The sequence below is a fragment of the Pseudomonas sp. NFX98 genome, from assembly GCF_047784845.1.
In the GTDB taxonomy this organism is placed as follows: Bacteria; Pseudomonadota; Gammaproteobacteria; order Pseudomonadales; family Pseudomonadaceae; genus Aquipseudomonas.
On the sequence record NZ_JBLNNF010000028.1, the window covers coordinates 1 to 57,671 of the forward strand.

At 60.2% G+C, this 57,671-nt stretch carries 45 protein-coding genes and 1 riboswitch; of the genes, 33 read left to right on the forward strand and 12 right to left on the reverse strand.

Features of this window, described 5'->3' with window-relative positions:
- The 3 genes from ACM110_RS27975 to ACM110_RS27985 form a co-directional block, all read left to right on the forward strand.
- Positions 1–1,808, forward strand: a 1,808-nt coding sequence (locus ACM110_RS27975; RefSeq protein WP_416130314.1) for an RNase A-like domain-containing protein, incomplete at its 5' end; no start/stop codon positions are given.
- A complete protein-coding gene (locus ACM110_RS27980; RefSeq protein ID WP_416130315.1) occupies positions 1,805–2,113 on the forward strand; it encodes a contact-dependent growth inhibition system immunity protein in 309 nt (102 codons plus the stop codon). The genes ACM110_RS27975 and ACM110_RS27980, both read left to right, overlap by 4 nt.
- 148 nt (positions 2,114–2,261) lie before the next feature.
- The gene (locus ACM110_RS27985; protein WP_223447514.1) at positions 2,262–3,098 is read left to right on the forward strand and encodes a 23S rRNA (adenine(2030)-N(6))-methyltransferase RlmJ; all 837 of its coding nucleotides are present in this window, start codon (positions 2,262–2,264) and stop codon (positions 3,096–3,098) included.
- 101 nt (positions 3,099–3,199) lie between these two features.
- Here ACM110_RS27985 and msrA read toward each other — a convergent pair whose 3' ends face one another.
- The 5 genes from msrA to aceE all read right to left on the reverse strand — a co-directional run bounded on the left by msrA (position 3,200) and on the right by aceE (position 13,092).
- Positions 3,200–3,847, reverse strand: a complete 648-nt coding sequence (gene msrA / locus ACM110_RS27990; protein WP_416130353.1) for a peptide-methionine (S)-S-oxide reductase MsrA — start codon at positions 3,845–3,847, stop codon at positions 3,200–3,202.
- A 62-nt stretch (positions 3,848–3,909) separates the two neighbouring features.
- Positions 3,910–6,603: an EAL domain-containing protein gene (locus ACM110_RS27995; protein WP_416130316.1), complete on the reverse strand. Its 2,694-nt coding sequence runs from the start codon at positions 6,601–6,603 to the stop codon at positions 3,910–3,912.
- Positions 6,604–6,793: 190 nt separating this feature from the next.
- Positions 6,794–8,194, reverse strand: coding sequence for an alkaline phosphatase D family protein (locus ACM110_RS28000; RefSeq protein ID WP_416130354.1), 1,401 nt, complete (start codon positions 8,192–8,194; stop codon positions 6,794–6,796).
- A gap of 279 nt (positions 8,195–8,473) precedes the next feature.
- Positions 8,474–10,435: a dihydrolipoyllysine-residue acetyltransferase gene (aceF, locus tag ACM110_RS28005; protein ID WP_416130317.1), complete on the reverse strand. Its 1,962-nt coding sequence runs from the start codon at positions 10,433–10,435 to the stop codon at positions 8,474–8,476.
- Between the two features lie 11 nt (positions 10,436–10,446).
- A complete protein-coding gene (gene aceE, locus ACM110_RS28010; RefSeq protein ID WP_416130318.1) occupies positions 10,447–13,092 on the reverse strand; it encodes a pyruvate dehydrogenase (acetyl-transferring), homodimeric type in 2,646 nt (881 codons plus the stop codon).
- A 383-nt stretch (positions 13,093–13,475) separates the two neighbouring features.
- On the opposite strand from aceE, the gene glnE reads away from it, so the two are divergent.
- The 15 genes from glnE to ACM110_RS28085 all read left to right on the forward strand — a co-directional run bounded on the left by glnE (position 13,476) and on the right by ACM110_RS28085 (position 31,600).
- Positions 13,476–16,412: a bifunctional [glutamate--ammonia ligase]-adenylyl-L-tyrosine phosphorylase/[glutamate--ammonia-ligase] adenylyltransferase gene (gene glnE / locus ACM110_RS28015; protein WP_416130319.1), complete on the forward strand. Its 2,937-nt coding sequence runs from the start codon at positions 13,476–13,478 to the stop codon at positions 16,410–16,412.
- Between the two features lie 169 nt (positions 16,413–16,581).
- Positions 16,582–17,616, forward strand: coding sequence for a lipopolysaccharide heptosyltransferase II (gene waaF / locus ACM110_RS28020; protein ID WP_416130320.1), 1,035 nt, complete (start codon positions 16,582–16,584; stop codon positions 17,614–17,616).
- 1 nt (position 17,617) lies between these two features.
- Positions 17,618–18,679, forward strand: a complete 1,062-nt coding sequence (gene waaC / locus ACM110_RS28025) for a lipopolysaccharide heptosyltransferase I (RefSeq protein ID WP_338584377.1) — start codon at positions 17,618–17,620, stop codon at positions 18,677–18,679.
- Positions 18,679–19,800: a glycosyltransferase family 4 protein gene (locus tag ACM110_RS28030; protein WP_416130321.1), complete on the forward strand. Its 1,122-nt coding sequence runs from the start codon at positions 18,679–18,681 to the stop codon at positions 19,798–19,800. The genes waaC and ACM110_RS28030 overlap by 1 nt, the downstream gene beginning before the upstream one ends.
- Positions 19,801–20,607 carry a lipopolysaccharide core heptose(I) kinase RfaP gene (rfaP, locus tag ACM110_RS28035; RefSeq protein WP_416130322.1) on the forward strand — a complete coding sequence of 269 codons (807 nt, stop codon included), beginning with the start codon at positions 19,801–19,803 and terminating at the stop codon, positions 20,605–20,607.
- Entirely contained in the window at positions 20,607–21,341 is a 735-nt protein-coding gene (locus ACM110_RS28040) for a lipopolysaccharide kinase InaA family protein (RefSeq protein WP_416130323.1), read from the forward strand. Before rfaP ends, ACM110_RS28040 begins: the two co-directional genes overlap by 1 nt.
- A complete protein-coding gene (locus ACM110_RS28045; RefSeq protein WP_416130324.1) occupies positions 21,338–22,090 on the forward strand; it encodes a lipopolysaccharide kinase InaA family protein in 753 nt (250 codons plus the stop codon). Before ACM110_RS28040 ends, ACM110_RS28045 begins: the two co-directional genes overlap by 4 nt.
- Positions 22,090–23,541, forward strand: a complete 1,452-nt coding sequence (locus ACM110_RS28050) for a lipopolysaccharide kinase InaA family protein (protein WP_416130325.1) — start codon at positions 22,090–22,092, stop codon at positions 23,539–23,541. The genes ACM110_RS28045 and ACM110_RS28050 overlap by 1 nt, the downstream gene beginning before the upstream one ends.
- 240 nt (positions 23,542–23,781) lie before the next feature.
- Positions 23,782–24,117 carry a YceK/YidQ family lipoprotein gene (locus ACM110_RS28055; protein WP_416130326.1) on the forward strand — a complete coding sequence of 112 codons (336 nt, stop codon included), beginning with the start codon at positions 23,782–23,784 and terminating at the stop codon, positions 24,115–24,117.
- 165 nt (positions 24,118–24,282) lie between these two features.
- On the forward strand, positions 24,283–26,040 hold the full coding sequence (locus ACM110_RS28060; protein WP_416130327.1) for a carbamoyltransferase: 1,758 nt from the start codon (positions 24,283–24,285) through the stop codon (positions 26,038–26,040).
- Positions 26,024–27,154 (forward strand): glycosyltransferase, encoded by a 1,131-nt coding sequence (locus ACM110_RS28065; RefSeq protein ID WP_416130328.1) that lies wholly within the window; start codon positions 26,024–26,026, stop codon positions 27,152–27,154. The genes ACM110_RS28060 and ACM110_RS28065 overlap by 17 nt, the downstream gene beginning before the upstream one ends.
- On the forward strand, positions 27,154–28,050 hold the full coding sequence (locus tag ACM110_RS28070; protein WP_416130329.1) for an antimicrobial resistance protein Mig-14: 897 nt from the start codon (positions 27,154–27,156) through the stop codon (positions 28,048–28,050). The genes ACM110_RS28065 and ACM110_RS28070 overlap by 1 nt, the downstream gene beginning before the upstream one ends.
- A gap of 8 nt (positions 28,051–28,058) precedes the next feature.
- Positions 28,059–29,459 (forward strand): PIG-L deacetylase family protein, encoded by a 1,401-nt coding sequence (locus ACM110_RS28075; RefSeq protein ID WP_416130330.1) that lies wholly within the window; start codon positions 28,059–28,061, stop codon positions 29,457–29,459.
- A gap of 84 nt (positions 29,460–29,543) precedes the next feature.
- Positions 29,544–30,500: a glycosyltransferase gene (locus ACM110_RS28080; RefSeq protein ID WP_416130331.1), complete on the forward strand. Its 957-nt coding sequence runs from the start codon at positions 29,544–29,546 to the stop codon at positions 30,498–30,500.
- Positions 30,501–30,505: 5 nt separating this feature from the next.
- Positions 30,506–31,600 (forward strand): glycosyltransferase, encoded by a 1,095-nt coding sequence (locus tag ACM110_RS28085; protein ID WP_416130332.1) that lies wholly within the window; start codon positions 30,506–30,508, stop codon positions 31,598–31,600.
- Here ACM110_RS28085 and ACM110_RS28090 read toward each other — a convergent pair.
- On the reverse strand, positions 31,595–32,161 hold the full coding sequence (locus ACM110_RS28090) for a toluene tolerance protein (RefSeq protein WP_416130333.1): 567 nt from the start codon (positions 32,159–32,161) through the stop codon (positions 31,595–31,597). The two genes, ACM110_RS28085 and ACM110_RS28090, sit on opposite strands and share 6 nt — an antisense overlap.
- Positions 32,162–32,309: 148 nt before the next feature.
- On the opposite strand from ACM110_RS28090, the gene ACM110_RS28095 reads away from it, so the two are divergent.
- The 3 genes from ACM110_RS28095 (at position 32,310) to hldE (ending at position 36,926) form a co-directional block, all read left to right on the forward strand.
- Positions 32,310–33,482 carry an O-antigen ligase family protein gene (locus ACM110_RS28095; RefSeq protein WP_416130334.1) on the forward strand — a complete coding sequence of 391 codons (1,173 nt, stop codon included), beginning with the start codon at positions 32,310–32,312 and terminating at the stop codon, positions 33,480–33,482.
- Between the two features lie 15 nt (positions 33,483–33,497).
- Positions 33,498–35,303: a lipid A export permease/ATP-binding protein MsbA gene (msbA, locus tag ACM110_RS28100; RefSeq protein WP_416130335.1), complete on the forward strand. Its 1,806-nt coding sequence runs from the start codon at positions 33,498–33,500 to the stop codon at positions 35,301–35,303.
- Positions 35,304–35,501: 198 nt separating this feature from the next.
- Complete coding sequence (gene hldE / locus ACM110_RS28105; RefSeq protein WP_150704323.1) at positions 35,502–36,926, forward strand: bifunctional D-glycero-beta-D-manno-heptose-7-phosphate kinase/D-glycero-beta-D-manno-heptose 1-phosphate adenylyltransferase HldE; 1,425 nt, start codon at positions 35,502–35,504, stop codon at positions 36,924–36,926.
- Between the two features lie 84 nt (positions 36,927–37,010).
- On the opposite strand, the gene ACM110_RS28110 is transcribed toward hldE, so the two are convergent.
- From ACM110_RS28110 to ACM110_RS28125, 4 genes are all read right to left on the reverse strand, one after another.
- A complete protein-coding gene (locus tag ACM110_RS28110; RefSeq protein WP_416130336.1) occupies positions 37,011–37,979 on the reverse strand; it encodes a metal ABC transporter ATPase in 969 nt (322 codons plus the stop codon).
- 33 nt (positions 37,980–38,012) lie between these two features.
- Positions 38,013–38,825: an aldo/keto reductase gene (locus ACM110_RS28115; protein WP_416130337.1), complete on the reverse strand. Its 813-nt coding sequence runs from the start codon at positions 38,823–38,825 to the stop codon at positions 38,013–38,015.
- The gene (locus ACM110_RS28120; RefSeq protein ID WP_416130338.1) at positions 38,822–39,997 is read right to left on the reverse strand and encodes an NAD(P)/FAD-dependent oxidoreductase; all 1,176 of its coding nucleotides are present in this window, start codon (positions 39,995–39,997) and stop codon (positions 38,822–38,824) included. Before ACM110_RS28120 ends, ACM110_RS28115 begins: the two co-directional genes overlap by 4 nt.
- 134 nt (positions 39,998–40,131) lie before the next feature.
- Positions 40,132–40,464 carry a DMT family transporter gene (locus ACM110_RS28125; RefSeq protein WP_015093202.1) on the reverse strand — a complete coding sequence of 111 codons (333 nt, stop codon included), beginning with the start codon at positions 40,462–40,464 and terminating at the stop codon, positions 40,132–40,134.
- 103 nt (positions 40,465–40,567) lie between these two features.
- Here ACM110_RS28125 and ACM110_RS28130 point away from each other — a divergent pair, with 103 nt between their 5' ends.
- Both ACM110_RS28130 and waaA read left to right on the forward strand, forming a co-directional pair.
- Positions 40,568–41,470 carry a LysR family transcriptional regulator gene (locus ACM110_RS28130; RefSeq protein ID WP_416130339.1) on the forward strand — a complete coding sequence of 301 codons (903 nt, stop codon included), beginning with the start codon at positions 40,568–40,570 and terminating at the stop codon, positions 41,468–41,470.
- 11 nt (positions 41,471–41,481) lie between these two features.
- Entirely contained in the window at positions 41,482–42,759 is a 1,278-nt protein-coding gene (gene waaA, locus ACM110_RS28135) for a lipid IV(A) 3-deoxy-D-manno-octulosonic acid transferase (RefSeq protein WP_416130340.1), read from the forward strand.
- 100 nt (positions 42,760–42,859) lie between these two features.
- Here waaA and ACM110_RS28140 read toward each other — a convergent pair whose 3' ends face one another.
- Positions 42,860–44,299, reverse strand: a complete 1,440-nt coding sequence (locus ACM110_RS28140; RefSeq protein WP_416130341.1) for a TolC family outer membrane protein — start codon at positions 44,297–44,299, stop codon at positions 42,860–42,862.
- Between the two features lie 205 nt (positions 44,300–44,504).
- Positions 44,505–44,610: riboswitch (TPP riboswitch) on the forward strand.
- A 150-nt stretch (positions 44,611–44,760) separates the two neighbouring features.
- On the opposite strand from ACM110_RS28140, the gene thiC reads away from it, so the two are divergent.
- Both thiC and cytX read left to right on the forward strand, forming a co-directional pair.
- Positions 44,761–46,650 (forward strand): phosphomethylpyrimidine synthase ThiC, encoded by a 1,890-nt coding sequence (thiC, locus tag ACM110_RS28145; RefSeq protein ID WP_416130342.1) that lies wholly within the window; start codon positions 44,761–44,763, stop codon positions 46,648–46,650.
- Between the two features lie 151 nt (positions 46,651–46,801).
- Positions 46,802–48,094 (forward strand): putative hydroxymethylpyrimidine transporter CytX, encoded by a 1,293-nt coding sequence (cytX, locus tag ACM110_RS28150; RefSeq protein WP_416130343.1) that lies wholly within the window; start codon positions 46,802–46,804, stop codon positions 48,092–48,094.
- On the opposite strand, the gene ACM110_RS28155 is transcribed toward cytX, so the two are convergent.
- Positions 48,063–48,809 (reverse strand): RsiV family protein, encoded by a 747-nt coding sequence (locus ACM110_RS28155; protein ID WP_416130344.1) that lies wholly within the window; start codon positions 48,807–48,809, stop codon positions 48,063–48,065. The two genes, cytX and ACM110_RS28155, sit on opposite strands and share 32 nt — an antisense overlap.
- A 224-nt stretch (positions 48,810–49,033) precedes the next feature.
- On the opposite strand from ACM110_RS28155, the gene ACM110_RS28160 reads away from it, so the two are divergent.
- The 8 genes from ACM110_RS28160 (at position 49,034) to parC (ending at position 57,503) form a co-directional block, all read left to right on the forward strand.
- Positions 49,034–49,651: an NUDIX domain-containing protein gene (locus ACM110_RS28160; RefSeq protein WP_338584402.1), complete on the forward strand. Its 618-nt coding sequence runs from the start codon at positions 49,034–49,036 to the stop codon at positions 49,649–49,651.
- A complete protein-coding gene (locus ACM110_RS28165; protein WP_008063540.1) occupies positions 49,642–50,094 on the forward strand; it encodes a DUF1249 domain-containing protein in 453 nt (150 codons plus the stop codon). Before ACM110_RS28160 ends, ACM110_RS28165 begins: the two co-directional genes overlap by 10 nt.
- 111 nt (positions 50,095–50,205) lie before the next feature.
- Positions 50,206–51,021 (forward strand): 3',5'-cyclic-AMP phosphodiesterase, encoded by an 816-nt coding sequence (cpdA, locus tag ACM110_RS28170; RefSeq protein WP_416130345.1) that lies wholly within the window; start codon positions 50,206–50,208, stop codon positions 51,019–51,021.
- 133 nt (positions 51,022–51,154) lie between these two features.
- Positions 51,155–51,763, forward strand: a complete 609-nt coding sequence (locus tag ACM110_RS28175; RefSeq protein WP_416130346.1) for a YqiA/YcfP family alpha/beta fold hydrolase — start codon at positions 51,155–51,157, stop codon at positions 51,761–51,763.
- 44 nt (positions 51,764–51,807) lie between these two features.
- Complete coding sequence (gene parE / locus ACM110_RS28180) at positions 51,808–53,715, forward strand: DNA topoisomerase IV subunit B (RefSeq protein ID WP_338584405.1); 1,908 nt, start codon at positions 51,808–51,810, stop codon at positions 53,713–53,715.
- Positions 53,715–54,707, forward strand: coding sequence for an esterase-like activity of phytase family protein (locus ACM110_RS28185; RefSeq protein ID WP_416130347.1), 993 nt, complete (start codon positions 53,715–53,717; stop codon positions 54,705–54,707). Before parE ends, ACM110_RS28185 begins: the two co-directional genes overlap by 1 nt.
- The gene (locus ACM110_RS28190; protein WP_416130348.1) at positions 54,704–55,228 is read left to right on the forward strand and encodes a TIGR02281 family clan AA aspartic protease; all 525 of its coding nucleotides are present in this window, start codon (positions 54,704–54,706) and stop codon (positions 55,226–55,228) included. The genes ACM110_RS28185 and ACM110_RS28190 overlap by 4 nt, the downstream gene beginning before the upstream one ends.
- Positions 55,229–55,235: 7 nt before the next feature.
- Positions 55,236–57,503, forward strand: a complete 2,268-nt coding sequence (gene parC / locus ACM110_RS28195; RefSeq protein ID WP_416130349.1) for a DNA topoisomerase IV subunit A — start codon at positions 55,236–55,238, stop codon at positions 57,501–57,503.
- Positions 57,504–57,671: the final 168 nt, after the last annotated feature.

The window sequence follows — 57,671 nt, forward strand, 5'->3', positions numbered from 1 at the left end:
CCTATGCCTACGACCTCAATGGCCAGTTGCTGGCGAAAACCGAGTTCGGCGATGACGGTTCGCAGTTGCTCACCGCGTACCAGCGTGACAGCGCCGGACGTTTATTGGTCAAGACCCTGCCCGACGGGGTCAAGGTCGAGTACCGCTATGACGGACTGGGCCGACTGGTCAGCGTCGACGACGGCCAGGACCATCCGCTGGAGTTCGAATACGACGTCCACGACCGACTGATCACCGAACATCAAGGCTGGGGCACCTTGCGTTACGGCTACGACGTCAGCGGCCAGCTCAAGCATTTGCGTCTGCCGGACAACAGCCGCCTCGAATACCACCGCGCCGAAGGCGGAGCGCTGACGGCCATCGACCTCAACGGCACGCGACTGACCCATCATCAATTTGAATGTGGAAGGGAGCGCCAGCGGCAACAAGGCCTGCTACTCAGCGACTATGCCTACGACGAACAGGGCCGTTTGCAGGCCCACGCCGTCAGGCAAAACCAGCGTCCGCTGTACCGTCGCGACTATGCCTACAGCGCCAACGGCAACCTCACACAGATCAGCGACACGCGCCACGGCCCACGCCGTTATCAGTACGACCCGCTCGATCGTCTGACCGGCGTGCGCCACGCCCGTGAGCAAGCCCCGGAAAACTTCACTCACGACCCGGCCGGCAACCTGCTGATCCACGACCGCCCCGGCCCCTGGCAGCTCAAGGGCAACCGCCTGCGCCGCCACGCCGACCGCCACTACGACTACGACGCCTACGGCAACCTGATCCGCGAACGCCGTGGCGAGAACATCACCGCCTACACCTACGACAGCCAGCACCGCCTGATCGGCCTGACCCTGCCCGACGGCCGCACGGCGAGTTACCGCTACGACGCCTTCGGCCGCCGCATCGATAAAACCGTCGACGGCCAGACCACGCAGTTTTTCTGGCAAGGCGACCAGCTCGTCGCCGAAAGCAGCCCCAACCACTACCGCAGCTACCTCTACGAACCGGGCAGTTTCCGCCCGCTGGCCCTGCTCGACGGCAAAGGCCCAAGAAAAGCCTGTCCGTTTTATTACCAACTCGACCACCTCGGCACCCCGCAGGAGCTCACCGACTACGGCGGCGAGATCGTCTGGTCAGCGAAATACACCGCCTACGGCAAAGTCAGCCGAATCACCCACGGCGGCGGCGAACAGCTGGAACAACCGCTGCGCTTCCAGGGCCAGTACTTCGACGCCGAAAGCGGCTTGCACTACAACCGCCACCGCTATTACCACCCGGATACCGGACGTTATCTGACGCCGGATCCGGTGAAGCTGACGGGAGGACTGAACCAATATCAGTACACGCCGAATCCGACGGGGTGGGTGGATCCGTTGGGGCTAGCGTGCCAATGTCCGGGCGATAAAGGTACCGATGGGCCGTACAGTGAAATTGTTCCGGGTGGGGGCTTGGCTGCGCACGAGGCTCAGGGAGGGCATCTAATTAAGAAACATGTCGGTAGAACAGAAAGGCAGTTGGCTAACAGGTTGAAAGCGGAACCAAACATCCCGGCGGCTTCAACGTTTCCTGATCGAACCACTGCTGAATCGGCATCTGCGAGAGCTTTAGATGCTAACAAAGTAAAAATTGAAAAATTCCTGAACGGAAAGAAAGAAAAGACGACTATTACCCATCAGTTTCCTTACCCGGTAGGTGTAAGTTTGCCCAATGGACGCACCGAGAATGTCTCGGCATCAAAGGTATTACTGGTATTGAAAAAGGACACCCGAAGACCTGAGGGATATTTTTTGCTGACAGGATTTCCAGAGATATGAGTAAAGAATTTCCCGAGATACACGATTTTTTTGGAGCGTACTTCCATCAAGATTGGGCGGTCGAGCATGACACGGCTGAGCAGGTAATCGATTCTTTTTTAGCTGATTCTGACCCTGAGGATCTAGTGAAGGTCCAGCATGAACTCAATGTTCTACTAGAACAGAACAAGGATGAGTCTGTGCTGCGAGAGTACTTACTAAAAGAGTTGAGCTGCTACTACTGCTATTGGCGCGCGTGGGAGTCAGGTGAAGCTTGGTTGCGTCATATTGCTAACAAATTGGCTGGTCGCCTTGATCGCCTTTGATAAGTAAAAAAGGACTTCGATATTTCCGGGCAGGCCTTCGGAAGTTTCCTTCGATTACGGGCGCGACCTTCGTAATGCCCGCTCAGCCGTGAACCCCTGACTTGCCGGCCGGTAAAAGGTAAACTTCCCGGCCTTCGCAGGAGCAGCCATGAATTATCGTCACGCCTTCCATGCCGGCAATCACGCCGATGTGTTCAAACACCTGACCTTGACCCGCCTCATCGCCCTGATGTCGCGCAAGGAGCAGCCGTTTGCCTATCTCGATACCCACGCCGGCATTGGTCTGTACGACCTTCAGGGCGATCAGGCCAACCGTACCGGTGAGTACCTGGAAGGCATCGCGCGTTTGTGGGATCAGCCGGATCTGCCGATCCTGACGGCTGATTACATGCAGGTGCTGCACGAGATGAACCCGGATGGCCAGTTGCGCTATTACCCCGGCTCGCCGGAGTTGGCGCGGCGTCTGACCCGCCCGCAAGACCGTGTGTTGCTCAACGAGAAACATCCGGAAGACGGCGTGCTGCTCAAGGACAACATGGCCGGTGATCGTCGGGTCAAGGTGCACCTGGGCGAAGGCTGGCATGTGCCGCGGGCCTTGCTGCCGGTGCCGGAGAAGCGTGCGGTGATGTTGATCGACCCGCCGTTCGAAAAGCTCGACGAGATGCAGCGTTGCGCGGCGTCGTTGAAAGAGGCGATTGGCCGGATGCGCCAGACCGTGGCGGCGATCTGGTATCCGGTGAAGGATCAGCGCGCCTTGCGTCGTTTCTATCAGGATCTGGCCGGCACCGGGGCGCCGAAGTTGTTGCGCGTGGAGTTGCTGGTGCATCCGCTGGATACGCCGAACAGCCTGAACGGCTCCGGGTTGGCGATTGCCAATCCGCCATGGGGGCTGGAGGAGGAATTGCGTGAGCTGCTGCCGTGGTTGTCCCAGAAACTGGGGCAGACCCAGGGTGGGTGGCAGATGGATTGGTTGATTGCCGAGTAACGAGTAGCAGGATCAAAAGATCGCAGCCTGCGGCAGCTCCTACAGATGTATACATTCCTCTGTAGGAGCTGCCGCAGGCTGCGATCTTTTGCGTCAAGCGCTTAAATCGGGCAAGTCACGCCCGTACCGCCAATCCCGCAATAACCTTCCGGATTCTTCGCCAGGTACTGCTGGTGATACGTCTCAGCGAAGTAGAACGTCGGCGCTTCGTCGATTTCGGTGGTGATGATGCCCTTGCCGGCTTTGGTCAGTTCGACCTGGAACACCTGTGCGCTTTTTTTCGCGGCTTCCAGTTGGGGCGGGTTGGTGGCGTAGATCACCGAGCGGTACTGGGTGCCGAGGTCATTGCCCTGGCGCATACCCTGGGTCGGGTTGTGCAGTTCCCAGAACATCTTCAGCAGCTCTTCGTAGCTGACCTTTGCCGGCTCGTAGACCACCAGCACGACTTCGCTATGGCCGGTCAAGCCAGAGCAGACTTCTTCGTAAGTCGGGTTCGGGGTGAAGCCACCCGCGTAACCCACGGCCGTACTGACTACACCTTCACGTTGCCAGAATCTGCGTTCCGCGCCCCAGAAACAGCCAAGGCCGAAGATCGCGAAATCCACGTCCATCGCGAACGGGCCCAGTAGAGGGGCGTCGTGGACGAAGTGTTTTTCCGGCACGGTCATGGGGGTTTCACGGCCAGGCAGAGCTTGTTCTTTGGTAGGGAGCACGTTTTTGTTCACCAGAATTTCCGAGCGCAGAACCATCATCAGTCCTCTCAGTCGTTGGAATATTTAGACATGCAGTTTGCCCGAGTGTCGGCTCGCTGTCAGGCGATTGGGCCGCGCGGGTAGCGTTTGAGCTTCTCGATCAGCTCGGCGCCCGGGATCGGCTGGTCGAACAGGTAGCCCTGGCCGACGTCGCAGCGGTGGCGACGCAGAAAGGTCAGCTGTGCGGACGTTTCGATGCCTTCAGCCACGACCTTGAGTTTCAGGTTGTGGGCCATGGCGATCACCGCGGAGGTGATTTCCATGTCGTCCTGGTTGTCCGGTATTTCGTGAATGAAGCTTCGATCGATCTTAATGATGTCGATGGGGAATTTTTTCAAGTAACTGAGCGACGAGTAACCGGTGCCGAAGTCGTCCATCGCCAGAGTCAGGCCCAGGCGCTTGAGCTGGTCGAGCTGCAAGTGGGTGTCTTCGGTGGCTTCCAGTAGCAGGCCTTCGGTCAGCTCCAGTTCCAGCAAGTGAGCCGGTAGCGCTTCTTCCTTGAGGATGTTGGCGATGGAGGCCACCAGGTCCGGGTCGGAGAACTGCTTGGGCGACAGGTTGATCGCCACCTGCAAATTGCCCAGACCCGCAGCGGTCAGCGCTTTGCTCATGCGGCAGGCCTGGCGGGCGATCCATTTGCCGATCGGGATGATCAGGCCGGTTTCTTCGGCGACGCTGATGAACTGGTCCGGACGGATCATGCCCTTTTCCGGATGATCCCAGCGCAGCAACGCTTCCATGCCCAGCAACCGACCACTGCGCAGACAGAGCTTGGGCTGATAGAACACGTCCAGCTCGTTCTGGGTCAGGGCGCGGCGCAGGTTGTTCTCGACAAACAGCTTGTAGCTGGCCTCGGCGTTCAATGCTTCGGTAAACACCTGCACCTGATGTTTGCCGTTGGCCTTGGCCTTGTGCAGCGCCAACCCGGCGTTGCGCATCAGGGTTTGCGGGTCGCGCCCGTGCAGTGGCGCGCAGGCCAGGCCCACGGAGCCGGTGACGCTGATCAACTGGTTGTCGACGAACATCGGCTTGTCGAGGGTGGTCAGCAACTGGCTGGCGACTTGCTGGCCGACTTCGAGGTCTGTGTTGTCCAGCAGCACCGCAAATTCGTTACTGGCAAACCGCGCCAGGCTGCCGCTCGGGATAAGGCTGTTGCGCAGGCGCCGAGCGAGGCTGATCAGCAGCTTGTCACCGGTCTGGTGGCCGAGGCTGTCGTTGATCCGCTTGAAGTTGTCGATGTCCACCAGCAATAGGCTGATCGGTGTATCGCTGTCTCGGGCGAAGCGTTCATCAAGGTTGCGGATGAACGCCGGGCGGTTGCCGAGGTTGGTCAGGTTGTCGGTGTAGGCCAGGCGCTCGATGCGTTGCTGAGCGAGCTTGGTCTGGGTGATGTCTTCGTAGATGCCGATGTAATGGGTCAGTTCGCGGTTATCGCCATAGACCTTGGAGATCGACAACTGGCCCCAGTAGGGTTCGAGGTTTTTCCGGCGGCTCTTGAATTCGCCCTGCCAGCTGTTGCTCTTGGCCAGCGCGGAGGGCGCGTCGAACAGCAGTTCGCTGAGGTTTTCCAGGGCCGGCAGTTCCGACAGGCGCTGGCCGTGGACTTCTTCGGTGCTGTACTGGGTGATCGCGGTGAAGCTTGGGTTGACGTACTCCACCACGCCATCGCAATTGACCAGCAAAAAGGCGTTGGCGCTTTGTTCGACCGCACGCTGGAACAGGTGCAGGGCGCTGGTGGCGGTGCGTCGATTGTGATTGCTGATGACCTGAGCGAACTGATCCGCCAGTTCACCGGCGAACGCGATTTCGTCCGACTGCCAGGCGCGAGTCGCGCCGGTTTGCTCAAGGCACAATACGCCGACCACTTGGCCGTCGACGCGGATACTGGCGTCGAGCATCGCGTTAACGTCGCGCGGGCGCAGGCTTTCGGCCATTTCCCGGGTGCGCGGGTCGCGCATGGCGTTGTGGGCGTCGATGGCGCGCCCGGTGTGCAAGGCGTCGAGATAGTCGGGGAACACGCTGACGTCGATCGGCTCCGGCAGCAGGTATTCCTGGTTCGTGCGGTGATAGGCCGAGATCGGCACCAGCTTCGAACCTTCCAGATGCCACAGACTGGCGCAGTCGATTTCGTAGATATCGCAGGCGCTGCGGGTGATCAGCTCGGCGGCTTCTTGCAGGGAATTGTTGCTGCTGTAGCGCTGACGGGTCAGCAGCAGGATCAGGTCCTGCTGGGCGCGCACCCGGTCCAGGTGCAGCAGCTGTTCCTGTTGGGCGCGCTGGTTGAGTTCCAGAGCGATTTGCAGGCGCGAGTTCTGGGTTTCCAGATCCAGTGCCGGCAGCAGCGGGTCATCGTCGAACAGGCCATCGATGACCAGCAGGTAGCCACGCAACAGGTGTCGATTGTGTTGTTTGTAGGCTTCGCCCAGTTCCAGCAGGTTCAGGGAACCCGAGGCGGTGTGCAGGGTGTAGCGGATCAGGTAGTGCGTGTGTTCGCTCAGTTGCTGCTGGACTGCGTCATGCAGTTGATAGCGCGCTTCCGGCTCCATCAGGCTGGCGTAGGGCGAACCCACCAGCGCGCACAACTCCACAGCCGGCAGGCCGAATTGTCGTTCGCAATTGGGATCGAGAAACAGCAGTGCCCAGCTCGGTTCATTCAGCCGTTCGAAACGCAGCATGCCGAGCCGCGAGGGCACAGGCAACTGCGTCACTACCTCGGCCACCATACGGCTGGCGGCATCGGGTTGGCTTTTCATATGAAGGGAAACTCGCTTCGAATTTGCTGAACGCGCCGGGCTCTCGCCCTCTTTACTGTTGCCTGCGGCAAGGTTGCATCATTGCGGCACCGACTGACAAGAGACATGAAGGCCAAGTGCTATAAGAATATGTCGGCAGAAGCGAAGATTTCTTCAGTTAATAGAAAAAAGCCAGGCTATTGACTGGGTTTCAACCCTGACTCAAGGCAATGCCTGTCGATTGCAACAGGTTGCCATCCCGATCGTGATAACGCACCTGAATCTGTTCTGCATCGACCATGAGGTGCGCGAAGTTGTCCTGGCTGATCACCTTGCCGGTCAGTTCATGTCGATAATCACCCGCGGCGGTTTGCACCAATGGTTGATCAAGGATAAAGGTGGACGCTTTGGCATAAGGCAGCAGTTTGCTGTTGCACAGCGGCGACGAGACGATGGTATGTACTTCGAAGTCCGGGTCCTCGCTGTGAGTCAGGCGGCTAATCAGGGAGCCGTGAACATCGCCGGAAATGAAGACAACATTCTTGATCCCATGAGTACGGATCGTTTCCAGCAGCCGCAGTCGTTGTTCGGGAAAGGCTTGCCAGGCATCATCACCGAGGCGTTTGCGGTCGGGGTAAAACATCACGCTGGTGACCACGAACTTGACCCGGGCCGGGCTGTGGATCAGCCAGTCGCACAAAGCCTGTTCCTGATCGGTATCAAGGATGCGCCGGTCGGTGTCGCTGAGATTGCGCCGGGTGCGGCTGTCGGTGACAAACCACTCGATATCGCCATTGGCAAACGGGTACCAATATTTTTTTAACGATGGGCTTGTTTGCCCTTGGGTATTCAGTTCATGGGCCGGGCTGTGACTGGCTTGGTATAACTCATAAGCGGTCATGGCGTTCTTGTATAAATGATCATCGGCGCTTTTTTTATTGGCTGGCCAGTTATCTTCTATTTCATGATCGTCAAGGATCATGTAAGTCGGCATGCAGGACATTAACTTTGAGATATGTGGTTGAGAGAACGCCGTGCGGTATTTGGCGAGTATCTCCTGGTATTCCCGATCGGGTGCGATGAAGTTCAAGTCATCGACATAAACCTGGTCGCCGGTCATCAACATGGCATTGATCGGCGGTGTGGTGTTTTGCGCCAGGTTGGCGATGGAAGCGAAGATCCGGTCACCCAAATGCGGTGCAGATGGCACTCCCGCGGTCATGCGCAGGTAGCGACAAGAGCCGACGATGTAGGCCCGTGGGGTGGTGGCTTTGCTGGACTGCGTGCGCAGGCGATAGATGTCCCGAGGCCATTGCACCGGCAGTTCCTGTACGGTTTCTACGGTGTGCACCGGGTTCATGGGCGTGAGCCATCCGGCTTGATATTCGTACTCGGTATCGGCGGCAAGATCGTGGAGAGTGATGACATCCGACATGTCGCGTTCGAGTTTCAGTTGGGTAAATACACCTTTACTCCAGCACTCCTCACCGATACGGCGATAACGAATGCCGGCAAATGCCGAGGTGTTTTTCTGCCAGTTGCCACGTAAAAAAATACGTGCGTGATGTGTTGTTGTGTGGCCAATAATCGGGCCGACAGTAGGCTTGAACATATTCGAGTCCATTCGTTGTTTAGCGTATTGATCAAAGCGGCCAAGTTGTGTGTGTATTAGCCGGTCATGCAACTAAGGCTAGTGATTGAAACGCAAAAGATATCGAGCGGAAACGGACTGAAGTTGTGGGCTATGTCATCCACAAATGTAGGAAGGCATTCTCGACGTGAAATTTCAGGCAAAAAAAGCCCCGCCAAATTGGCGGGGTTGAGGTACGAGCGTGGCGCTCGGAAAACGTGAAACGCGACAGGCCCTCCGGTGAAGGAGGGCCGGCCGGTGTTACAGCAGGATGGTGCGGATGTCCGCCAGCAGATCGCTCAGACGCTTGGTGAAGCGTGCAGCAGCGGCGCCGTTGATCACACGGTGATCGTAGGACAGCGACAGCGGCAGCATCAGTTTCGGCTGGAAGGCTTTGCCGTCCCAGACTGGCTGGATGGTTGCCTTGGAAACACCGAGGATCGCCACTTCCGGCGCGTTGACGATCGGCGTGAAGCCGGTGCCGCCAATGTGGCCGAGGCTGGAAATGGTGAAGCAGGCGCCTTGCATTTCGTCCGACGAGAGCTTCTTGGTCCGGGCTTTTTCAGCCAGGGAAGCAGCTTCGGCGGCCAGTTGCAGCAGGCTCTTCTGGTCGACGTTCTTGATGACCGGTACCAGCAGGCCATCCGGGGTGTCGACGGCGAAGCCGATGTTCACGTATTTCTTGCGGATGATCGCTTTGCCGCTTGGCGCCAGCGAGCTGTTGAAGTCCGGCAGTTCCTTGAGCAGATGCGCGCAGGACTTGAGCAGCAACGGCAGGATGGTCAGCTTGACGCCGGCCTTCTCTGCAACGGCTTTCTGGGCGTTACGGAACGCTTCCAGTTCGGTGATATCCGCCGAGTCGAATTGCGTCACGTGCGGCACGTTCAGCCAGCTGCGGTGCAGGTTGGCAGCGCCGACCTGCATCAGGCGGGTCATCGGCACTTCTTCGATTTCACCGAAGCGGCTGAAGTCCACGACCGGAATCGGCGGGATGCCCGCGCCACCGGTTGCGCCAGCAGCAGCGGCCGGTGCTTCCTTGGCCTTCTGCATCATGGCCTTGACGTAAACCTGCACGTCTTCTTTCAGGATGCGACCGTGCGGACCGCTGGCGCCGACAGCGCTCAGCTCAACGCCGAATTCGCGGGCCAGTTGACGCACGGCAGGGCCGGCGTGAACCTTGGCGCCAGGCTTGGCTGGAGCAGCGGTCGGGGCGACAGCAGGTGCGGCGGCAGGAGCAGCAGCGGCCGGAGCTGGAGCAGCAGCGCTCGGTGCGGCAGCGGCAGGTGCCGGAGCAGCGGCCGGGGCAGCGCCTTTGACTTTCAGCTTCAGGATCAGGTCGCCGGTACCGACTTCGTCATCGAGCTTGATGGAAACGCTTTCCACCACGCCAGCGGCTGGCGATGGAATCTCCATGCTGGCCTTGTCTGATTCCAGAGTGATCAGCGACTGGTCGGCTTCAACGCTGTCGCCGGCCTTGACCAGGACTTCGATGATCTTGGCCTTGCCCGCCGAACCGATGTCCGGAACGTGGATGTCCTGGACGCTGTCGGCAACCGGTGCAGCCGGAGCGGCTGCGGCTGGCGCTGGAGCCGCGGCGGCAGGTGCAGCAGCCTGGGCCGGAGCGGCAGCAGCAGGCGCCGCAGCACCCGCCACTTCCAGGTCCAGAATCAGGTCGCCAGTGCCGACTTCATCGTTGAGCTTGACGCTGATGGCCTTGACCACGCCAGCGGCAGGCGACGGGATTTCCATGCTGGCCTTGTCGGATTCCAGGGTGATCAGCGACTGATCAGCCTCGACGGTGTCGCCGACCTTGACCTGGATCTCGATGATCTGGGCCTTGCCCGCCGAACCGATGTCCGGCACGTGCACTTGCTGAACCGAAGCGGCAGCAGGAGCAGCGGCTGGCGCAGCGGCGGCAGGTGCAGGCGCTGCTTTCTTCTCTTCAGCCTTGGCGGCCGGGGCAGCAGCCGCAGGCGCCGTAGCAGCGGCACCTTCAACTTCCAGCTCCAGCAGTTCGTCGCCTTCTTTCAGGCGATCGCCCAGCTTCACTTTCAGGCTCTTGATGATACCGGCCTTCGGCGCAGGCACTTCCATGCTCGCCTTGTCCGACTCAAGTGTCAGGATGCTCTGGTCGGCTTCGATACGGTCGCCGACCTTCACAAATAGTTCAATTACTTCACCTTCACCGCTGCCGATGTCAGGTACGCGAATGAGTTCGCTCACAGAATCTCTCCTCAGCAGTCCAGTGGGTTGCGTTTTTCCGGGTTGATACCGAACTTGGCGATGGCTTCAGACACCACCTTAGGTTCGATGTCACCACGGTCAGCCAGTGCTTCCAGGGCTGCCAACACCACGAAATGACGGTCGACTTCGAAGAAATGACGCAGTTTTTTGCGGCTGTCGCTGCGGCCGAAACCGTCGGTGCCCAGGACTTTGAATTCCTTGGACGGTACCCACTGACGGATCTGCTCGGCGAACAGTTTCATGTAGTCGGTAGAGGCGATGACCGGACCTTTACGGCCGTTCAGGCACTCTTCCACATAGCTCAGCTTAGGCTTCTGGCCCGGGTGCAGACGGTTGGTGCGCTCAACGGCCAGGCCGTCGCGACGCAGTTCGTTGAAGCTGGTAACGCTCCATACGTCGGCGCCGACGTTGAACTGTTCACGCAGGATCTTCGCTGCTTCACGGACTTCACGCAGGATGGTGCCGGAGCCCATCAGCTGAACGTGGTGCGCCGCTTCGCGGGTGTCTTCTTCAAGCAGGTACATGCCCTTGACGATGCCTTCCTCGACACCGGCCGGCATGGCAGGCTGTTGGTAGGATTCGTTCATCACGGTGATGTAATAGAAGATGTCCTGTTGCTCTTCGGTCATCTTCTTCATGCCGTCCTGGATGATCACCGCCAGCTCGTAGCCGTAGGTTGGATCAAAGGTGCGGCAGTTCGGGATGGTGGCAGCCAGGATATGGCTGTGACCGTCTTCGTGTTGCAGGCCTTCGCCGTTCAGCGTGGTACGACCGGCGGTGCCGCCAATCAGGAAACCACGGGTACGGCTGTCGCCGGCAGCCCAGGCCAGGTCGCCGATACGCTGGAAGCCGAACATCGAGTAGAAGATGTAGAACGGCAGCATTGGCTGGTTGTGGCTGGAGTACGAAGTACCGGCCGCGATGAAGGAGCTCATGGCGCCCGCTTCGTTGATGCCTTCTTCGAGGATCTGGCCCTTCTTGTCTTCCTTGTAGAACATCACCTGGTCTTTATCGACTGGCTCGTAGAGCTGGCCGACGGACGAGTAGATGCCCAACTGACGGAACATGCCTTCCATACCGAAGGTACGGGCTTCGTCCGGGATGATCGGAACGATGCGCGGGCCGATGTCCTTGTCCTTCACCAGCTGCGCGAGGATCCGCACGAATGCCATGGTGGTGGAAATTTCACGGTCGCCCGAGCCGTCGAGGATAGCCTTGAGGGTATCCAGTGGCGGAGTCGGAACGCTGAAGCTTTGCGCGCGACGCTGTGGCACGAAACCGCCCAGTGCAGTGCGACGCTCGCTCAGGTAGCGGGCTTCGGCGCTGTTCGGCTGCGGCTTGAAGAACGGCAGGTTTTCCAGCTCTTCGTCTTTTACCGGGATGTCGAAGCGGTCACGGAACAACTTCAGGCTGTCGACATCGACTTTCTTGGTGTTGTGTGCGGTGTTTTTCGCTTCGCCGGCACCGGTGCCATAACCCTTGATGGTCTTGGCCAGGATGACGGTAGGTTGTTCTTTGTGGTTGACCGCTTCGTGGTACGCCGCGTAGACCTTGTACGGGTCGTGGCCGCCACGGTTGAGTTTCCAGATCTCGTCGTCGGACAGGTCTGCAACCATCGCCTTGAGTTCCGGCGAGTTGAAGAAGTGTTCACGCACGAACGCGCCGTCTTTGGCTTTGTAGTTCTGGTACTCGCCGTCGATGACTTCGTCCATGCGGCGTTGCAGGATACCGTCGACGTCTTTGGCCAGCAGTGGGTCCCAGAAACGGCCCCAGATGACTTTGGTCACGTTCCACTGAGCGCCGCGGAACACGCCTTCGAGTTCCTGGATGATCTTGCCGTTGCCGCGAACCGGGCCGTCGAGGCGCTGCAGGTTGCAGTTGATGACGAAGATCAGGTTGTCGAGCTTCTCGCGGCCAGCCAGCGAGATCGCGCCCAGGGATTCCGGCTCGTCGCACTCGCCGTCGCCCAGGAAGCACCAGACTTTTTGCTTGCCTTCAGGGATGAAGCCGCGGGCTTCCAGGTACTTCATGAAACGTGCCTGGTAGATAGCCTGGATCGGGCCCAGACCCATGGATACAGTCGGGAACTGCCAGAAGTCAGGCATCAGCCAAGGGTGCGGGTAGGACGACAGGCCCTGACCGTCGACTTCCTGGCGGAAGTTGTTCATCTGGTCTTCGGTGATGCGGCCTTCCATGAACGCACGGGCGTAAACGCCTGGCGAGGTATGGCCCTGGAAGTAGATCAGGTCGCCGCCGTGTTCGTCGGTCGGAGCCTGGAAGAAGTAGTTGAAGCCGATGTCATACAGGGTCGCACTGGAGGCGAAGCTGGAGATGTGACCGCCGAGGTCAGAATCTTTCAGGTTCGTACGCATTACCATGGCCATCGCGTTCCAGCGTACCAGCGAGCGAATGCGGCGTTCCATGAACAGGTCGCCAGGCATGCGTGCTTCGTGGGTAACCGGGATGGTGTTGCGGTAAGGCGTGGTGATGGCGTAAGGCAACTGCGAACCGCTGCGGGTTGCGAGTTCACCCATACGGGTCATCAGATAGTGAGCACGGTCTTCGCCTTCTTTGTCGAGAACCGATTCCAGGGCGTCCAGCCATTCCTGGGTTTCGACGGGATCGAGGTCTTGCATGGCTTGCTCCAGGGCGGAAAGGCTACCAGAATCGGTTGCCTGAGTTAGCGACTGGCCTTGTGGGCAGACGTTATGAATTCTTGGATTGCCGATAGGTTGTTCCGGCGGTGTGTAGTTTTACTACAAATGATCCGGCATTTCAGCCTTACTAATGTATATACGAGTAGTAAAACTACAGATGAGCGGCTTGTGGCCCCCGACTGTGTTGTGAGAATAATCGTTAAGGTTGGTCTTTTTCCAACTGTATAAGGTGAAAGCTTGATGTTGGCTGCCAATAATAAAGAAATTTCAGCTATTTCTAACTTTTGTTCGACACTCAATCAGGTAGTGGGTTTGCGAGATTCACTACATGCAGCCCGTTGCACGCCGATCAAGGATAGACCATGAGCCTCCCTTCGCTTGCCCAACTGCCCGCCATTCTGTTGCCGTTTGTCACCCGCGCCGAGCAGTCGTTCCGTACCGCCGTCGCCGCTCTGGATGACGATCATGGCCTGTCGACCTGGACGCCTGAGCGCTGGGCGCAATTTGCCCGCGTGACCGCCGCCAGCGATTTCGTGATTGAACAGAGCGTGCGTGACCCTTTGATGTTGCTGGAGCTGGTGCGCTCTGGCGAACTGGATCGCAGCTTTGCCCCCGGCGAGTTGCGCGCGCAGATCGCTGCGGCGACGAACGCTGCCGAAACCGATGATCAGCTCGGTCGTGCCTTGCGCCGTCAGCGCACTCGCCACCAGGTGCGCATCATCTGGCGCGATCTCAACCGCCAGGCCGATTTGGTCCAGACCTGCCGCGACCTCTCGGACATGGCCGACGCCAGCATCGATCAGGCCTATCAATGGTTGTACACGCGCCATTGCCAGCAATTCGGCGTGCCCACCGGGCGACGCAGCGGCGAGCCGCAGCAGATGGTCGTCCTGGGCATGGGCAAGCTCGGTGCGGTGGAACTCAATCTGTCGTCGGACATCGACCTGATCTTCGCCTACCCCGAGGGCGGCGAAACGGTCGGCGTGAAGCGACCGCTGGATAACCAGGAATTTTTCATCCGTCTCGGCCAGCGCCTGATCAAGGCCCTGGACCCGATGACCGTCGACGGTTTTGTGTTCCGCGTCGACATGCGTTTGCGCCCCTACGGTTCGGCGGGTGCGCTGGTGCTGAGTTTTAACGCGCTGGAGCAGTATTACCAGGATCAGGGCCGCGACTGGGAACGCTACGCGATGATCAAGTCGCGGGTGGTGGCCGGCGATCAAGTGGCCGGCGCGCAACTGCAAGAAATGCTGCGGCCGTTCGTTTATCGGCGCTATCTGGATTTTTCTGCCATCGAAGCGCTGCGCACCATGAAGCAGCTGATCCAGCAGGAAGTGCGGCGCAAGGGCATGGCCGACAACATCAAGCTCGGTTCCGGCGGCATTCGTGAAGTGGAATTTATCGCCCAGGCCTTTCAGCTGATCCACGGCGGTCGCGACTTGAGCCTGCAGCAACGCCCGCTGTTGAAAGTGCTGAACACCCTGGAAGGTCAGGGTTACCTGCCGCCAGCGGTGATCAGCGAACTGCGCGAAGGCTACGAATTCCTGCGCTACACCGAACATGCGATCCAGGCGATCGCCGACCGCCAGACCCAGATGCTGCCGGATGGCGCTCAGGATCAGGCGCGCATTGCCTTTATGTTGGGTTTTGACGATTGGCCGGCGTTTCATGAGCAATTAATGTACTGGCGCGGCCGTGTGGCCTGGCATTTCGGTCAGGTGATCGCCGATCCCGATGAAGAGCAGGGTGCCGAAAGCGAAGTGGTGGTCGGTGGTGAATGGCTGCCGCTGTGGGAAGAAGCCCAGGACGAAGAAGCGGCCTGCCGTCAGCTGGAGGAGGGCGGATTTACCGATGCCCCGAAAGCGCTGAAGGCCTTGGCCGGCTTGCGCAGCAGCCCGCAATTGCGTGCCATGCAGCGTCTGGGGCGCGAGCGTCTTGATGCCTTTATTCCGCGTTTGCTGGCGCAAGCCGTGGAGCACGCCAATCCCGATCTGGTGCTGGAACGAGTGCTGCCACTGGTGGAAGCCGTCGCCCGCCGTTCTGCTTATCTCGTTTTGCTGACCGAAAACCCCGGCGCACTGCGCCGCTTGCTGACTTTGTGCGCGGCGAGCCCGTGGATCGCCGAGCAGATCACCCGTTTCCCGTTGCTGCTCGACGAACTGCTCAACGAAGGCCGGTTGTTCAAGCCGCCCTTGGCGCCGGAGTTGGCCGCCGAATTGCGCGAGCGGCTGACGCGGATTCCCGAGGACGACCTCGAACAGCAAATGGAAGCCTTGCGTCACTTCAAACTGGCGCACCGCTTGCGGGTCGCAGCTTCGGAAATCGCCGGTAGCCTGCCGTTGATGAAAGTCAGCGATTACCTGACCTGGCTCGCCGAAGCGATTCTTGAGCAAGTATTGGCCCTGGCCTGGCGGCAGACTGTCGCCAAGTACGGCACGCCGCTGCGCACCGATGGCAGCTTGTGCGATCCGGGTTTCATTATTGTCGGTTATGGGAAAGTCGGTGGCCTGGAACTCGGGCATGGTTCTGACCTGGACCTGGTGTTTATCCACGACGGTGATCCGCAGGCGGAAACCGACGGACCGAAACCGATCGATGGCGCGCAATTTTTCACCCGGCTCGGGCAGCGGATCATTCACTTGCTGACGGCGCAAACCAACTCAGGTCAGCTGTATGAAGTGGACATGCGCCTGCGACCGTCCGGCGCGTCGGGGCTGTTGGTGAGTTCTCTGGGTGCGTTTTCCCGCTATCAGGAAAATGAAGCCTGGACCTGGGAACATCAGGCGCTGGTGCGCGCGCGGGTGTTGGTGGGCAGCGAAGATGTCGGTCGCGCATTCGAGCAGGTTCGCGCCGCAATTCTGGGTAAAACGCGCGATTTGCCGAAGCTGCGCCAGGAGGTCAGCGAGATGCGCGCCAAGATGCGCGATAACCTCGGCAGCAAGAGCACGGCGGCCGGCACCGGGGCGAATGCCTTCGAAGCCACGGCGCCCTTCGACCTCAAGCAGGACGCCGGAGGTATCGTCGATATTGAATTTATGGTGCAATACGCGGCCCTGGCGTGGTCCGAAACACACCCGCCATTGCTGCGCTGGACGGACAACATCCGCATTCTGGAAGAGCTGGAACACGAAGGGTTGATGCCCGTCGAAGATGCCAGTCTGTTGCGTGAAGCCTATAAGGCTTACCGCTCCGCCGCTCACCGGCAGGCCTTGCAGAAGGACGCCGGGGTGATACCGGGCGATCAGTTTGCGGACGAACGGCGACAGGTCATGCGGATCTGGCGTGAGCTGGGATTGTAGGAGCGAGCTTGCTCGCGATGGTCGTTAACGATGACTTGGCTAACCTGATACCCCACGGTGTGCTCAGGTTCATCGCGAGCAGGCTCGCTCCCACAGTAGATTTGCAGTGTTTTGTAGAATTCACGAGGCGGGGAGGCATTAGCCTCCCCGGCTCGTTTATGGAAACCACATGAAAATTCTGATCGTTGGGCCCAGTTGGGTCGGTGACATGGTGATGGCGCAGACACTGTTTCAGTGTCTCAAGCAACGCCACCCGCAATGCGAAATCGACGTGCTGGCCCCCGAGTGGAGCCGGCCGATTCTTGAGCGCATGCCCGAAGTTCGCCAGGCCTTGAGCTTCCCGCTCGGCCACGGCGCGCTGGAGCTGGCAACGCGTCGGCGCATCGGCAAATCCCTGGCCGGCCAGTACGACCAGGCGATCCTGTTGCCCAATTCCTTGAAGTCGGCGCTGGTGCCGTTCTTCGCGGGTATTCCAAAGCGCACCGGTTGGCGTGGCGAATTCCGCTACGGCCTGCTCAATGATGTGCGCACGCTGGACAAAGAACGTTATCCGCTGATGATCGAGCGCTTCATGGCGCTTGCCTATGAGCCCGGTTTCGATTTGCCTCAGCCGTATCCGCGCCCGAGCCTGCAGATCGATCCGGTGACCCGCGAGGCGGCACTCGCCAAATTCGACCTGACCCTTGATCGCCCGGTGTTGGCGCTGTGCCCCGGCGCCGAGTTCGGCGAATCCAAGCGCTGGCCGTCCGAGCACTACGCCAAGGTCGCCGAAGCGAAAATTCGCGAGGGTTGGCAGGTCTGGCTGTTCGGTTCGAAAAACGATCATGCCGTGGGTGAAGACATCCGTTCGCGGCTGATTCCCGGTTTGCGCGAAGAGTCGGTGAATCTCAGTGGCGGCACCTCGCTAGCCGAGGCCATCGACTTGTTGTCCTGCGCCGATTCGGTGGTGTCCAACGATTCCGGACTGATGCACGTCGCTGCCGCGTTGAACCGCCCGCTGGTGGCGGTCTACGGTTCGACCTCGCCGGGCTTCACGCCGCCGCTGGCCGAGCATGTCGAGATCGTGCGCCTGGGCATCGAATGCAGCCCTTGCTTCGACCGCACGTGCCGTTTCGGCCATTACAACTGCCTGCGCCAGCTGATGCCGCAAGCGGTGAACGAAGCCTTGCAGCGTTTGCAGGGCACTGTGGTCGAGGTCAAATAGTTTGCGCGTACTGCTGATCAAGACTTCATCGCTGGGCGACGTGATTCACGCGTTGCCGGCGCTGACCGACGCGGCGCGGGCGATTCCCGGCATCAAATTCGACTGGGTGGTGGAAGAAGGCTTCGCCGAAATCCCGACCTGGCACCCGGCGGTGGGCAAGGTGATTCCGGTGGCGATCCGTCGCTGGCGCAAGAACATCTGGCAAACCATCAAGAGCGGTGAGTGGAAGCGTTTCAAGCAAAGCCTTCGCGCGACTAAATACGATTTGGTCATCGATGCCCAGGGCCTGCTGAAAAGCGCTTTGCTGACCCGTTATGTGAAAGCGCCCGTGGCAGGCCTCGATAAAGCGTCCGCGCGCGAGCCGATCGCTGCACGTTTCTACAATCGACGCCTGGCGGTTGCCCGTGGTCAGCACGCAGTGGAGCGGGTGCGGCAGTTGTTCGCCATCGCCCTGGGCTACGACCTGCCCAAAGGTTTGGGTGACTATGGCTTGAGTGTCGAGCGCCTGGTGGAATTGCCGCGCAAGAATCCTTACGTGCTGTTCCTGCACGGCACCACCTGGGACACCAAACACTGGCCTGAAGCCTATTGGCGTGAGCTGACCGAACGTGTCGGCTATCTCGGTGTAGGCGTGAAACTGCCGTGGGGCAACGCGGCGGAGAAGGCCCGCGCCGAGCGCATCGCCGCGGGTTTCAAACATGCCGAAGTGTTGCCGAAGCTGAATCTGGCCGGTGTCGGCAAGGTGCTGGCCGGCGCGCAGGCGTGCGTGGCGGTGGACACCGGTCTCGGTCACCTGGCCGCTGCGCTGGATGTGCCGACGCTGTCGCTGTTCGGTCCGACCAACCCCGGCCTGACCGGCGCCTATGGCAAGTCGCAGATTCACCTGGCCAGCGACTTCCCGTGCGCGCCGTGCCTGCAAAAGAAATGCACTTATCAACCGACGGCTGAAGATGCCCGTCAGTTTGACCTTAAGCGCGAGTGGCCACTGTGCTTCACGCGTCTGAATCCCGAGCGTGTCGCCAGCCGACTGAGCACGTTGTTACTGGCTGAGGAGTTGCGCTGATGCAATTGGCATTTGTCCTGTACAAGTACTTTCCGTTTGGTGGCTTGCAGCGCGACTTCATGCGCATCGCCCTGGAGTGCCAGAAGCGCGGCCACCAGATCCGTGTCTACACGCTGATCTGGGAAGGCGACGTGCCGCCGGGGTTCGAAGTGCTGGTGGCGCCGGTCAAGGCGTTCTTCAACCATCGTCGCAACGAAAAGCTCAGCGAGTGGATGGAAGCGGACCTGGCCAAGCGTCCGGTGGACCGTCTGATCGGCTTCAACAAGATGCCGGGCCTGGACGTCTACTACGCCGCCGACGGTTGTTTCGAAGACAAGGCGCAGAACCTGCGTAACTCGCTGTACCGCCGCTGGGGTCGCTATCGCCACTTCGCCGAGTACGAACGCGCGGTGTTCGCCAAAGATGCAAAGACTGAAGTGCTGATGATTTCCGAAGTGCAGCAGCCGCTGTTCATCAAACATTACGACACGCCGCTGGAGCGCTTCCATCTGCTGCCGCCGGGCATCGCCCAGGACCGTCGCCGTCCAGCGGATGCTGATGAAATTCGCGCCGGGTTCCGCGCCGAATTCAACCTCAAGGACGATGAGCTGTTGCTGGTGCAGATCGGCTCCGGGTTCAAGACCAAGGGTGTGGATCGCAGCCTCAAGGCGCTGGCGGCATTGCCCGCTGATCTGAAGAAACGCACCCGGCTGTTTGTAATCGGTCAGGACGACCCCAAATTGTTCCAGATGCAGAGCGCCACATTGGGGCTTGGCGACAACGTGACGTTCCTCAAGGGTCGCAGCGATATTCCGCGTTTCCTGTTGGGCGCCGATCTGTTGATTCACCCGGCATACAACGAAAACACCGGCACCGTGCTGCTTGAAGCGCTGGTGGCCGGGTTGCCGGTATTGGTGAGCGCAGTCTGTGGTTACGCCCATTACATTGCCGAGGCCGATGCCGGCCTGGTACTGGACGAACCGTTCGAACAGGCGCAACTGACACAGTACCTGACCGGCATGTTGAACGACGCTCAAGCACGGGCGGCCTGGAGCCGCAACGGTCTGGCCTTCGCCGAGACGGCCGACCTCTACAGCATGCCGCAGCACGCGGCCGATGTGATTCTGGCGGAGCACGCTTAAATGAAGTTGATGCTGGCTGAACCGTTCAAGAGCCTTTGGGCCGGACGCGACCCGTTCGCCGAAGTCGAAGGCTTGCAGGGCGAGGTATACCGCGAACTTGAAGCTCGCCGGACCCTGCGCACTGAAGTGGACGGCAACGGGTTTTTCGTGAAGATCCACCGTGGAATTGGCTGGGGCGAAATCTTCAAGAACCTGCTCACCGCCAAATTGCCGGTACTCGGTGCAGGCCAGGAGTGGATCGCCATCCAGCGCCTGCAAGAAGTCGGCGTGCCAACCATGACCGCCGTCGCTTACGGCGAAAAGGGCAGCAACCCGGCGGATCAGCATTCGTTCATCGTCACCGAAGAACTGGCACCGACCGTCAGCCTCGAAGACTTCAGCATCAACTGGAGCAAGCAGCCGCCCGAGCCAAAACTCAAGCGTGCACTGATCGCTGAAGTGGCGCGCATGACCGGCATGATGCACCGCGCCGGGGTCAATCACCGCGACTGCTACATCTGCCACTTTCTGCTGCACACCGACAAACCGGTGACCGCTGAAGACTTCAAACTCTCGGTGATCGACCTGCACCGCGCCCAAACCCGTCCGGCGATCACCGCGCGCTGGCGCAACAAGGATCTGGCGGCGCTGTACTTTTCGGCGCTGGATATCGGCCTGACCCGTCGCGACAAATTTCGCTTCCTCAAAGGCTATTTCCAGCAACCGCTGCGGCAGATTCTCAGTGAGGAAGCCGGACTGTTGAGCTGGCTCGAAGGCAAGGCCAACAAACTCTACGATCGCAAGCAGCGATACGGGGACGCCCTCTGATGGCGGGTTGGAAACTGGAGCCTGAGTACCGGGACCTGGCGGACGATTTCGGCAGCCTCGAAGCGGTATTTGCGCTTGAGGGCGAGCGCCTGACCCGCGACCCGTTGTCCGAGGTCATCCGCGTTCAGCGCAATGGCGTCAATTATTACGTAAAACGCTACGTGGGTGCCGGCAAGGGCTTGCGCCGTTATCTGGGCAAGCCCCGGGTGAAGATGGAATGGCAGAACCTCAAGCGCTTCGCCAAGTGGGGGATTCCCACCGCCGAAGTGGTGGCGTGGGGGTTGGAACGTCGTGGTGCAGCGTACGATCGTGGCGCAATGATTACCCGTGAATTGCCAAATACCGAGGATTTGTCGGCGCTGGCCGAGCGGCACGATCCCAAGCTCGCCGACCGCGCCTGGGTCGACACCGTCAGCCGCCAGTTGGCCGGCTACACCCGGACCATGCACGAGCACCGTTTCACCCATAACGATTTGAAGTGGCGCAACCTGCTGATCGACGACCATGCCCGGTTGTTCCTGATCGATTGTCCGAACGGCGATTTCTGGAGCGGTTTCTGGCTCAAGTACCGCATCACCAAGGACCTGGCCTGCCTGGACAAGGTCGCCAAGTATCAATTGTCGACCACCCAGCGCCTGCGCTTTTATCTGCAATATTGCCAACGGACCCGGCTCAATGCCGCCGACAAGAAGCGCATCCGGCACGTGGTGAGATTTTTCGAGGGACGCGAATGACTGATTTTCTGGCTGCCGAAGACCGTGCGTTGCTTGAACGCCACGGCCTCGGTACGTTCGACGCACTGTGGGCCCGGCAACTCGAAGCCGTGGACGAGCCCAACACCCTTCGCGGTGGCTGGAGCAGCGTGTTTCGACTCGATCTGGAGGGTCAGGGCTTTTACCTCAAGCGCCAGAGCAACTACCAGATGCACACGTTGCACGCGCCCTTCGGTGAGCCGAGCTTCGCCCGGGAATTTCGCAACATCAGCCGCTATGAAAGACTCGGTATTCCGGCGCTGAAGGCGGCGTTCTTCGGAGAGCGCAAAGTCGACGGCGAGGTCCGGGCAGTCTTGCTCACCCGCGCTCTGGACGGTTGGGATGATCTGGATTCGTTGTTGCAGCGCTGGTCGGAGCTGAGCGAGGCGCAACACAACGCCATCATGCAGGCCTGCGGAAAACTGGCGCAGCGCCTTCACGGCAAGCGTCAGGTGCATGGCTGCTTTTATCCCAAGCACATTTTTCTGTGCGCCTCCGGCGACGGCTATCAGGCCCAACTGATCGATCTGGAAAAGACCCGGCCGTTACTGTTCGGTCAGCGTGACCGGGTCAAGGATCTGGAGCCTCTGTTGCGACGGGCGCCCGAGTGGAGCGAAGCACAGTTGCGCATTTTGCTGGCCGCGTATCTGGAACAGCCGCAGGACAGTTCGCTGATCGACACTTGGCTCAATCGCCTGACCGCACGGCGTAACCGCAAGGGGAAACGTTGATGCGTTTGTCAGAACTGAAGAATGCCGGCCGCAGCCCGACGCTGCCGCTGAGCCTTTCACTGGCCGATGCCGCCGGACCGGCGGATTTGCAACTGCTGAGTCTGTTGCGGGTGTTGCCCGGGCAGCGATATGTCGGTGCCGGTGTCTGGCGTGGCCGTCCGGTGCTGGCCAAATTGTTGGTCGGTGCCAAAGCGGCGCGGCATTTTCAGCGGGAACTGGATGGCGTGCGCCTGCTGGCGGCGCAAGGCTTGACCACACCGCTGCTGTTGGCCGATGGGCTCAAGGACGGCGAGGGTGGTTGGCTGTTGTTCGAGTTTCTGGAAAACGCCGCCAGCCTCGGTGATGCCTGGCAGCAGGTCGAGCACCTACCGGTGTTGGCCGATGAGCAAACGGCGGTGCTGGCGCAAGCCTTGGGCGCGATCGGCCAGATGCACCGCAAAGGCCTGTGGCAGGAAGACCTGCACCTGGACAACCTGCTGCGCCAGGGCAATCGTCTGTATTTGATCGATGGCGCCGGAATCTGCACCGAAACGCCAGGCCAGCCGCTGTCGCGACAGAAAGTCCTGGAAAACCTCGGGGTGTTTTTCGCTCAATTGCCCAAATCGCTGGAGCCGTTTACCGAAGAGTTGTTGGTCTACTACCTGCTGAGCAATGGCGAGCATGCCTTGCCCATGGAAGCGTTACAGAAGCAGATCGACAAGGTCCGCAGCTGGCGCCTCAAGGACTTCCTCATCAAGGTCGGTCGCGAATGCACGCTGTTCAGCGTCCAGCGCGACGCGTTCGGCTTGCGGGCGATTCGTCGCGAGGAAGAAGCGGCGATGTTGCCGGTGCTGGAACAGGCCGATGCCTTGCTCGATCAGGGCCACTTGTACAAGACCGGCGGCGCGGCAAGCGTCGGCAAGGTCGAGGTGGATGGCCGCACGCTGGTGATCAAGCGCTACAACATCAAGGGGTTTGCCCACTGGCTCAAACGCTTCTGGCGCCCGAGCCGCGCCTGGCACTCCTGGCGCGAAGGCAATCGCCTGGCGTTCCTCGGGATTGCCACACCCAAGCCGCTGGCGTTGCTGGAAAAGCGCTTTCTGTGGTTGCGCAGCCGCGCGTATCTGATCACCGAACATCTGCCTGGGCCGGACATCATCGAGCGCTTTGCGCCGTATGCTGAAAGCGGTGACGCACCGGAATCCGAACTGGCGGCACTGGATCATTTGTTTGCCGAACTGATTCGTGAGCGCATCAGTCATGGCGACTTCAAGGGTCACAACCTGTTCTGGCAGGAGGACCGCTGGGCGCTGATCGATCTGGATTCGATGTGCCAACACGGTTCGCTCGCCAGTTTTGCACCGGCGTATGCGCGAGATCGGGCGCGGTTCATGCGGAATTGGCCGGAAAGCAGTGCGCTGTATCAGGTTATCGATCAGCGTTTGCCCAAGGACATTTCCAGCGCGGCCTGAATCGGGCCTTCGGCCCTATCGCGAGCAGGCTCGCTCCTACAAGGGATCTGGGTTGAGTACATCATTTGTGTTCGCCGCTGACCAACTGTAGGAGCGAGCCTGCTCGCGATGAGGCCCGAAAGGTCGCTCGAGAAATGGGACAAGTCCTTGTGAACCGTCCTACGTAATCTTCGGAAGCCATGAACTGTGGCCCGATCCACCCCGATGCTAGTTTGCCCTGACGTTCTCGGAGGGCAGACTTTGACAATAAAAATGGCAGTTGCATCGGGCGCTATCTCGCTGGCTTTGACCGGCTGCGGGACCGCCGTAACGGTTCTGCAGGGCGATTCCGACGCGGCCCAAGGGCTGCGAAGGCAAAAAACCTATTGCCAGTCCATTCCCAGGGTTTACAGCGGCCTCTCCTACGATTTCTTTGTGTTGAATGCACCGCCCGATCCCACGGGAATCCTCGTACCACTTGTATTGCTGGACCTGACCTTGTCCGGCGCTCTGGACACCGTTGTCTTGCCGTACACGATTTACCGGCAAGGCGTGGACGGCAATATCCTTATCTACTGGCGACCCGCGCGCGGATAAACACCGGCAAGGTCATGGCCGAAAAAGCACGCCGTTAGCCGCTAGAGGCTTGCCGCCGCTTTTAAGCTATAATCCCGCCCTTTAGCTGTCTCTCGCCCCTTGCGAGGGCACATTAATTTTTGAGGCGCGTTGCGCCTGCACGCAGACTAAAGAGGCTAGACCCCTGTGGCATTGACGATTCTTGGCCTGTCCGGCGCCCTTAGCCATGATCCTTCCGCAGCCTTGTACATCGACGGCAAGCTGGTCGCGGCGGCTGAAGAAGAGCGCTTTGTGCGCGATAAACATGCAAAGAACCGCATGCCCTACGAATCGGCGAAGTTCTGCCTGGAACAGGCCGGCATCAAGCCTTCGGACGTTGACGTGGTAGCGATCCCGTTCGCTCCGATCAGCCTGTTCGGCAAGGCTCGCTGGCAGTACGCCAAGCGTTACTGGTACGCCCCGGATCGTGCGCTCGACGCGATCCTGATGGGCAACCGTCGCTACAAGCGCTATCGCAACAAGATCGTCTGGTGCCTGGAACAACTGGGTTTCGATCCGAAGAAGATCAAGATCGAGCCGGTCGAACATCACCTGGCCCACGCCTCCAGCGCTTATCACTGCTCCGGTTTCAAAGAGAAAACCGCGATCCTGGGCATCGACGGCAAGGGTGAGTACGCCACGACCTTCTTCGGTTATGGCGAAAACGGCAAGATCCACAAGATCAAGGAATTCTTCGATCCGGACTCCCTCGGCGGCCTTTACGGCGCGATCACCGAGTTCCTCGGTTTCGATATGCTCGACGGTGAGTTCAAGGTCATGGGCATGGCGCCGTACGGCGACGCCAGCAAATACGATTTTTCGCGCTTGGCCTCGTTCGAAAACGGCGAGCTGGTAATCAACACCGACTACGCCAACGTCATCGGCCTGCGTCGTTATAAAGAGAAGGGCAAGGGTTATTACTTCTCGCCGAAGCTGATCGAGTGGCTGGGTCCGAAGCGCGAAGGCGACATCGCCGACGAGCCGTACATCCACTACGCCGCCAGCATTCAAGCGCTGTTCGAAAAAATTTCGCTGCAGATGATCGACCACTACCTGGGCGACGTGCTCAAGGAAACGGGCAAACTGGCCTATGCCGGTGGCTGTGCGTTGAACGTCAAGTTGAACCAGAAAATCATTGCCCGCGACGACGTCAAAGAGCTGTTCGTACAGCCTGCGTCCGGTGATGCCGGCACCGCCGTCGGTGCTGCTGCCTATGTGTCTCACGCCCGTGGCGTACCGGTCGAGAAGATGGAACACGTCTACCTCGGCCCGTCGTACAGCAACGAAGACGTGATTGCCGCGTGCGCCCGTCACGAGAACAAGCCGACCTGGCGCAAGCTTGACAACATGCCGGAGCAGATCGCCAGGATCATGGTCGATGGCAACCCGGTGGCCTGGTTCCAGGGCCGCATGGAGTTCGGTCCGCGCGCACTCGGCGGTCGTTCGATCATCGGTTGCCCGAGCATTCCCGGCGTGGCTGACCGCATCAACCACCAGATCAAGTTCCGCGAGCGCTGGAGGCCTTTCTGCCCGTCGATGCTCGACACCGTCGCGCCACAGATGATCAAGATCGATCACCCGGCACCGTTCATGACTTTCACCTTCGAAGTGGCGGAAGAGTGGAAAACCCGCGTGCCGGAAGTCGTCCACGAAGACGGCACTTCCCGGGCCCAGGTGCTCAAGCGCGAATACAACCCGCGCTACTACGACATGATGAAGGCGCTGGAAGTACTGACCGGCAACGGCGTGTCGCTGAACACCTCGCTCAACCGTCGTGGCGAACCGATGATCTGCTCGCCGACCGATGCACTGAACATGTTCTTCGGATCGGATCTACAGTATCTGATCATGGAAGACATCCTGGTGGTCAAAGAGGGCGCGAACACCTATGACACGCTCGGCTGAACGCCATGTGTTGCAGTTCTGCCACGGCTATGACGGGCCGTTTCTGGACTGTGCCCGGCAGTACGCCAGCCTGTTCGCGGGGACCGGTTATCGCGTGACCACGGTGTTTCTCACCGGGGTCGCCGACGCCGAAGTCGCCGCGGGTTGCGCTTCCGACGAAGTGTTGTTCATGGAATACAGCTCCAGGGCCATTCGTGGCCTGAAGCTGGGTGCCATCGGCGATCTGCGCAAGATCGCCGCTTCACGCAATTTCAGTTTCTGCATCGCCCATCGCTTCAAGCCGATCTACATCGCCTTGCTCGGCACGTCGTTGCCGGTGATTGGCGTGCATCACGCGTTTGACGATTACAAACGCGGCACGCGCAAGCTGTTCGCGCAGATTTTCCGCAAGCGCCTGAGCCTGCTCGGGGTGTCCGATGCGGTGCGCGATGACATGCGCCGTTGCCTGCCAAAGTGGTCGGCGTCGCGGATTCAGACGCTCTACAACCGTATCGATGTGCAAACGTTGCAGGACAGCCAGGTGACGGCTCGCGAGGCTCGGGAAATTCTCGGGCTGGCGCCGGATGCCTGGGTGGTCGGCAACGTCGGACGGCTGCATCCGGACAAGGATCAGGCCACATTGCTGGACGGTTTTGCCGCGGCGCTGCCGGGGTTGCCGGCCAGCAGCCAGTTGGTGATTCTCGGTAGCGGCCGCCTGGAGCAAGACCTCAAGGCCCAGGCCCGCGAGTTGGGAATTGGCGATCGCGTGTTGTTCCTAGGCCAGGTGCCCGAAGCGCGGCGGTATTTCCGTGCATTTGACGTGTTCGCCCTGAGTTCTGATCACGAGCCGTTCGGCATGGTGCTGCTCGAAGCCATGGCCGCCGGCGTACCGTTGCTCGCCACCGCGTGTGGCGGGGCGAAGGAAGTGGTCGAGGGCGTGGGCATTCTGTTCCCGCTGGGCGATGCCGAACACCTGGCTCAAGGGCTGCAACACCTGGCCGCGATGGACGATCAGCAACGTCGCCAATGCGCCGAGCTGATGCTCGACCGCTTGCGCGAACGCTTTTCCGACCGCGCGGTACGCGATGCTTTCTGGCATTTGCCACACGTTATCGAACTGGCACCGAGGGGCTGATGCTCAACCGATTTCAAGGCTGGCGCGAACGTGGCTGGTCGGTAGCCGATGCCTCGACTTACGCCGAGGCCTGGCAGCGTTATGGCGGCAGCGTCGCGACCCATCCAATGGTGGTCGAGCGTCTGGCGCAGTTGGCCGATATCCCGGTGCGTTACCTGGCCTGGGAGCAAAACGGCGAAGTCAAAGCAGCGATCCCGACTTGGGGACGCGACCTTGCCTTGTCCAAAGACGTGCTCAAGCGTCGCGGAAAAAAAGGCCTGTTCGACCTCGGCAACGCCGAGATCATTCTGCCGGCCGCTGAAGATGCCCAGGCACCGCTGCGTCATCGCGGTCGTTACTTGTCGGCGCTGAACGAAAGCCGTTTCACCGGCATCAAGTTGCAGACCGAACAACTGGCCATGGCCCGCACGCCTGAAGAACTGTCGAAGAAATTTCGCTACAACCAGCGCCGTGAATTGCGTTTGCTGGAAGAGGCGGGTGGCACGGTGCGGCCGGTGTCCGAGTTTTCCAGTAGCGAACTGGCGACGATTTACTGCGACTTGTTCCAGCGCCGCTGGGGCTTCCCGGCAACGGGCGCCGAGCGCATGGCCGAGGTCATCGAGTTGCTGCGTGAGTTGCTGATCGGATCGGTGATTTTCCTCAACGATGCGCCGATCGCCATTCAACTGGTGTACCGCGTCGAGACGCCGCAGTGGATCAGCGTCGAGTACATCAATGGTGGCGTCGACCCTGAAACCCGCGAGTTCAGCCCCGGCAGCGTGCTGAGTTTTCTCAACACCCAAAGTGCCTGGGAACATGCCCGGGCGCTGGACAAGCCCTTGCGCTTTTCCTTCGGTCGCGCCGACCGGGAATACAAGGATCGCTGGTGCAACCCCGTGCCGGTCTACACCGTATGAGTCAACCCATGAGCCGCAAACAGCAACTGCTCAAGCGCCATCGACGCAACAAACGCATCGGCCTGTTGATTGCACTGGCGGTGTTGGTCGCCATCGGCGTGCTGGTGGCGTGGTGGTTGCCGCTGGTGCTGGCGGTGCTGGGCTGGATGGCCCACGAAGCCTGGTTTGCCGATCATCTGTTCTACTCGCCCAACGACGATTACCAGTACAACTTCCCGCCCTACACGCCAAAACCCAAGGTCCATCTGAGCGGCGACCGCCTGCGACTGGACGACGGTGTGATGCTGGTCGACGACGCGACGCTGGTGTTGGCGCTGCGGATCAAAAGCACATGGCTGGGGCGTTTTCTAGATCCGATGGTTGAGTTGTCCGGGGGCGATACCCCGGACCGACAAACTTTCGAGCGTGGTGTGAACGGCCTGCGTTACCTCAATCTCAGTGGTCAGGCGCAAGTGCTGTCACGAGGGGAATTGCGTCTGCGCGGGCGTTTTTGCCGATTGCTCGGCGAGCCTGTGTTGTGGGCTTTCGAACATCCGGATTACCGACGTCAGCGGGTGATGGTCATCGCGCCCCATGCCGATGATGCGGAATTGGCGGCCTATGGCTTGTACAGTCAAGCCGATGAAACCTGGGTCGTCACACTGACTGCCGGTGAAATCGAAGCCGAACACTATCAGCATATGGGCTTGGGCAAGGTCGAGGCCGCTCGGCTCAAAGGCCGTTTGCGAGCCTGGGACAGTATTGCCGTGCCACGCTGGGCCGGTGTGCCTGAAAGCCGTTGCGTGCAGTTGGGCTATTTCTGCTTGCAACTGGCGGCCATGCAGGCCTCGCCTGCTCAGCCGGCAGGTTCGCGCGAAGCGGACTTGAGCGACACCCGGTTGTTTCGCCAGTTGAACCCGTTTGCCTTGCCGGGCGATGTCGACGGTGCGCCGACCTGGAACAATTTGTTGGCCGACCTGCGTGAGCTGCTGCTGCGGGCACAGCCGGAAGTGATCGTGCTGCCACACCCGACCCTCGATCCGCACCCGGATCATATTTGCGCTCACGCAGCAGTTCTCGAAGCCTTGAACGGGCTCGACTGGCAGCCGACGCTGCTCGGCTACGCCAATCACCTGCATGACAACGATCGCTGGCCAATGGGCGATAGCGGTGCCGGTGTGACGCTGCCACCGGTGTTCGATCCGGCCTCGTTGCTGCATCCCTACTGCCTTCTGCTGGATCAGGCGCAGCAGCGGGACAAAGCCATGGCGCTGGGGATGATGCATGACTTGCAGCCCCGGGCCCCGTACAAACGACGGTTGCGTCGCGGCTTGCAGCGACTGCTGGCCGGGCGCTCCGGTTCGCCTTACGGCGAGAACGAGTTTTTTCGCAAAGCTGTGCGTCGCCATGAGCTGTTCTGGCATTTGTAAAGTGTTACGGGCCTGAAGTCCGCCTGCTGCGAGCAGGAAGGGTGTCAGGTGTTGCTCGGTTTGCCTGTTGCGGCAAGGAAGACGATGAAAGTTCTATTTCTGGTGCAGAAAGATCAACGGGCCATCCTGGACCGTTTGTACGACGGCGTGGCGGCTCATTGCGAGTGCGACCTGCGGTGGCTGAGCAGCAGTGAACAGCGCAATCTGCGCGGCTATTTCCGGCGCGAAGTCGATGTCTCGCGCTATGACCGCATCGTGTTTTTCCTGCGCTTCAAGCAGGAAATCCGTCAGGTCGGGTTTATACGCACGATCCCCAACCTGGTGATTCTCGAACACGATGCGTACCAGAACTACATCCCTTGCAAATACACCGGCAAGTTCAGCGCGCACTACCGCCAGCTGCCGTGGGCGCGAGTCATCAGTTCCGGTTTCGTTGTCACCGAACGCTTGCGCGGCGAAGGGTTCGATGCGGTGTTCGTGCCCAAGGGCTACGACCAGACGCAACTTGAGGATCAAGGCCGCGAGCGGGATATCGAACTGGCTTTTGTCGGCAGCACCAACAGTGTCGCCTACAGCGGACGCAAGGCCCTGCTCGATGAGTTGGCCCGTGTCGAACCCCTGGTGGTCACTCGCACGAAATCCGGTGAGGAGTACCGCGACACGCTCAACCGTATCCGCTTTTTCGTCAGTGCCGATGTCGGCATGGGCGAATTCATGATCAAGAATTTCGAGGCCATGGCCTGCGGTTGTGTATTGCTCGCTTATGACCAGGGCGAGGCGGAAAGCCAGGCACTGGGGCTGCAGGATATGCACAACATTGTGTTCTATCAAAGCATCGCGCAGCTTCAGGAAAAGCTGGCGCTATTGCGCAGCGACCCCGAACTGGCACAGCGTATCGCCCGAAATGGTCGTGAACTGGCGGTCAGCCAGTTCAGTTTTGCGCGTATCGGTCAGCGGATCGTCGAGGAACTCAAGCCTGCTTTGGGTGCGCGCGCACCGTTGAGCCTGCTGGAAAAAATCCGCCTGAAGTTGGGCATATGACTGCTATGAGCATTCTTAACGTCATGTGGGCCAGCGGTGCTCCGTTCGCCTCGACTCATAAGGTGCACCAGCAGATATTGTCGCAGCTCCCGGCCTCTGTCCCGATTGAAACCTGGTTGCTTCAGGGGCAGGCATCGGAATGTGGGGTAGAGGTCGGCAAGGTGCGGGAATGGGGGCTGACGTCTGCCCGACTGAAAGGGCGTCATTTCTGGCGACTGACCCGGCCATGGATGCAATACAAATTGCAAAGTGCGCTCAAGGTCAGTGATGCGCGCGTCCTGTTGCTTGATGGCCTGGGAGTGGCACGCGCACTGTTGCCCAGTATCGAGGCTCTGCCGCACCTCCGTGCGGTGGTGCTTTTCCATGGATCAACGCGGCTTCATGTGGCGGATCGGGCGCTTTTTCAGCGGTTCCCGGCTTCCCGGCTGACGGTGGTCGCGGTGTCGCAGACCCTCGCGACGTCATTGAGCCAGGACCTGCAAAGGCCGGTCACGGCGCTGCGTAGCGCGTTTGATCCTGCCGCCTTCCGTTCTGCCCTGTTCACGCGCGGGCAGGCGCGTTCCCGTTTAGGGCTCCCCCTGGACAACACGCCGGTGCTCGGTGCCGTTGGGCGGCTGGTTGCCGGGAAAGGTTTTGGCTGTCTGATCGATGCCTTCGCGGCGGTATTGCCTGAGCGGCCGGATCTGCAATTGATGATTGTGGGCGAAGGTGCAGCCCGTGCCGAACTGCAGGCGCGAATCGATGCGTCGGGGTTGCGCGGCAAAGTCTTGTTGCCGGGCCATGTAAATGATGTGGCGCAACTCTATTGTGCTTTCGACTGGATCGCGATGCCCTCGCTGAGCGAAGGCCTGGGACTGATCATGCAGGAAGCGGTGATGGCGGGCGTCCCGGTAATCGCCAGCGAACTGGACGTGTTCCGTGAGCAACTGGGCGATGCCGGCTGCTACGCCCCGGTCGAGGATGTGAGTGCCTGGCGCGACGCCATTGCGCGAGCGTTCAGCGTTTCCGCCCAGGCGATCGCCGCAGATCAGTATCAGGCACTTGCCCCGGATCAAGCCTGGCTGAGCTTCAGCCAGGCTTCCCGGGCATTGCTTTCATGACGGCAGCAATGCCTGTTCGAGTGCTTGCATCGGAAAGCTGTCGTTCAGGTTTTCGCGTGCAATATAGCGTGCGAAGTGCTGCAGGTTGCGTTTGATCAAATGACGGGATAGCGGCGCGCGCAGAAAGCGCATGTCCGCCACATCAATGAGGCCCATGCGGTTGTCGGGCGTGACCACGATGTTGCCCAGGTGCAGTGAGCGGAAATAGATCCCCGACTTGTGAAGGCTTCGTATCAGTCCCACCAGGTCTGGCAGGGCCTGCGGCCAGGTGAATCCTTCCTTGCTGGCGATCTGGCGCAGGGTCTCTCCTGGCAGCGGCTGGTAAAGCACTGCCGTCATGCCCGGGGTTTTCAGGCGGAAATACTGCAGAACCTGCAAGGTTGGCACGCCGAGCTTTTGCAGTTCGACGGCGTTATCGATGAAGCGCTTGGAGTAGGGGCGCAACATAGCGGAAGAAAAAATCCGCTTGCGACGGAACAGTTTCAGAATATTCCCATTCTGCAACAGGTAGACTTTCGGCCCGTAGCTATCGGCCTCCAATACTTTGGCACCGTCGATCATCTGATTTAAAGCGGCTTGCGGAAGCCCAGAACATTGCATCGTAGAAAGCCTTGTTGGAAGAACGGGCACTGTGGTGGGCAATGATGCCGAAAAGTTTCAGCTTTAACCATGCCGGGTTGGGTGGGCGATCTCTCTCAGGAGTAATTTGATGCAAGAAAAACGCTGGGCGCAAGTATGGATGACGATAGGTCTGTTGTGGTTTCTGTTGGCCATCGCCGTTGCGCCTACCAACAAGATCTATCAGCAAGGGCTGGTCGCATTGCTTTGGGTGCCGGCGATATTGTTTTCATGGTCCTCACGCGCCCGGCTGCGGGAATTGTTCTATGAGCAACGCTGGGTCTATCTGCCGATGCTCGGGCTACTGGTGTGGTCGCTGATCAGTCTTGCATGGACGAACGCGCCGGATGCCGGCCGCGAGGCCAAACGTTTGCTCTACATCGTGGTGTTCCTGCTGTTCTTTCCGGTTTTTGCCAATGGCCGGCCTGATCGCGTGATCCGCATCATGCAATGGGGCGGAATCGGATTGGCGGTGACGGCGCTAGTCGCAATCGTCAAGTTTTATGGCGTAAATGGAAACGTATGGAGCGCGCGCCTTGAGGGGTTAGGCGAATTGTCCCATCCAATCCTGGGCGGCTATGTCATTGGGCTGGCAGCGGTCTGGCTTGCTTTTTGGCCTCCGAATACGGGCAGGGTGCAAGTGGTCTGGGGGATTGCGCTATGCCTGCTGTGTGTTTTCGTGCTGCTGAGCCAGAGCCGTGGTGCCGTGTTGGCTTTGCTTCTTACGATACTCGCCATGCCTGTCTGGTGTCGTGACCGACGCAGTCGGATTATCGCCACGGTTGCATTGGGCGTGGCAGTCCTGGCTTTGATGTTTTTCGAATCCTTGGTTGTGGCGCGCGGAGTGTCGTATCGCCCGCAGATCCTGGTGGCCAGTTTGCAGATGATTGCTGAGCATCCATGGACTGGCCTGGGCTTGGGCGGCGACTACAAAGTGTTTGCCTCTGATCTGTATTTTGACCATGCGCATAATTTGTTCACCCATGTGGCGATCGAACTCGGGTTGCCTGGACTGCTATTGTGGTGTGCCGTTTGGCTTGCGGTGTTGAGCCGGGCCTGGAAATCTCGGGATACGCACTATGGGAAGGGGATTATTGGCGTCTGGTTGTTCTCCACGCTGGCAATGCAATTCGATGCCGCCAGCCTTTCCGGAACGCCACGTGCAGAATGGTTCATCACCTGGCTGCCCGTGGGTCTGGCCAGTCTTTTGGTATGGGCGCGGGCCAATTCCGACGCCTGTGATAAAATTTCGCGTTCTACCTAACCAGTGAGCTCTACGATGAGTGATGCACCGCCTAAAGCGGGACAGGATTCCAGCCTGAAAATCTACCTTCGGCTGTTGGGGTACGTGAAACCCTATGTCGGCCTTTTCCTGCTGAGTATCGTGGGCTTCGTGATCTTTGCCTCCACACAACCGATGCTGGCCGGGATTCTCAAGTATTTCGTCGATGGCCTGAGCAATCCTGAAGCGGTGCTCTTCCCTACGGTTCCTTACCTGAAGGATTTGCAGCTGCTGATGGCCGTGCCGTTGCTGATCATCCTGATCGCGGCGTGGCAGGGCCTGGGTTCTTTTCTCGGCAACTACTACCTGGCGAAGGTGTCGTTGGGGCTGGTGCATGACCTGCGCGTCGAGCTGTTCAACAAGCTGTTGGTGCTGCCCAACCGCTATTTCGATACACACAACTCCGGGCACTTGATCTCGCGCATCACGTTCAACGTGACGATGGTGACCGGTGCGGCGACCGATGCGATCAAGGTGGTGATCCGCGAAGGCCTGACCGTGGTCTTCCTGTTTGCCTATTTGCTGTGGATGAACTGGAAGCTGACCCTGGTGATGCTGGCCATCCTGCCGCTGATTGCACTGATGGTGGGCAATACCAGCAAGAAATTTCGCAAGCAGAGCAAGAAGATTCAGGTGGCGATGGGCGACGTGACGCACGTGGCTTCCGAGACCATTCAGGGTTATCGCGTAGTGCGCAGCTTCGGTGGCGAGAGTTACGAAGAGCAGCGCTTTGCCGCCGCCAGCCAGAGCAACACCGATAAGCAATTGCGCATGACCAAGACCGGTGCGGTCTATACGCCCATGCTGCAACTGGTGATCTACACCGCCATGGCCGTGTTGATGTTCCTCGTGCTGTTCCTGCGCGGTGACGCCACCGCCGGTGATCTGGTGGCCTACATCACCGCCGCCGGTCTGTTGCCCAAGCCGATCCGGCAGCTTTCGGAAGTCAGTTCGACCATCCAGAAAGGCGTTGCCGGTGCCGAAAGCATTTTCGAGCAACTGGACGTCGAGCCTGAAGTCGATAACGGCACGGTCGAGCGTGATCGCGTCAATGGCCACCTGCAAGTGCGCAACCTCAGCTTCACGTATCCGGGAACCGACCGTGAAGTATTGAAGAACATCAATTTCTCGGCAGCGCCGGGACAGATGATCGCCTTGGTTGGTCGCTCAGGCAGCGGCAAGTCGACCCTGGCAAGCCTGATACCGCGTTTCTATCATCACGACGTCGGTGAAATCCTGCTCGATGATGTCGAGATCGAAGACTATCGCTTGCGCAACCTGCGCCGGCACGTGGCTCAGGTTACGCAGCATGTCACCCTGTTCAACGACACCATCGCCAACAACATCGCTTACGGTGATCTGGCGGGTGCGCCTCGTGCCGACATCGAAAAGGCCGCCACGGATGCGTTCGCAATGGACTTCATTTCGCAGATGCCCGAAGGCCTGGATACCCAGGTTGGTGAAAATGGCGTGCTGCTCTCCGGTGGCCAGCGTCAGCGTCTGGCGATAGCCCGGGCACTGTTGAAAAATGCGCCGCTGCTGATCCTCGACGAGGCGACCTCGGCACTCGACACCGAATCCGAACGCCACATTCAGGCGGCGCTGGACCAGGTCATGAAAGGTCGCACCACGCTGGTCATCGCTCACCGCTTGTCGACCATCGAGAAGGCTGACCTGATCCTGGTGATGGATCAGGGCCAGATCGTCGAGCGAGGCACCCACGCGCAGCTGCTGGTGCAAAACGGCTACTACTCGCGCCTGCATGCGATGGGCCTGGACACGCCGGCCGAAGACATCGCCTGAAACCCTCCCTCGCAGGAGCTGCCGCAGGCTGCGATCTTTTGATTTTGTTTTTAAAAAAGATCAAGAGATCGCAGCCTCGTCGCTCTCGACAGCTCCTACAGTCGCCTTCGAGAATTTATCCGTTACAGCCGTCGCACAAGCCGGTGCCTACCCTGTGTTAATATCGCGCCCCTGTTCATTTTGTATGTGGGTTGCTCCATGAAGTTGTCCATGCCGCGATTCGATCAAGCCCCTGTCTTGGTGGTCGGCGATGTCATGCTCGACCGTTACTGGCATGGTGGTACCTCACGGATTTCTCCTGAGGCGCCAGTACCGGTAGTCAAGGTCGATCACATCGAGGACCGCCCGGGCGGTGCCGCCAACGTTGCGTTGAACATTGCCGCCCTTGGCGCACCGGCCTCATTGGTCGGTGTGACCGGTGACGATGAAGCCGCCGACAGCCTGGCCAATAGCCTTAAGGGTGCCGGTGTACGGGCGCTGTTCCAGCGCATTGCGCACCAGCCGACCATCGTCAAGTTGCGGGTCATGAGTCGTCACCAGCAACTGTTGCGTATCGACTTCGAAGAACCCTTCGCCACGGATGCCCTGGAGTTGTCGGTGCAAGTCGACGAACTGCTCGAAGGCATCAAGGTGCTGGTGCTGTCCGACTACGGCAAAGGCGCGCTGAAAAACCATCAGGTGCTGATCCAGGCCGCTCGTGCCCGTGGCATTCCGGTATTGGCCGACCCCAAGGGCAAGGATTTTTCGATCTACCGCGGTGCGAGCCTGATCACGCCGAACCTCAGCGAATTCGAAACCATCGTCGGCGGTTGCGCCGATGAGCACGAGTTGGTGAGCAAGGGCGCGCAGTTGATGCACGACCTCGACCTCGGTGCCCTGCTGGTCACCCGTGGCGAGCATGGCATGACCCTGTTGCGCCCGGATCATCCGGCGCTGCACCTGCCGGCCCGCGCCCGTGAAGTGTTCGATGTGACCGGTGCCGGCGACACGGTGATTTCCACCCTGGCGGCAGCAATTGCTGCTGGCGAGGAACTGCCGCATGCGGTGGGCCTGGCCAACCTGGCGGCGGGCATCGTGGTCGGCAAACTCGGTACGGCGGCCATCAGCGCGCCGGAGTTGCGTCGCGCCATCCAGCGTGAAGAAGGTTCCGAACGCGGCGTGCTGGGTCTCGAACAACTGCTGCTGGCAGTCGACGATGCCCGTGCGCACAACGAGAAGATCGTCTTCACCAACGGCTGCTTCGACATCCTGCATGCCGGCCACGTGACGTACCTGGAACAGGCGCGGGCGCAGGGCGATCGCCTGATCGTTGCGGTCAACGACGATGCGTCGGTCAGCCGCCTGAAAGGGCCGGGTCGTCCGATCAACAGTGTCGACCGGCGCATGGCTGTGCTGGCAGGTCTGGGCGCGGTGGACTGGGTGATCAGCTTCCCTGAAGGCACGCCGGAGAACCTGCTGCGAGAGGTCAAGCCGGATGTGTTGGTCAAGGGCGGTGACTACGGGATCGATCAAGTGGTCGGCGCGGACATCGTGACCGCTTACGGCGGCACCGTGAAAGTGCTGGGGCTGGTTGAAAACAGCTCCACGACCGCGATTGTCGAGAAAATCCGCAAGTCCGAGTGATGCCAAAAAAGATCGCAGCCTGCGGCAGCTCCTACAGGTCTACACATACCTTGTAGGAGCTGCCGCAGGCTGCGATTTTTGCGTTTAAGAGCTGACCTTTTTACGCGGCACCATTTTCTTCAGCAGCTGCTTCGCCTTACCGCGTAACAGCGCCAACCCCGAATTCTTCCCCGGTGGGGTCAATCCCTGCTGCCGCACCCAATCCTTCCAGCGAATCCGCTCATCCCTCACCAGCCAGCCTTCCTGCCGGGCAAAGCTTTCCGCCAGGTACAACCCGCGCGTGCTTGCCGGATACAGCTGATCCTTTTTCAAAGTATAGAGTTCGGCCGTGGGGTGGCCGTCCTGCAAAGGCATCAGGTACAGGTCGGGACGCTTGCGGTCGAGGCGGGCCACCAATTGATCGCCTTCCAGTCGCTCGTCGACATGGAACAGGCTCAGGGGCTTGGCTTCCTTGGGCACGTCCAGGCGCAAATCGTAGATCAACTGCAACGACGCGGTCGGCAAGTGCACATAGGCCCGTGGGCGTTCGATCAACGGCAGATTGGCGCAGCGCACCGGTCGTGCCGAGCCCGACAATGGCGTCAGGCGAAACGGCAGGGCTTCGCGGTAATGCAAGGCAGACGAGTAGGGCGCCGGCAACCAGGTGTCGTTGAAGCGCCCGCCGAGCCAGCCTTCCGGCGTTTCCAGCAGGCACTCCTCGGCAATTTCCTGGATCGCCGTGTGCAGCGGCAGGTTCAGTTCATGGGCCGGCACGTACCCGGAAATCAACTTGAGCACTACATCGCCACGATCTTGTCGGCGTTGGCGCACCAACACCCAGTAATCGCGATTCTGCCAATGCAGGGTCAGGCGCACCGAAACCCCGAGGTTGGCCAGCTCAAGGGAAAATCGCTCGCTATCGGCGACGGTTACCGGGCGGCGACGTTGCAGGATCTGGGAGAAGTTGAGCGGTCTCCCGACGCTCTGATAACTCAGGCCTTCGGGAGTCGCTTCGACGAATAACGGCAGGGTCTTGAAGTTGCTCGGGTTCTTTCTTATGAGCGTACGCGGCATGTCGGCTCCTGCTTAAGGCCGCGTGGGGCGGCATCAGTTGCTACGTAGGACTTGGGCAACGGTCGCGACGTTATGGGCGAGGTGCAGCGGATTGATGGTCCCGACAATAGCACTGGCAACACCCGGATGTTCAAACAACAGCTCGAAACTGGCACGCACCGGATCCACCCCCGGACTCAGGCACACGTGTCCGCTGGCGAGGGCTTTTTTCACCAGAATGGCTTTGCCGTGAGCAGCAGCATAGTCAATGACCGGCTTCTCGGTTTGTTCGTTCAGATTGTAGGTGACCATTGCGCAATCACCGTGCTCCAGCGCCTTCAAGCCGCCTTCAACGGTTTTGCCGGAAAAGCCGAAGCCGCGAATCTTGCCCTCAGCCTTGAGCTCGGCGAGGGTCGCATAGACTTCGCAATCGTTGAGGATCGCCATATCGTTGCCATCGGAGTGCACCAGCACCAGATCGATGAAATCAGTTTCCAGCCGTTGCAGGCTGCGCTCTACCGAAAACCGGGTATGCGCGGCGCTGAAATCGTGGCGGGACTGACCGTCGGCAAACTCTTCGCCGACCTTGCTGACAATCACCCAATCCTGACGCTGACCACGCAGCAATGGGCCTAGGCGTTCTTCGCTGCGACCGTAGGCTGGAGCGGTGTCGATCAGGTTGATGCCCAGATCGCGCGTGAGTTTGAGCAGCATCCGCGCTTCATCGTCATCCGGGATCTGGAAACCGTTGGGGTACTTCACCCCTTGATCGCGACCGAGTTTTACCGTGCCCAGCCCCAGCGGCGAAACCAGCAGGCCGGTGCTGCCCAAGGGACGATGCAGATCGTGCAGCGTTGGTTGGCTCATGGCAGCAATTGCTCCCAGGCCGGAACGCCCATCGGCGGTTTTGGCAGCGGCGGCAGCGCGGTCACTGGACCCGGTTGAATGCCGTCGCGGACCAGGCTGGCGATAACGCGGTCGGCGAAGTCTGGGGCCAGCGCCAGTTTGGTTGGCCAGCCCACCAGCAGTCGACCTTCCTCGGCGACGAACGCATTGTCGGGACGGGTCAGCCCTGATTGCAGCGGTTCGGCACGATCCACGCGCAAGGTGGCCCATTGCACGGTGCTCAGGTCGATCCACGGCAACAACTGGCCGATCTCTTTCTGTGCAGTGGCGATCTGTTCGGCGGGCTCACGGGCCACGCCTTCGTTTTCGGCGATATCGCCGCCCATGTACCAGACACATTGGCCATCGGCCGCCGGGTGCGTGGTCACGGTAATCCGCGGCTTGGTGCCGCCGCCCAGGCAGTGGGCGTACAGCGGTTTGAGACTCGGGCCTTTGGCGATGATCATGTGCAGCGGGCGGCGTTGCATGGCCGGTTGGCTCAGGCCCAGCGCTTCGAGCAGCGCAGCAGTGCCAGCGCCAGCGCTCAAGACGATGCGTTGCGCGCGGATTTCACGTTCGTCCACCTTCAGGCCGACCAGCACGCCACCCTCAAGCAACGGCTCGATGTGCTGACCGGCGAGCAAACCGTCACCGGCCAGATCGGCCAGGCGCTGGACCAGGCTCGGCACGTCGATCACCAGTTCGGCCAAGCGATAGACCTTGCCCTTGAAACGTTTGTCTTGCAGGGCGGGCGGCAGTTGGTCGCCCTTGACCTGATCGACGCGGCCGCGCACGGCTTTGCTGGCGAAGAAACTGGTGAGGTTGCCGGCGATCGTGCCGGGGGACCAAAGATAATGGGCTTCGGACAGCAGGCGCACACCGGACAGGTCCAGCTCGCCGTCACCAGCCAGGGCTTCACGCCAGCGGCGCGGCATGCCAGCGATGGCTTCCGAAGCACCGGTAAGGGCGCCGTGCAGCGCGTACTTGGCGCCGCCGTGGATGATGCCCTGGGACTTCACGCTCTGCCCGCCGCCAAGGCTGGCGCTTTCCACCAGCACGGTCGAAAAACCCTGGCGGCGCAGGCGCGCGTTCAGCCAGAGGCCGGCGACACCAGCGCCGACAATCAGAACGTCGGTGGAAATTACGGATGGCATGCGGCGACCTCAGTGTTCAAGACGAGGGCGCAGTATACAGAGCTCGGCGAGGAATAAAGATCGCAGCCTGCGGCAGCTCCTACAGATGGATACGGTTCGCCTTTGTAGGAGCTGCCGCAGGTTGCGATCTTTTTTCAATGCCCCGCGGTTTTGGAAAAGAGTTGAATCACGACAACGCCCAGCACAATCAGCGCCATCCCCAGCATCGCCGGCACATCCAGTTTCTGCCCGTAGATAAACAGCGCGGCGACGCTGACCATCACAATGCCCATGCCGGCCCACACCGCGTACGCCACGCCCACCGGCACGCTGCGCACCACCAGGGTCAGCATCCAGAACGCAATGCCATAGCCGACGATGACCAGTACCAGCGGCAACGGGGTGCTGAAGCCTTTGACCGCTTTCATCGAAACAGTGGCAATCACTTCGGCGCAGATGGCTATGGCCAGGTAGTAGTAAGCGGTCATGGTTCAATCCTCGTGTGAAGTGTTGCTCTCTGAGGTCGGCATTCTAGAGATTCTCCAGATGCGGTAAAGTCATTACCTATCTGTTTGGAAGATGGGTTGAGCCATGAGCATGCAATGGAATCTGGAGCAGTTGCGCTTGTTTGTCAGCGTAGCGGAGCAACGGTCGTTTTCCGCCGTAGCGCGGGACCAGCGCAAGGCGCAATCGGCGGTCAGCAGTTCGATTGCACTGCTGGAGGAAGACCTGGGCGTGAGCCTGTTCGACCGCAGCAGCGGCCGTCAGCCGAAACTCACTGAAGCCGGGACTGCATTGCTGGATGAGGCGCGTGAAGTGCTGCGTCAATGTGAGCGTCTCAACGGCCGGGCACTGGCGATGATGCGCGGGCAAGAGGCGCGCTTGCGGCTGGCTCAGGACGAGGCGATGCCGTATTCGCCGGTCATCGAAAGTTTTGAGGCGCTGGCCGAGAAATTCCCCAGCCTCGAAGTGCAGTTGACCAGTGCTGCCCAAGGTGAGGTCGCGCGCAAACTGGTTGAGCGTCGCGCTGATCTGGGTTTGCTGTTCTTTCACGACCAGATTCCCGAAGCGCTGGAGCGGCGGGTGCTCGGCAGTGTGGAAATGGTCACCGTCTGCGGCGTCGATCATCCGTTGGCGAAGCAGGCGCAGGTCGATTGCCAGCAACTGGCGCAGCACCGCCAATTGCTGATGTCGACCCAATCCAGCGTCTATCCCGGCAGCGAGCCGGCCAGCCCACAAGTTTGGCGCGCCGACAGTTTTTACGTGATGGCGGAGTGGCTGGTGCGCGGACTCGGTTGGGCCTGGCTGCCGCGCCATGTGGTGCAGTACCCGACCTATCAGGGCCAGATGGTTGAGCTGAGCAGTGAATGGACCCCGCCGGCGCTGGTGGTTGAGTTGGTCTGGCGCCGTGATGAACCGCTTGGCCCGGCCGCGCGCTGGCTCGCCGAACGTTTTGCCGTGCACTTGCAGGCGATCGGCGAGAAAAGCCGATAAACTCCGCCGCCATGAATAGAACTCTCTACACCGCGTTGTTTTATCTGGGGCTGCCATTGGTGGCGATTCGGCTGTGGCTGCGTTCGCGCAAGGCGCCGGCGTACGCCAAGCGCATCGGCGAGCGTTTCTCCTACGGGATGCCGGTGATGAAGCCGGGGGGCATCTGGGTGCATGCGGTGTCGGTGGGCGAGAGCATTGCCGCCGCGCCGATGATTCGCGCCCTGTTGCAACGTTATCCAGATCTGCCGATCACTGTGACCTGCATGACCCCGACCGGCTCGGAACGCATTCACGCGTTGTTCGCCAATGAACCGCGCATCCAGCACTGCTATCTGCCATATGACTTGCCTTGTGCGGCAAAGCGCTTTCTTGATCGGGTCCGGCCAAAACTGGCGGTGATCATGGAAACCGAGCTGTGGCCCAACCATATCCATCAATGCGCCAAACGCGGGATTCCCGTGGCGTTGGCCAATGCGCGATTGTCCGAGCGCTCGGCCAAGGGTTATGGCCGCTTCGGAAAGCTGACAGGGCCGATGCTCGCCGAGATGAGCCTGTTTGCGGTGCAGACCGAAGCCGAGGCCCAGCGCTTCCGTAACCTGGGCGCGCGTGCTGAAACCGTCGAGGTGACGGGTTCGATCAAGTTCGACCTGACCATCGACCCGCAACTGTTGCAACGTGCCAGCGAATTGCGCGGGCAATGGCAGGCGCAGGAGCGCCCGGTGTGGATCGCCGCCAGTACCCACGACGGCGAAGATGAAATGGTGCTGGCGGCGCATCGTCAGTTGCTGGCCGGACATCCCGATGCGTTGCTGATTCTGGTCCCGCGCCATCCAGAACGTTTCAATTCGGTGCTCGGGTTGTGCCGGCAGCAAGGATTCGCCACGGTCCGGCGTTCCAGCGGCGAGCCGGTCACCGCCGCCACTGCAGTGTTGCTGGGCGACACCATGGGTGAACTGCTGTTTCTCTATGCATTGGCCGACAGCGCTTTTGTCGGCGGCAGCCTGGTGCCGAACGGCGGGCATAACCTGCTGGAGCCGGCGGCACTGGCCAAACCGGTTTTGAGCGGCCCGCACCTGTTCAACTTCCTCGAAATCGCCGCGCAGTTGCGCAGTGCCGGGGCGTTGCAGGAAGTGGAAGATGCCGAAGGATTGGCGCTGGCGGTGCAGCGATTGTTTGAATTGCCGCGAGATGCGCAGCGCATGGCAGAGGCGGGGCTGAAGGTGATGCGGACTAATCAGGGCGCGTTGCAGCGGTTGCTGGATGGGTTGGGGCGGTTGATCGACCGTTAGATAGCGTTGATTGAACGAAAAAGATCGCAGCCTTCGGCAGCTCCTACAGGGTGTACATCATTCCTATGTAGGAGCTGCCGAAGGCTGCGATCTTTTTGTTTTACTGGCCCGGTCTTGCCTTGAGCTGTTCAGCCGCAGCCTTGGCCAGATCCGGCGGCAGGAAGTCCTTGTCCGGGTTGTAATCAGCCTTGAGCCAGCGTGCCAGGTCCTGCAAGTCTCCCGGGTTCAACGTACCGGCCTGCTGCTTGAGGCGCAGGTTGTCGAGGATGTAGTCGTAGCGGGTGTTGTTGTAATCACGCACCGAGGTGTACAGCTGACGCTGCGCATCCAGCACGTCGACGATGTTTCGCGTACCCACCTGATAGCCGATTTCAGTCGCTTCCACCGCACTCTGGTTGGAGATGATCGACTGCTTGCGCGCCTGTACCTGCTCGACGTCGGTGTTCACCGCACGGTGCAAGTCGCGGGTGTTTTCGACGATCTGCCGGCGCAGGGATTCGCGTTGCTGCTCGGTCTGGTCCAGTTGCGAATACGACTGACGCACCTGGGAGTTGATCAGGCCGCCGCTGTAGATCGGGATGTTCAGTTGCAGGCCGATCGACGATTGCTCGACGTCACCTTTGTACGGTTGGCCGAAGGCGTTCGGGTTGCTGAAACCCAGTGCATCGTTGTCGCCTTTTTCGTATCGGGCCACCGCGTCGACGGTCGGGGCATGGCCGGCCTTGCGCTGTTTGATCGTTTGTTCGGCGGCGCTGACGGCGTAGTTGCTGGCCAACAGATTGAGGTTCTGTCTGGCCGCCGTTTCAACCCAGGCCTTGGCATCGTTCGGCGCTGGCGGCAGGATCGGCAAGTTATGGGAAATGCCCCAAATGGCGTTGTACCGACGGTTGGTCAGGGTCACCAGCGCTTCGAACGCATCATCCACCTGGCGCTGCGCGACGATCCGGTTGGCGCGCGCGGTGTCGTAGCTGGCCTGAGAGTTCAGTACGTCGGTCTTGTCCGAGAGGCCGACATCGAAACGCTCGTTCGACTGGTCCAGTTGACGCTTGAACGCGGCTTCTTCGGCTTTGGTCGAGGCCAGGTTGTCCTGGCTGCGCAGCACGTTGAAGTAACTGTCGGCGGTTTGCAGGATCAGGTTTTGCTCGGTCGCCGAGAGTTGCAGGGCGGCCTGTTCGTTGACGTCCTTGGCGGCCTGGAACTGGAACCAGCGATCGGCACGGAACAGTGGCTGCGCCAGGGTTGCCTGGTAGGAGTGAGCATTGCGGTTGGCGGTGGCCGAAGGCTGGTCGATCGACGTGCGAACGCTGGTTAAATCCGCGCCACCCGACAGATTGGGCAGCAGCCCGGCGCGGGCCTGCGGTACGACTTCTTTCTGCGCGCCATACTGGGCGATGGCTGCGGCGAGGTCGGCGTTGTTGTCCACCGCCTCCTGATAGACGCTGACCAGATCGTTCTTTGTAGACATAGGCGCTTCTGCTGCCCAGGCCATTGTGGTGGACGCACAAGACACGGCAACAGCCAGTGAAAGTTTGCGCAGCATGAGGCGATCCCTAGCATTGATATTATGAAAATAATTCTGGCGCCAAGGTACGGCGCGGCCCCTACAGCGTCAATGCGCAGCTTGGCGTAGCGAGTGTAGTTGCGCATTCGAGCGGCAACAATCCTGCCGTTCCCGGTAATTGCGCCATTCATCATGGTGTTTGCAGCGGGGTTGGCGTTCTCTGCCAGTTGTGTCTAGACTGGCCGGGTTCTTGTCGGGGTGCCTTGCTATGAGGCTGAGATCGAATAATTTCGGATCCCGTTGAACCTGATCAGGTTAGCGCCTGCGTAGGGAACAAGATTTCTCGTCACCCGGCGAGTCCTCTTGTGCTTCGTCCGGGAAATTGTTCGACAATCGAACGCTCCCCGTGTGACGACGCACAGCACCAGTCCTGGTGCGTCCGTGCCTTTCAGGTTCTGCTCCGACAATCCACTGCCTGGATGCTGTCTGGAGAGCCCGTGATGACCATAAAAGCAAAAAACGCGATCAACCTCAGTGAGTCGGCCAAGGTCGATGAACAGTCGGTTCAACCGTTTACCCGTTCGCAAAAAATCTACGTACAGGGCTCTCGCCCGGACATCCGCGTGCCAATGCGGGAAATCTCCCTCGACGTGACACCGACCGACTTCGGCGGCGAAATCAACGCGCCGGTCACGGTCTACGACACCTCGGGTCCGTACACCGATCCGAACGTGATGATTGACGTGCGCAAAGGCCTGGGCGATGTGCGTTCGGCGTGGATCGACGACCGTGGCGACACCGAACGCTTGAGCGGGCTGAGCTCGAACTTCGGTCAGGAACGCCTCGCCGATGCCGAGCTGACCAAGCTGCGTTTTGCCCACGTGAACAACCCGCGCCGCGCCAAAGCCGGGGCCAACGTCAGCCAGATGCACTACGCGCGAAAAGGCATCATCACCGCCGAGATGGAATACGTCGCCATCCGCGAAAACATGAAGCTGCAAGAGGCCCGCGCTGCCGGTCTGTTGAAGCAGCAGCACGCCGGCCACAGTTTCGGCGCGAGCATCCCGAAAGAAATCACCCCTGAATTTGTCCGCGAAGAAATCGCCCGCGGCCGCGCGATCATTCCGGCCAACGTCAACCACACCGAACTGGAACCGATGATCATCGGCCGTAACTTCCTGGTGAAGATCAACGGCAACATCGGCAACAGCGCCTTGGGTTCGTCCATCGAAGAAGAAGTGGCGAAACTGACCTGGGGCATTCGCTGGGGTTCGGACACGGTGATGGATTTGTCTACCGGCAAACACATTCACGAAACCCGCGAATGGATCATCCGCAACTCGCCGGTGCCGATCGGTACCGTGCCGATCTACCAGGCGCTGGAGAAGGTCAACGGCGTGGCCGAGGACCTGACCTGGGAGCTGTTCCGCGACACGTTGATCGAACAGGCCGAGCAGGGCGTCGACTACTTCACTATCCACGCCGGCGTGCTGTTGCGCTACGTGCCGATGACCGCCAAACGCGTGACCGGCATCGTCTCCCGTGGCGGTTCGATCATGGCCAAGTGGTGCCTGGCGCACCACAAAGAGAACTTCCTCTACACCCATTTCGACGAAATCTGCGAAATCATGAAGGCCTACGACGTCAGCTTCTCGCTGGGCGACGGCCTGCGTCCGGGCTCGATTGCCGATGCCAACGACGAAGCGCAGTTCGGTGAGCTGGAAACCCTCGGCGAGTTGACCAAGATCGCCTGGAAGCACGACGTGCAGTGCATGATCGAAGGCCCGGGCCACGTGCCGATGCAGTTGATCAAAGAGAACATGGACAAGCAGCTGGAGTGCTGCGACGAGGCGCCGTTCTACACCCTCGGCCCGCTGACCACCGACATTGCGCCGGGCTACGACCACATCACCTCCGGCATCGGTGCGGCGATGATCGGCTGGTTCGGTTGCGCCATGCTCTGCTACGTGACGCCGAAAGAACACTTGGGCCTGCCGAACAAGGATGACGTGAAGACCGGCATCATCACCTACAAGATCGCCGCGCACGCCGCCGATCTGGCGAAGGGGCATCCGGGCGCGCAGATCCGCGACAATGCCTTGAGCAAGGCGCGCTTCGAATTCCGTTGGGAAGACCAGTTCAACCTGGGCCTTGATCCGGACACCGCTCGTTCGTATCACGATGAGACGCTGCCGAAGGATTCGGCCAAGGTCGCGCATTTCTGCTCCATGTGCGGGCCGAAATTCTGCTCGATGAAAATCACCCAGGAGGTCCGCGAGTACGCGGCCAACCAACGGATCGAAGCGGTGGACGTGGACGTCGCCCAAGGCATGGCTGAACAGGCCGAGCGCTTCAAGAAGGAAGGCAGTCAGCTGTACCAGAAAGTTTGATCTGACCTGAAAAGGTGGGGCCTGCACAGGCCCCATCGCCAGCAGGCTGGCTCCCACATTGGATCTGTGGCGTTCACAATTCCCCTGTGGGAGCCAGCCTGCTGGCGATAGCGATCATCACAACAACAAATGTCCCTCTGAGATAACACCCTTGAGCATTCAACCCAGCACTTACTCACCTGATATCGCGGTGCCGATCGACAAACGTGTCTTCGGCGGTCGCGACCTGTTTTCCCTGTGGTTCTCCCTCGGCATCGGCCTGATGGTCCTGCAGACCGGCGCACTGCTCGCACCGGGTCTGGGCCTGTCCGGTTCGTTGCTGGCGATTTTCCTTGGCACGCTGGTTGGCGTTCTGTTGCTGGCAGCGGTCGGTGTGATCGGCAGCGACACCGGCCTGTCGTCGATGGCCGCGCTCAAGCTCAGCCTCGGTGCCAAGGGCGCGAGCCTGCCGGCGGTGCTGAACCTGCTGCAACTGATCGGTTGGGGTTCGTTCGAAATCATCGTCATGCGCGATGCCGCCAGCCTGCTGGGCGCGAAGGCGTTCAGCGACGGTAGCGCAATGTCCAACCCGATACTGTGGACGCTGTTCTTCGGCGCCCTGGCAACCTTGTTGGCCGTCAGCGGTCCGTTGACCTTCGTGCGCCAGATCCTGCGCAAATGGGGCATCTGGCTGCTGCTGGCCGCGTGCATCTGGCTGACCTGGAACCTGTTCGCCAAAGCCGATCTGGCTGCGTTGTGGGCTCAGGCCGGTGACGGTTCGATGCCGTTCGCCGTGGGCTTCGACATTGCCATCGCCATGCCGCTGTCGTGGCTGCCGCTGATTGCCGACTACTCGCGTTTCGGCAAGCGGGCGAAAAACGTCTTCGGTGGCACCGCCATCGGTTTCTTCATTGGTAATTTCTGGCTGATGAGCCTGGGTGTGGCCTACACGCTGGCGTTCGCGCCGAGCGGTGAAGTCAATGCCTTGCTGCTGGCGCTGGCGGGTGCCGGCCTGGGGATTCCGCTGTTGCTGATTCTGCTGGATGAATCGGAAAACGCCTTTGCCGATATTCACTCGGCGGCGGTGTCCAGCGGGATTCTGTTGCGCTTGAAAGTCGAACACCTGGCGTTGGCCATCGGCGTGGTTTGCACGCTGATCGCCTTGCTGGCGCCATTGGCGCAGTACCAGAACTTCCTGCTGTTGATCGGTTCGGTGTTTGCGCCGCTGTTCGGTGTGGTTTTGGTGGACCACTTCATCCTGCGCAAACGCAGTGGCAAGGTGGCCTCAGCTGCATTGCGCTGGCCGGCGCTGCTCGCCTGGCTGTGCGGGGTCAGCACTTATCATCTGCTGGCCAATCTGTATCCGGACATCGGCGCAACCCTGCCGGCACTGGTATTGGCAGGGCTGCTGCAACTGGTGCTGGGCCGGGCCTTCAGTTACGGCCGGGAAACAGCTCGGGCTTGATAATGCCGTTCAGGCGAGGGTAGGGGATCTTCAGTTCGACATGGCCCAGCGCGTAAGGCGCGATGCTGCTGGTTTCGTACTTGAGGATCACCCCGCCATAGGTCAGCGCCACGTTCTGGGTTTTCTGGAACGGCCAGCTCTTCACGAATTCCGGTTCCTGATCGAGCTTGGTGCTGATCAACCAGCTGTTGTGCGCCACTTGCGCGGCTTTCCAGAACGCTTCTTCCTGCCCCGGCACCAGCATGTCCGACAACGTCAGCACTTTATGCTGCTGGCGTGAATAGTTGATGAAGCCGCGACCCGGCGTGCCGTGGGCGCCGCCCGTGTCCAGGTAGCTGGACAATTCGACAATCACCAAGCCGTCATGCTGCTCGCGTACTTTCGCTTGCAGGTAGCTGCTGTTGCGCGGGCCGGCGGTGCGCAAAAACTGTTCGCGATAGGCCGCCAGCGTCGGCGCCACTTGCGCATCGGGCGAGGTGCGGGTCATTTGCAGCAAGCGTTTTTCGATGATGCCGTCAAGCGCGGGCTCAGCGGGGAAATGCAAGGTGTCGATATTTACCAGTGGGCAGTCCTGGTCCGTGCAGCCTGGCTTGAGCTGTTCAGTGGCGTCGCGGGTGGTTTCCAGCGGCGCCCTGTAGTTGGGCTGAAACAGGCTCTGGCAAGCGCCCAGGGTCAGGGCGATTGCAGCCACGGAGGCGATTTTAAAAAGCGACATGGGTGTCCTTCATAAAACAGGGAAAGGCAAAAAGTTACCCGCTTCGACTCTCAACGGGGCAGTCAGTTCGCCACTAAGCTAATTAGAGTGGGTTTCGCCCTCACCGTCTATCCCGCTAACGGGAAAGGGGCTGCATCAAACGTCACGGGCGCGTTAGGATGGCGCGAAGTCGAGGCCCGGGAAAAAAGGTAGCCTTGAACAGGATTTGTAGAACGAGGATTGTCATGACTGATTTTGCCAACGCCATTCCGACCGCCGTCGATATCGTGCGGCGCGAAAAATGCTTCGAGGGTTTTTACAAACTCGATCGCGTGCACTTGCGCCACGAATTGTTCGCCGGCGGCATGAGTCGTGAAATCAGCCGTGAACTGTTTGTTCGCCACGATGCGGTGTGTGTGCTGCCTTATGATCCACAGCGCGACGAAGTGGTGCTGATCGAGCAGTTTCGCGTCGGCGCCATTGGCAAGACCGACAATCCGTGGCTGATCGAACTGGTCGCTGGTCTGATCGACAAAGACGAACAACCGGAAGAAGTTGCTCACCGCGAAGCGCAGGAGGAAGCTGGGCTTGTGTTCGGTGCGCTGTGGCCGATGACCAAGTATTTTCCATCACCGGGCGGCAGCAACGAATTCGTGCATTTGTACCTGGGGCGTTGTGACAGTAAAGGGGCCGGCGGCCTGCATGGGCTGGAGGAAGAAGCAGAAGATATCCGCGTCACGGTGTGGGCGTTTGAAGATGCCCTGCAAGCCGTACGCGACGGACGTATTGCCAACGCGGCCACCATCATTGCCTTGCAGTGGCTGGCTTTGAACCGCGTTGAAGTGAGGGGGTTATGGTCGTAAACAAGCTGCGCGATCGCTATCGGGTGGACCTGGTGGGGCTGCAAGCGTCCTGCGAGGCGAATTACGCGCGCCTGATGCGACTGCTGCCGGACATGCGCAGCGAGCCTGCAGCGCGGCGCATCGCCGTGACCCATGGCGACCAGATGCTGGGCGTGCTGGCGCTGGAGGTGCTGCAGGTCTGTCCGTACACCACGACCCTGCAAGTACGCCAGGAGCACAGCCTGCCGTGGCTGCCGGTGCCGCAACTGGAAGTGCAGGTCTATCACGACGCCTGCATGGCCGAAGTGGTCAGCGCCGAACATGCGCGACGCTTTCGCGGTATCTATCCTTACCCGAACGCCTCGATGCACCAGCCTGACGAAAAGGCTCAACTGAACATGTTCCTGGGCGAATGGCTGAGTCATTGCCTGGCGCTGGGGCATGAGTACGAAGTCGTACGTTAATTCTGAGCCGCGTTGTGAACTGCGTCAGGTTCACAGGTTTCCCCTTTTGAGCGTCCCCCAGCATAATTGCGCCATTCATCCGATCCCGTGATCGCGCCCTGGGAGAACACCTTGCCGAGCGTATCCACATTGTCCACCGCCGAACCGGCGTTGCTGGTGCAACTCTCCGACAGTCATCTGTTCGCCGAGTCGGGCGGTACGCTGCTGGGCATGAACACCCGCGACAGTCTGCAAAAAGTCATCGAACTGGTGCTGGCGCAGCAGCCGCAGATCGATCTGATTCTGGCCACCGGCGATCTGTCCCAGGACGGCACGCTGGAGTCTTACCAGCAGTTTCGCGACCTGACCCGACAACTCGAAGCGCCGGCACGCTGGATTCCCGGCAATCACGACGAACCGCAAATCATGGCGGTGGCGGCGGTGCAAAGTGCTTTGCTTGAGCCGGTGGTGGATATCGGTAACTGGCGGGTCACGCTGCTCGATTCGGCGGTGCCGGGTTCGGTGCCGGGTTACTTGCAGGATGAACAGTTGCAGTTGCTGGCTCGTTCGCTGAGCGAAGCGCCGGAGCGCCATCATCTGGTGTGCCTCCACCACCATCCGGTGTCGATCGGTTGTGCGTGGATGGAGCCGATCGGGCTGCGTAATCCCGAAGCGTTTTTTGAAGTCCTTGATCGTTTTCCACAGGTGCGCGCCGTGCTGTGGGGGCATGTGCATCAGGAAATCGACCAATTGCGCAACGGCGCGCGTCTGATCGCCTCGCCGTCGACCTGCATTCAGTTCGAGCCCGGCAGCGAGGATTTCAAGGTCGGAGAACAGGCGCCGGGGTATCGCTGGTTGCGGTTGATGCCTGATGGGCAGCTGGAAACCGGAGTGGAGCGGGTCATCGGCTTCGATTTTACGGTGGACTACGGTTCCAACGGCTACTGACAATGTAGGAGCTGCCGAAGGCTGCGATCTTTTGATGTGTTTTTAAAGGCAAGATCAAAAGATCGCAGCCTCGTTGCACTCGACAGCTCCTACAGTAAACTCCCCATCTTTGCCCGACGCACAGGGAGTCCAAATGTCCGGTTCGATCCTTTATATCCACGGTTTCAACAGCGCGCCTGCATCGAAAAAGGCCACTCAGTTGAGCGAAGTGATGGACCGTCTGGGCCTGAGCGACCAGTTGCGTGTACCTGCCCTGCATCATCATCCCCGCGAGGCCATCGGTCAGCTCGAACAGGCGATCGCCGAGCTCGGTCGGCCGCTGCTGGTCGGCAGCTCGCTCGGCGGCTACTATGCGACTCACCTGGCCGAGCGCCATGGCCTGAAAGCCCTGCTGATCAACCCTGCCGTCAGTCCGCACCGGATGTTCGACGGATTCCTGGGAACGCAGAAAAACCTGTATACCGATGAAACCTGGGAATTGACCCACGACCACGTGACGGCCCTGGCCGAACTGGAAGTGCCGGCGCCTCAGGATCCGCAGCGCTATCAGGTATGGTTGCAAACCGGTGATGAAACGCTGGATTATCGCCTCGCCCAGCAGTATTACCGGGCCTGTGCCTTGCGCATCCAGGCCGGTGGCGACCATAGTTTCCAGGGATTTGCCACACAGCTTCCAGCCATGCTGACGTTTGCCGGCATTGGCGCAGATTTGTATCAGGCGATTGATTTCACGGCTCTGTGAAACCTCGCCCCCTATTTTCAATGAACGACTGACGACGAGACCCCATGGCCACTCCCAGCGCTAGCTCTTATAACGCCGACGCCATCGAAGTCCTCTCGGGCCTCGACCCGGTGCGCAAACGCCCCGGCATGTACACCGACACCAGTCGGCCGAACCACCTCGCCCAGGAAGTCATCGACAACAGCGTCGACGAAGCCTTGGCCGGGCACGCCAAATCGGTGCAGGTCATCCTGCACGCCGATCATTCGCTGGAAGTCAGCGATGACGGCCGTGGCATGCCGGTGGACATTCACCCCGAAGAGGGCGTGTCGGGCGTCGAGCTGATCCTCACCAAGCTCCATGCGGGCGGCAAGTTTTCCAACAAGAACTACCAGTTCTCCGGCGGTCTGCACGGGGTGGGTATTTCGGTGGTCAACGCCTTGTCGACCGAAGTCCGGGTGCGTGTAAAACGTGACGGCAACGAATACCAGATGACTTTCGCCGACGGCTACAAGGCCACCGAGCTGGAAATCGTCGGTACAGTCGGCAAGCGCAACACCGGTACCAGCGTGTTCTTCGCGCCGGACCCTAAATACTTCGATTCACCGAAATTTTCCATCAGTCGCCTCAAACACGTACTCAAGGCCAAGGCCGTACTGTGCCCGGGGCTGCTGGTCAGTTTTGAAGACAAGGCCACCGGCGAGAAAGTCGAATGGCATTACGAAGACGGCCTGCGCTCCTACCTGGTCGACGCGGTCACCGAATTCGAGCGCCTGCCGGACGAACCGTTCTGTGGCGCTTTTGCCGGTAACAAGGAAGCGGTGGACTGGGCGCTGCTGTGGCTCCCGGAAGGCGGCGACGCGGTGCAGGAAAGCTACGTCAACCTGATCCCGACGGCGCAGGGCGGCACTCACGTCAACGGTTTGCGCCAAGGCTTGCTCGACGCCATGCGCGAGTTTTGCGAATTCCGCAGCCTGCTGCCGCGCGGCGTGAAGCTGGCTCCGGAAGACGTCTGGGAACGCATCGCTTTCGTGCTGTCGATGAAAATGCAGGAGCCGCAATTCTCCGGCCAGACCAAAGAGCGTCTGTCGTCCCGTGAAGCGGCGGCGTTCGTTTCCGGTGTGGTCAAGGATGCGTTCAGTCTGTGGCTCAACGCCAATCCGGAAACCGGTCTGGCGCTCGCCGAACTGGCGATCAACAACGCCGGTCGTCGCCTGAAGGCGAGCAAGAAGGTCGAGCGTAAACGTATTACCCAGGGTCCGGCGCTGCCGGGCAAACTGGCTGATTGCGCCGGGCAGGACCCGATGCGGTCCGAGCTGTTCCTGGTGGAAGGTGATTCCGCCGGTGGTTCGGCCAAGCAGGCGCGGGATAAAGAATTCCAGGCGATCCTGCCGTTGCGCGGCAAGATCCTCAATACCTGGGAAGTCGACGGGAGCGAAGTGCTGGCCAGTCAGGAAGTGCACAACATCGCTGTGGCCATCGGTGTCGATCCGGGCGCCGCGGACATGAGCCAGCTGCGCTACGGCAAAATCTGCATCCTCGCCGACGCCGACTCCGACGGCCTGCACATCGCGACCTTGCTCTGCGCCTTGTTCGTCCAGCATTTCCGCCCATTGGTAGATGCCGGTCACGTCTACGTCGCGATGCCGCCGCTGTACCGCATCGACCTGGGCAAAGAAATCTACTACGCCCTCGACGAAGCCGAACGCGACGGGATTCTCGACCGCCTGGTGGCCGAAAAGAAACGCGGCAAACCGCAGGTCACGCGATTCAAAGGTCTGGGTGAAATGAACCCGCCGCAGCTGCGCGAAACCACCATGGACCCGAACACCCGGCGCCTGGTGCAACTGACTTTGGGCGATGATTTCGACGCGACCTCGGAAATGATGGACATGCTGCTGGCGAAGAAACGCGCCGGCGACCGCAAGACCTGGCTGGAATCCAAGGGCAACCTGGCGGAGGTGCTGGGCTGATGCGCTTGGGCTTTGCCCTGGCGTGTGCGTTGCTGCTGACCTCGATCACGGTGTCTGCCGAGCCGACACCGCAACTGCGTCTGTTGTCCGAGCATGCCATCGACGGCATGCGCGGCGGCAACCTGTCCGGGCTGGCGCAGTGCGGCAACAAGGAACTGTGGGCGGTATCCGACCGCGACGACGATCAGATCTATCGCCTCGATACCCAAGGTGGCGTCTGGCAGGCGGAAACCGTGGGCATCGGTGTGCCTGTTGTGCCTGACAGCGGCTTACCCTGGGGGCTGCGTTCGCGGGCCTGGGCGGCTTCGTTCGTGCGCGGCGGTGATCTGGATTTCGAAGGCATCACCTGCGATAGCGCGGGCAATCGCTATGTGGTCAGTGAATCCCATGCGGCAGTCCTGCAAATCCCGCCCACCGGACCGACGTCCTGGCTGAAGATTTCGCCGCTGATGGTTCGCGAAGCGCGGGCCAGTGGCATGTTGTTGCGTTTCAACGCGCTGTTCGAAGGGCTGGCGATCAATCCTGAAGGTGACAAATTGTGGTTGGCCGCCGAGCGCGATAACCGCGGGTTGTTGCTGATCAAGCGCAAGCAGACGGTCTGGGACTGCGACGGCGGTTGCGTGCTACTGAGTGAGGGTGGAAAGGAAATGCAGCCTGCACAATTTCCCGACGCCAGAGCCGCGGCCCGAGACTTTGCCGATCTTTCACTGTTCAACGGCAAGCTGTTTACCCTTGAACGCAATGCGTACGAGATTTGCCGGCGAGACGCGGTGACGACCAAGGTCGAGCGCTGCTGGTCGTTTGCTGAAGAGATGCTGCAGGAAAATCGGCGCTACCCACAGCCTTTTGGCCTGGCAGAAGCGCTGGTGGTCGACGCCGACGGTGCCTGGATCGGTATCGACAACAATACTGGTGTCCGCGCCGATGGCGAGGTACGCCCGATCGTCTATCGCTTTACCGCGCCTGACGGTGGCTGGAGCGCCAAGCCGTGAGTCAGCAAACGCCGGGAAAGCGCGCCGGTCGCGTGTTGATGGTGCTGGCCTGGTGCGCGGCACTGTTTTTGGCAACGCGGTTTTTCGGTCAGTGGGAAGAGCGTCAGCAAAACCCGAATGTGGTGGTGAGCTCGGAGCAGGGCGACGGTTTTATCGAGGTGAAACTGGCAAGCAACGCTCAGGGGCATTTCGTCGCCAGCGGCCATATCAACGGTCAGCCGGTGGATTTCATGCTCGACACCGGGGCGACCGATGTGGCAATCCCGGCAGAGCTGGCCAAGCGCTTGAAGCTCGAAGAAGGTTTCGGTGTGACCCTGAGCACGGCCAATGGCCTGAGCCAGGGCTATCGCACCCGTATCGACCGCCTGCAATTGGGTGACATCGTGCTGCGGGATGTCCGCGCACTGGTGGCGCCCGGCCTGCATGGCGACCAGGTGCTGCTCGGCATGAGCGCACTGAACAAACTTGAATTTACCCAGCGCGGTGGCACCATGCTGCTGCGCCAGACAACGAACCGATGAGGCCCGCATGAGCGACATCCTTGCAGACAGCTTAGATGGCGTAGAACGCCGATCGCTGGCTGACTTCACCGAAAATGCCTACCTCAACTACTCCATGTACGTGATCATGGACCGTGCCTTGCCGCATATCGGCGACGGCCTGAAACCCGTGCAGCGGCGCATCATTTACGCCATGAGCGAGTTGGGGCTGGACGCTGATTCCAAGCACAAGAAATCGGCGCGTACCGTCGGTGACGTGCTAGGCAAGTTCCACCCCCACGGCGACTCGGCCTGCTACGAAGCCATGGTCCTGATGGCGCAGCCGTTCAGCTACCGCTACACGCTGGTGGACGGCCAGGGCAACTGGGGTGCGCCGGACGATCCGAAGTCCTTCGCCGCCATGCGATACACCGAAGCGCGGCTGTCGCGCTATTCCGAAGTGCTGCTCAGCGAACTGGGCCAGGGCACGGCGGACTGGGGCCCGAACTTCGACGGCACCCTCGACGAACCGTTGGTGTTGCCGGCACGTTTGCCGAACATCCTGCTCAACGGCACCACCGGCATCGCCGTGGGCATGGCCACCGACGTACCGCCGCACAACCTGCGCGAAGTCGCCAGTGCCTGCGTGCGTTTGCTCGATGAGCCCAAAGCCACGGTCGAACAGCTCTGCGAGCACATCCAGGGTCCGGATTACCCGACCGAAGCGGAAATCATCACCCCGCGTGCCGATCTGCTGAAAATGTATGAAACCGGCAAGGGCTCGGTGCGCATGCGCGCGGTGTATCACATCGAAGACGGCGACATCATCGTCACCGCGTTGCCGCATCAGGTCTCCGGCGCCAAGGTGCTGGAACAGATCGCCGCGATGATGCAGGCCAAGCCGTCCAAGGCCCCGCAGATTGCCGACTTGCGCGATGAATCCGACCACGAGAACCCGTGCCGGATCGTGATTATTCCGGGTGCACGGAAGAACTTTGACCACGACGCATTGATGCAGCACTTGTTCGCCAGCACCGAGCTGGAGTCGAGCTACCGGGTCAACGTCAACATCATTGGCCTGGATGGCAAACCGCAGCTGAAAAACCTGCGGGCCTTGCTGGTCGAGTGGCTGGAGTTCCGGGTGCAGACCGTTCGTCGGCGCCTGCAATTCCGTCTCGACAAGGTCGAACGCCGCCTGCACCTGTTGGACGGTTTGTTGATTGCCTACCTCAACCTGGATGAAGTGATTCATATCATCCGTACCGAGGAGCATCCGAAAGCCGCGCTGATCGAGCGTTTCGCCCTGAGCGAAATCCAGGCCGACTACATCCTCGACACCCGTTTGCGTCAGTTGGCGCGACTGGAAGAAATGAAGCTGCGGGCCGAGCAGGATGAACTGCTCAAGGAACAAGCCAAGCTGCAAGCGCTGCTGAGCAGCGAAGCCAAGCTGAAGAAACTGGTTCGCACCGAACTGATCAAGGACGCTGAAACCTATGGTGATGACCGCCGTTCGCCAATCGTCGAGCGTACTGAAGCCAAAGCGCTGACTGAACACGATCTGTTGCCGAACGAAAAAGTGACGGTCGTGCTGTCGGAAAAAGGCTGGGTGCGCTCCGCCAAGGGCCACGAGATCGACGCCACCGGGCTTTCCTACAAGGCTGGCGACGGCTTCAAGGCACTGGCCGCCGGGCGTTCCAACCAGTTTGCGGTGTTCATCGACTCCACTGGTCGCAGCTATTCGGTGCCCGCCCACACGCTGCCGTCGGCCCGTGGCCAGGGCGAACCGCTGACCGGTCGTCTGACACCGCCACCGGGCGCAAGCTTCGAATGCGTGCTGATGCCGGAAGATGATGCGCTGTACGTCATCGCGTCCGATGCCGGTTACGGTTTCGTGGTCAAGGGTGAAGACCTGCAAGCCAAGAACAAGGCGGGCAAGGCCCTGTTGAGCCTGCCGAACAACGCCAAGGTGATCCTGCCGCGTGCGGTGGCTGATCGTGAACAGAACTGGCTGGCTTCGGTGACCACCGAAGGTCGCCTGCTGATCTTCAAGATCAGCGATCTGCCACAATTAGGTAAGGGCAAAGGCAACAAGATCATCGGTATTTCCGGTGAGCGTGTGGCCAGTCGCGAAGAATATGTCACGGACATCGCCGTCATCCCGGAGGGCGCCACTTTGGTGTTGCAGGCCGGAAAACGTACCTTGTCACTGAAAGCGGACGACCTCGAACACTACAAGGGTGAGCGTGGGCGTCGTGGTAACAAATTGCCACGTGGCTTCCAGAGGGTAGATGCGCTGCTCGTCGAAAACCTCAATTAAGCGTCCTAGAGGCCTCGATCTACGATTTAACGCGTAGATCGGCGCTTTGGCGCTGGAGTCGGAACGCATATTCACGGATGATATGGCCTTTCAAGCGCCGGCGTGGCCGAGCGTTCTTCATATTTATTGAGTATTTTCACTGTGGTTAGCCTTGTGGCAATCACCTGG

Excerpts from the sequence above, each read along its gene's own strand:
- ACM110_RS27980 (WP_416130315.1), top strand. The coding sequence starts at position 1,805 with ATGAGTAAAGAATTTCCCGAGATACACGATTTTTTTGGAGCGTACTTC.
- ACM110_RS27985 (WP_223447514.1), top strand. The coding sequence starts at position 2,262 with ATGAATTATCGTCACGCCTTCCATGCCGGCAATCACGCCGATGTGTTC.
- msrA (WP_416130353.1), bottom strand. The coding sequence starts at position 3,847 with ATGGTTCTGCGCTCGGAAATTCTGGTGAACAAAAACGTGCTCCCTACC.
- ACM110_RS27995 (WP_416130316.1), bottom strand. The coding sequence starts at position 6,603 with ATGAAAAGCCAACCCGATGCCGCCAGCCGTATGGTGGCCGAGGTAGTG.
- ACM110_RS28000 (WP_416130354.1), bottom strand. The coding sequence starts at position 8,194 with ATGTTCAAGCCTACTGTCGGCCCGATTATTGGCCACACAACAACACAT.
- aceE (WP_416130318.1), bottom strand. The coding sequence starts at position 13,092 with ATGCAAGACCTCGATCCCGTCGAAACCCAGGAATGGCTGGACGCCCTG.
- glnE (WP_416130319.1), top strand. The coding sequence starts at position 13,476 with ATGAGCCTCCCTTCGCTTGCCCAACTGCCCGCCATTCTGTTGCCGTTT.
- waaF (WP_416130320.1), top strand. The coding sequence starts at position 16,582 with ATGAAAATTCTGATCGTTGGGCCCAGTTGGGTCGGTGACATGGTGATG.
- ACM110_RS28030 (WP_416130321.1), top strand. The coding sequence starts at position 18,679 with ATGCAATTGGCATTTGTCCTGTACAAGTACTTTCCGTTTGGTGGCTTG.
- rfaP (WP_416130322.1), top strand. The coding sequence starts at position 19,801 with ATGAAGTTGATGCTGGCTGAACCGTTCAAGAGCCTTTGGGCCGGACGC.
- ACM110_RS28040 (WP_416130323.1), top strand. The coding sequence starts at position 20,607 with ATGGCGGGTTGGAAACTGGAGCCTGAGTACCGGGACCTGGCGGACGAT.
- ACM110_RS28045 (WP_416130324.1), top strand. The coding sequence starts at position 21,338 with ATGACTGATTTTCTGGCTGCCGAAGACCGTGCGTTGCTTGAACGCCAC.
- ACM110_RS28050 (WP_416130325.1), top strand. The coding sequence starts at position 22,090 with ATGCGTTTGTCAGAACTGAAGAATGCCGGCCGCAGCCCGACGCTGCCG.
- ACM110_RS28065 (WP_416130328.1), top strand. The coding sequence starts at position 26,024 with ATGACACGCTCGGCTGAACGCCATGTGTTGCAGTTCTGCCACGGCTAT.
- ACM110_RS28070 (WP_416130329.1), top strand. The coding sequence starts at position 27,154 with ATGCTCAACCGATTTCAAGGCTGGCGCGAACGTGGCTGGTCGGTAGCC.
- ACM110_RS28075 (WP_416130330.1), top strand. The coding sequence starts at position 28,059 with ATGAGCCGCAAACAGCAACTGCTCAAGCGCCATCGACGCAACAAACGC.
- ACM110_RS28080 (WP_416130331.1), top strand. The coding sequence starts at position 29,544 with ATGAAAGTTCTATTTCTGGTGCAGAAAGATCAACGGGCCATCCTGGAC.
- ACM110_RS28085 (WP_416130332.1), top strand. The coding sequence starts at position 30,506 with ATGAGCATTCTTAACGTCATGTGGGCCAGCGGTGCTCCGTTCGCCTCG.
- ACM110_RS28090 (WP_416130333.1), bottom strand. The coding sequence starts at position 32,161 with ATGATCGACGGTGCCAAAGTATTGGAGGCCGATAGCTACGGGCCGAAA.
- ACM110_RS28095 (WP_416130334.1), top strand. The coding sequence starts at position 32,310 with ATGCAAGAAAAACGCTGGGCGCAAGTATGGATGACGATAGGTCTGTTG.
- msbA (WP_416130335.1), top strand. The coding sequence starts at position 33,498 with ATGAGTGATGCACCGCCTAAAGCGGGACAGGATTCCAGCCTGAAAATC.
- hldE (WP_150704323.1), top strand. The coding sequence starts at position 35,502 with ATGAAGTTGTCCATGCCGCGATTCGATCAAGCCCCTGTCTTGGTGGTC.
- ACM110_RS28110 (WP_416130336.1), bottom strand. The coding sequence starts at position 37,979 with ATGCCGCGTACGCTCATAAGAAAGAACCCGAGCAACTTCAAGACCCTG.
- ACM110_RS28115 (WP_416130337.1), bottom strand. The coding sequence starts at position 38,825 with ATGAGCCAACCAACGCTGCACGATCTGCATCGTCCCTTGGGCAGCACC.
- ACM110_RS28120 (WP_416130338.1), bottom strand. The coding sequence starts at position 39,997 with ATGCCATCCGTAATTTCCACCGACGTTCTGATTGTCGGCGCTGGTGTC.
- ACM110_RS28125 (WP_015093202.1), bottom strand. The coding sequence starts at position 40,464 with ATGACCGCTTACTACTACCTGGCCATAGCCATCTGCGCCGAAGTGATT.
- ACM110_RS28130 (WP_416130339.1), top strand. The coding sequence starts at position 40,568 with ATGAGCATGCAATGGAATCTGGAGCAGTTGCGCTTGTTTGTCAGCGTA.
- waaA (WP_416130340.1), top strand. The coding sequence starts at position 41,482 with ATGAATAGAACTCTCTACACCGCGTTGTTTTATCTGGGGCTGCCATTG.
- ACM110_RS28140 (WP_416130341.1), bottom strand. The coding sequence starts at position 44,299 with ATGCTGCGCAAACTTTCACTGGCTGTTGCCGTGTCTTGTGCGTCCACC.
- thiC (WP_416130342.1), top strand. The coding sequence starts at position 44,761 with ATGACCATAAAAGCAAAAAACGCGATCAACCTCAGTGAGTCGGCCAAG.
- ACM110_RS28155 (WP_416130344.1), bottom strand. The coding sequence starts at position 48,809 with ATGTCGCTTTTTAAAATCGCCTCCGTGGCTGCAATCGCCCTGACCCTG.
- ACM110_RS28160 (WP_338584402.1), top strand. The coding sequence starts at position 49,034 with ATGACTGATTTTGCCAACGCCATTCCGACCGCCGTCGATATCGTGCGG.
- ACM110_RS28165 (WP_008063540.1), top strand. The coding sequence starts at position 49,642 with ATGGTCGTAAACAAGCTGCGCGATCGCTATCGGGTGGACCTGGTGGGG.
- ACM110_RS28175 (WP_416130346.1), top strand. The coding sequence starts at position 51,155 with ATGTCCGGTTCGATCCTTTATATCCACGGTTTCAACAGCGCGCCTGCA.
- parE (WP_338584405.1), top strand. The coding sequence starts at position 51,808 with ATGGCCACTCCCAGCGCTAGCTCTTATAACGCCGACGCCATCGAAGTC.
- ACM110_RS28185 (WP_416130347.1), top strand. The coding sequence starts at position 53,715 with ATGCGCTTGGGCTTTGCCCTGGCGTGTGCGTTGCTGCTGACCTCGATC.
- parC (WP_416130349.1), top strand. The coding sequence starts at position 55,236 with ATGAGCGACATCCTTGCAGACAGCTTAGATGGCGTAGAACGCCGATCG.